General features: G+C 53.4%; 64 protein-coding genes and 2 pseudogenes (1 of these 66 cut by a window edge). 18 read left to right on the top strand and 48 right to left on the bottom strand.

Features of this window, described 5'->3' with window-relative positions; all coding sequences use genetic code 11:
- Nucleotides 1-492: the final stretch of a cytosol nonspecific dipeptidase gene (gene pepD / locus G434_RS04625; protein ID WP_001293009.1), read on the top strand. It extends 966 nt beyond the left edge of the window; the window shows 492 of its 1,458 coding nt (coding positions 967-1,458); the start codon falls outside the window, past its left edge; the stop codon is at nt 490-492.
- Nucleotides 493-606: 114 nt separating this feature from the next.
- On the opposite strand, the gene tnpA is transcribed toward pepD, so the two are convergent.
- Nucleotides 607-1,065 carry an IS200/IS605-like element IS200C family transposase gene (tnpA, locus tag G434_RS04630; protein WP_000526135.1) on the bottom strand — a complete coding sequence of 153 codons (459 nt, stop codon included), beginning with the start codon at nt 1,063-1,065 and terminating at the stop codon, nt 607-609.
- A gap of 186 nt (nt 1,066-1,251) precedes the next feature.
- On the opposite strand from tnpA, the gene G434_RS04635 reads away from it, so the two are divergent.
- Nucleotides 1,252-1,494, top strand: a complete 243-nt coding sequence (locus G434_RS04635; protein ID WP_024198968.1) for a hypothetical protein — start codon at nt 1,252-1,254, stop codon at nt 1,492-1,494.
- 16 nt (nt 1,495-1,510) lie between these two features.
- On the opposite strand, the gene G434_RS04640 is transcribed toward G434_RS04635, so the two are convergent.
- The 16 genes and pseudogenes from G434_RS04640 to lafA all read right to left on the bottom strand — a co-directional run bounded on the left by G434_RS04640 (nt 1,511) and on the right by lafA (nt 13,591).
- A complete protein-coding gene (locus G434_RS04640; RefSeq protein WP_000469791.1) occupies nt 1,511-2,020 on the bottom strand; it encodes a metal-dependent hydrolase in 510 nt (169 codons plus the stop codon).
- 61 nt (nt 2,021-2,081) lie between these two features.
- The gene (gene prfH, locus G434_RS04645; protein WP_000602121.1) at nt 2,082-2,696 is read right to left on the bottom strand and encodes a peptide chain release factor H; all 615 of its coding nucleotides are present in this window, start codon (nt 2,694-2,696) and stop codon (nt 2,082-2,084) included.
- The gene (locus G434_RS04650; RefSeq protein ID WP_000521550.1) at nt 2,693-3,832 is read right to left on the bottom strand and encodes an RNA ligase RtcB family protein; all 1,140 of its coding nucleotides are present in this window, start codon (nt 3,830-3,832) and stop codon (nt 2,693-2,695) included. Before G434_RS04650 ends, prfH begins: the two co-directional genes overlap by 4 nt.
- Before the next feature lie 190 nt (nt 3,833-4,022).
- Nucleotides 4,023-4,475, bottom strand: a complete 453-nt coding sequence (locus tag G434_RS04655; protein ID WP_001059547.1) for a GNAT family N-acetyltransferase — start codon at nt 4,473-4,475, stop codon at nt 4,023-4,025.
- A 9-nt stretch (nt 4,476-4,484) separates the two neighbouring features.
- Nucleotides 4,485-4,883 (bottom strand): annotated as a pseudogene (gene yafO, locus G434_RS30370) (type II toxin-antitoxin system mRNA interferase toxin YafO).
- 2 nt (nt 4,884-4,885) lie between these two features.
- Nucleotides 4,886-5,179: a type I toxin-antitoxin system antitoxin YafN gene (gene yafN, locus G434_RS04665; RefSeq protein ID WP_000554757.1), complete on the bottom strand. Its 294-nt coding sequence runs from the start codon at nt 5,177-5,179 to the stop codon at nt 4,886-4,888.
- Between the two features lie 51 nt (nt 5,180-5,230).
- Entirely contained in the window at nt 5,231-6,286 is a 1,056-nt protein-coding gene (gene dinB, locus G434_RS04670) for a DNA polymerase IV (protein ID WP_001226152.1), read from the bottom strand.
- Between the two features lie 70 nt (nt 6,287-6,356).
- The gene (gene lafU / locus G434_RS04675; protein WP_001232550.1) at nt 6,357-7,280 is read right to left on the bottom strand and encodes a putative lateral flagellar export/assembly protein LafU; all 924 of its coding nucleotides are present in this window, start codon (nt 7,278-7,280) and stop codon (nt 6,357-6,359) included.
- A 2-nt stretch (nt 7,281-7,282) separates the two neighbouring features.
- On the bottom strand, nt 7,283-8,146 hold the full coding sequence (motA, locus tag G434_RS04680) for a flagellar motor stator protein MotA (protein WP_001169518.1): 864 nt from the start codon (nt 8,144-8,146) through the stop codon (nt 7,283-7,285).
- A 12-nt stretch (nt 8,147-8,158) separates the two neighbouring features.
- Nucleotides 8,159-8,875, bottom strand: coding sequence for a FliA/WhiG family RNA polymerase sigma factor (locus tag G434_RS04685; protein ID WP_000938726.1), 717 nt, complete (start codon nt 8,873-8,875; stop codon nt 8,159-8,161).
- Nucleotides 8,876-8,894: 19 nt separating this feature from the next.
- Complete coding sequence (locus G434_RS04690; RefSeq protein ID WP_000725259.1) at nt 8,895-9,362, bottom strand: flagellar basal body-associated FliL family protein; 468 nt, start codon at nt 9,360-9,362, stop codon at nt 8,895-8,897.
- Nucleotides 9,363-9,369: 7 nt separating this feature from the next.
- Complete coding sequence (locus G434_RS04695) at nt 9,370-10,428, bottom strand: flagellar hook-length control protein FliK (RefSeq protein WP_001067489.1); 1,059 nt, start codon at nt 10,426-10,428, stop codon at nt 9,370-9,372.
- A complete protein-coding gene (locus G434_RS04700; protein WP_000415004.1) occupies nt 10,425-10,736 on the bottom strand; it encodes a hypothetical protein in 312 nt (103 codons plus the stop codon). Before G434_RS04700 ends, G434_RS04695 begins: the two co-directional genes overlap by 4 nt.
- 4 nt (nt 10,737-10,740) lie before the next feature.
- Entirely contained in the window at nt 10,741-11,133 is a 393-nt protein-coding gene (gene fliS / locus G434_RS04705; RefSeq protein ID WP_000285322.1) for a flagellar export chaperone FliS, read from the bottom strand.
- Nucleotides 11,134-11,155: 22 nt separating this feature from the next.
- Complete coding sequence (gene fliD, locus G434_RS04710; protein ID WP_000609678.1) at nt 11,156-12,472, bottom strand: flagellar filament capping protein FliD; 1,317 nt, start codon at nt 12,470-12,472, stop codon at nt 11,156-11,158.
- A 204-nt stretch (nt 12,473-12,676) separates the two neighbouring features.
- Entirely contained in the window at nt 12,677-13,591 is a 915-nt protein-coding gene (gene lafA / locus G434_RS04715; protein WP_000949083.1) for a lateral flagellin LafA, read from the bottom strand.
- A gap of 485 nt (nt 13,592-14,076) precedes the next feature.
- Between lafA and G434_RS04720 the strand changes: the two genes are divergently transcribed.
- A complete protein-coding gene (locus G434_RS04720) occupies nt 14,077-14,919 on the top strand; it encodes a transcriptional regulator (protein ID WP_000022366.1) in 843 nt (280 codons plus the stop codon).
- A 57-nt stretch (nt 14,920-14,976) separates the two neighbouring features.
- Here the strand turns inward: G434_RS04720 and G434_RS04725 are convergent, their stop codons facing one another.
- The 14 genes from G434_RS04725 to G434_RS04790 all read right to left on the bottom strand — a co-directional run bounded on the left by G434_RS04725 (nt 14,977) and on the right by G434_RS04790 (nt 26,008).
- Nucleotides 14,977-15,276 carry a helix-turn-helix domain-containing protein gene (locus G434_RS04725; RefSeq protein WP_000212552.1) on the bottom strand — a complete coding sequence of 100 codons (300 nt, stop codon included), beginning with the start codon at nt 15,274-15,276 and terminating at the stop codon, nt 14,977-14,979.
- A 9-nt stretch (nt 15,277-15,285) separates the two neighbouring features.
- The gene (locus tag G434_RS04730; protein ID WP_000263532.1) at nt 15,286-15,627 is read right to left on the bottom strand and encodes a type II toxin-antitoxin system RelE/ParE family toxin; all 342 of its coding nucleotides are present in this window, start codon (nt 15,625-15,627) and stop codon (nt 15,286-15,288) included.
- 75 nt (nt 15,628-15,702) lie between these two features.
- On the bottom strand, nt 15,703-16,680 hold the full coding sequence (locus tag G434_RS04735) for a flagellar biosynthesis protein FlhF (protein ID WP_001195938.1): 978 nt from the start codon (nt 16,678-16,680) through the stop codon (nt 15,703-15,705).
- Nucleotides 16,681-16,696: 16 nt separating this feature from the next.
- On the bottom strand, nt 16,697-17,626 hold the full coding sequence (flgL, locus tag G434_RS04740; protein ID WP_001266799.1) for a flagellar hook-associated protein FlgL: 930 nt from the start codon (nt 17,624-17,626) through the stop codon (nt 16,697-16,699).
- A 14-nt stretch (nt 17,627-17,640) separates the two neighbouring features.
- A complete protein-coding gene (gene flgK, locus G434_RS04745; RefSeq protein WP_000367245.1) occupies nt 17,641-19,017 on the bottom strand; it encodes a flagellar hook-associated protein FlgK in 1,377 nt (458 codons plus the stop codon).
- Between the two features lie 175 nt (nt 19,018-19,192).
- Nucleotides 19,193-19,492, bottom strand: a complete 300-nt coding sequence (locus G434_RS04750; RefSeq protein WP_000867281.1) for a rod-binding protein — start codon at nt 19,490-19,492, stop codon at nt 19,193-19,195.
- On the bottom strand, nt 19,492-20,592 hold the full coding sequence (locus G434_RS04755; RefSeq protein WP_001181876.1) for a flagellar basal body P-ring protein FlgI: 1,101 nt from the start codon (nt 20,590-20,592) through the stop codon (nt 19,492-19,494). Before G434_RS04755 ends, G434_RS04750 begins: the two co-directional genes overlap by 1 nt.
- 14 nt (nt 20,593-20,606) lie before the next feature.
- Nucleotides 20,607-21,272 (bottom strand): flagellar basal body L-ring protein FlgH, encoded by a 666-nt coding sequence (flgH, locus tag G434_RS04760; protein ID WP_000800864.1) that lies wholly within the window; start codon nt 21,270-21,272, stop codon nt 20,607-20,609.
- A gap of 206 nt (nt 21,273-21,478) precedes the next feature.
- Entirely contained in the window at nt 21,479-22,264 is a 786-nt protein-coding gene (gene flgG / locus G434_RS04765; protein ID WP_000990540.1) for a flagellar basal-body rod protein FlgG, read from the bottom strand.
- Nucleotides 22,265-22,442: 178 nt separating this feature from the next.
- Nucleotides 22,443-23,180 carry a flagellar basal body rod protein FlgF gene (locus tag G434_RS04770; protein WP_000375450.1) on the bottom strand — a complete coding sequence of 246 codons (738 nt, stop codon included), beginning with the start codon at nt 23,178-23,180 and terminating at the stop codon, nt 22,443-22,445.
- Nucleotides 23,180-24,382 carry a flagellar hook protein FlgE gene (flgE, locus tag G434_RS04775; protein WP_000119538.1) on the bottom strand — a complete coding sequence of 401 codons (1,203 nt, stop codon included), beginning with the start codon at nt 24,380-24,382 and terminating at the stop codon, nt 23,180-23,182. Before flgE ends, G434_RS04770 begins: the two co-directional genes overlap by 1 nt.
- A gap of 143 nt (nt 24,383-24,525) precedes the next feature.
- Nucleotides 24,526-25,239, bottom strand: coding sequence for a flagellar hook capping FlgD N-terminal domain-containing protein (locus G434_RS04780; protein WP_001093678.1), 714 nt, complete (start codon nt 25,237-25,239; stop codon nt 24,526-24,528).
- Nucleotides 25,239-25,670 carry a flagellar basal body rod protein FlgC gene (gene flgC, locus G434_RS04785; protein WP_000010941.1) on the bottom strand — a complete coding sequence of 144 codons (432 nt, stop codon included), beginning with the start codon at nt 25,668-25,670 and terminating at the stop codon, nt 25,239-25,241. The genes G434_RS04780 and flgC overlap by 1 nt, the downstream gene beginning before the upstream one ends.
- Nucleotides 25,671-25,672: 2 nt before the next feature.
- Entirely contained in the window at nt 25,673-26,008 is a 336-nt protein-coding gene (locus G434_RS04790) for a flagellar basal body protein (protein WP_000512951.1), read from the bottom strand.
- An 81-nt stretch (nt 26,009-26,089) separates the two neighbouring features.
- Between G434_RS04790 and flgA the strand changes: the two genes are divergently transcribed.
- The 5 genes from flgA (at nt 26,090) to G434_RS04815 (ending at nt 31,333) form a co-directional block, all read left to right on the top strand.
- Complete coding sequence (gene flgA, locus G434_RS04795) at nt 26,090-26,827, top strand: flagellar basal body P-ring formation chaperone FlgA (RefSeq protein WP_001309268.1); 738 nt, start codon at nt 26,090-26,092, stop codon at nt 26,825-26,827.
- Between the two features lie 80 nt (nt 26,828-26,907).
- A complete protein-coding gene (gene flgM / locus G434_RS04800) occupies nt 26,908-27,186 on the top strand; it encodes a flagellar biosynthesis anti-sigma factor FlgM (protein WP_000705404.1) in 279 nt (92 codons plus the stop codon).
- A gap of 12 nt (nt 27,187-27,198) precedes the next feature.
- Nucleotides 27,199-27,627 (top strand): flagellar protein FlgN, encoded by a 429-nt coding sequence (flgN, locus tag G434_RS04805; protein WP_000027804.1) that lies wholly within the window; start codon nt 27,199-27,201, stop codon nt 27,625-27,627.
- 126 nt (nt 27,628-27,753) lie between these two features.
- Nucleotides 27,754-28,683: a hypothetical protein gene (locus G434_RS04810; protein WP_000008083.1), complete on the top strand. Its 930-nt coding sequence runs from the start codon at nt 27,754-27,756 to the stop codon at nt 28,681-28,683.
- Between the two features lie 178 nt (nt 28,684-28,861).
- The gene (locus G434_RS04815; RefSeq protein ID WP_001143100.1) at nt 28,862-31,333 is read left to right on the top strand and encodes a glycosyltransferase; all 2,472 of its coding nucleotides are present in this window, start codon (nt 28,862-28,864) and stop codon (nt 31,331-31,333) included.
- 143 nt (nt 31,334-31,476) lie between these two features.
- On the opposite strand, the gene G434_RS04820 is transcribed toward G434_RS04815, so the two are convergent.
- The 8 genes from G434_RS04820 to G434_RS04855 are packed head-to-tail and all read right to left on the bottom strand — an operon-like array spanning nt 31,477 to nt 38,339.
- Nucleotides 31,477-31,881, bottom strand: coding sequence for an FAD synthase family protein (locus tag G434_RS04820; RefSeq protein WP_000859527.1), 405 nt, complete (start codon nt 31,879-31,881; stop codon nt 31,477-31,479).
- A gap of 2 nt (nt 31,882-31,883) precedes the next feature.
- The gene (gene fliJ / locus G434_RS04825; protein ID WP_001248917.1) at nt 31,884-32,318 is read right to left on the bottom strand and encodes a flagellar export protein FliJ; all 435 of its coding nucleotides are present in this window, start codon (nt 32,316-32,318) and stop codon (nt 31,884-31,886) included.
- Nucleotides 32,319-32,320: 2 nt separating this feature from the next.
- Nucleotides 32,321-33,658 (bottom strand): flagellar protein export ATPase FliI, encoded by a 1,338-nt coding sequence (gene fliI / locus G434_RS04830; RefSeq protein WP_001279402.1) that lies wholly within the window; start codon nt 33,656-33,658, stop codon nt 32,321-32,323.
- The gene (gene fliH, locus G434_RS04835) at nt 33,651-34,361 is read right to left on the bottom strand and encodes a flagellar assembly protein FliH (protein ID WP_000151516.1); all 711 of its coding nucleotides are present in this window, start codon (nt 34,359-34,361) and stop codon (nt 33,651-33,653) included. The genes fliI and fliH overlap by 8 nt, the downstream gene beginning before the upstream one ends.
- Before the next feature lie 2 nt (nt 34,362-34,363).
- A complete protein-coding gene (locus G434_RS04840) occupies nt 34,364-35,374 on the bottom strand; it encodes a flagellar motor switch protein FliG (protein ID WP_001293168.1) in 1,011 nt (336 codons plus the stop codon).
- Nucleotides 35,352-36,998 carry a flagellar basal-body MS-ring/collar protein FliF gene (fliF, locus tag G434_RS04845; protein WP_000993674.1) on the bottom strand — a complete coding sequence of 549 codons (1,647 nt, stop codon included), beginning with the start codon at nt 36,996-36,998 and terminating at the stop codon, nt 35,352-35,354. The genes G434_RS04840 and fliF overlap by 23 nt, the downstream gene beginning before the upstream one ends.
- A gap of 4 nt (nt 36,999-37,002) precedes the next feature.
- Entirely contained in the window at nt 37,003-37,344 is a 342-nt protein-coding gene (locus G434_RS04850) for a flagellar hook-basal body complex protein FliE (RefSeq protein ID WP_000029087.1), read from the bottom strand.
- Between the two features lie 14 nt (nt 37,345-37,358).
- Nucleotides 37,359-38,339, bottom strand: a complete 981-nt coding sequence (locus tag G434_RS04855; protein WP_001292195.1) for a sigma-54 interaction domain-containing protein — start codon at nt 38,337-38,339, stop codon at nt 37,359-37,361.
- A 387-nt stretch (nt 38,340-38,726) separates the two neighbouring features.
- On the opposite strand from G434_RS04855, the gene G434_RS04860 reads away from it, so the two are divergent.
- Genes G434_RS04860 through flhA form a run of 7 tightly spaced genes read left to right on the top strand, consistent with a single transcriptional unit; the run spans nt 38,727 to nt 44,956 of the window.
- On the top strand, nt 38,727-39,578 hold the full coding sequence (locus G434_RS04860; RefSeq protein ID WP_000922504.1) for a FliM/FliN family flagellar motor switch protein: 852 nt from the start codon (nt 38,727-38,729) through the stop codon (nt 39,576-39,578).
- A complete protein-coding gene (locus G434_RS04865; RefSeq protein WP_000043127.1) occupies nt 39,571-39,942 on the top strand; it encodes a FliM/FliN family flagellar motor switch protein in 372 nt (123 codons plus the stop codon). The genes G434_RS04860 and G434_RS04865 overlap by 8 nt, the downstream gene beginning before the upstream one ends.
- The gene (fliP, locus tag G434_RS04870) at nt 39,939-40,691 is read left to right on the top strand and encodes a flagellar type III secretion system pore protein FliP (RefSeq protein WP_000830282.1); all 753 of its coding nucleotides are present in this window, start codon (nt 39,939-39,941) and stop codon (nt 40,689-40,691) included. Before G434_RS04865 ends, fliP begins: the two co-directional genes overlap by 4 nt.
- A gap of 2 nt (nt 40,692-40,693) precedes the next feature.
- Nucleotides 40,694-40,966 carry a flagellar biosynthetic protein FliQ gene (locus G434_RS04875; protein WP_000958542.1) on the top strand — a complete coding sequence of 91 codons (273 nt, stop codon included), beginning with the start codon at nt 40,694-40,696 and terminating at the stop codon, nt 40,964-40,966.
- A gap of 1 nt (nt 40,967) precedes the next feature.
- Nucleotides 40,968-41,750 (top strand): flagellar biosynthetic protein FliR, encoded by a 783-nt coding sequence (gene fliR / locus G434_RS04880; RefSeq protein ID WP_001260504.1) that lies wholly within the window; start codon nt 40,968-40,970, stop codon nt 41,748-41,750.
- A complete protein-coding gene (gene flhB / locus G434_RS04885; protein ID WP_000785648.1) occupies nt 41,740-42,879 on the top strand; it encodes a flagellar type III secretion system protein FlhB in 1,140 nt (379 codons plus the stop codon). The genes fliR and flhB overlap by 11 nt, the downstream gene beginning before the upstream one ends.
- Nucleotides 42,863-44,956 (top strand): flagellar biosynthesis protein FlhA, encoded by a 2,094-nt coding sequence (gene flhA / locus G434_RS04890; protein WP_001140817.1) that lies wholly within the window; start codon nt 42,863-42,865, stop codon nt 44,954-44,956. The genes flhB and flhA overlap by 17 nt, the downstream gene beginning before the upstream one ends.
- 337 nt (nt 44,957-45,293) lie before the next feature.
- Here flhA and rayT read toward each other — a convergent pair whose 3' ends face one another.
- Nucleotides 45,294-45,791 carry an REP-associated tyrosine transposase RayT gene (gene rayT / locus G434_RS04895; RefSeq protein ID WP_000006263.1) on the bottom strand — a complete coding sequence of 166 codons (498 nt, stop codon included), beginning with the start codon at nt 45,789-45,791 and terminating at the stop codon, nt 45,294-45,296.
- A gap of 176 nt (nt 45,792-45,967) precedes the next feature.
- The gene (locus G434_RS04900; protein ID WP_000093873.1) at nt 45,968-46,717 is read right to left on the bottom strand and encodes a C40 family peptidase; all 750 of its coding nucleotides are present in this window, start codon (nt 46,715-46,717) and stop codon (nt 45,968-45,970) included.
- A 300-nt stretch (nt 46,718-47,017) separates the two neighbouring features.
- Here G434_RS04900 and dpaA point away from each other — a divergent pair, with 300 nt between their 5' ends.
- Nucleotides 47,018-47,758, top strand: a complete 741-nt coding sequence (gene dpaA, locus G434_RS04905; RefSeq protein WP_001225679.1) for a peptidoglycan meso-diaminopimelic acid protein amidase — start codon at nt 47,018-47,020, stop codon at nt 47,756-47,758.
- Here the strand turns inward: dpaA and G434_RS04910 are convergent.
- Nucleotides 47,729-48,496, bottom strand: a complete 768-nt coding sequence (locus tag G434_RS04910) for a class II glutamine amidotransferase (RefSeq protein WP_000333380.1) — start codon at nt 48,494-48,496, stop codon at nt 47,729-47,731. The genes dpaA and G434_RS04910 overlap by 30 nt on opposite strands.
- Before the next feature lie 205 nt (nt 48,497-48,701).
- The gene (gene lpcA / locus G434_RS04915) at nt 48,702-49,280 is read right to left on the bottom strand and encodes a D-sedoheptulose 7-phosphate isomerase (protein WP_000284050.1); all 579 of its coding nucleotides are present in this window, start codon (nt 49,278-49,280) and stop codon (nt 48,702-48,704) included.
- A 239-nt stretch (nt 49,281-49,519) separates the two neighbouring features.
- Between lpcA and fadE the strand changes: the two genes are divergently transcribed.
- Nucleotides 49,520-51,964 (top strand): acyl-CoA dehydrogenase FadE, encoded by a 2,445-nt coding sequence (fadE, locus tag G434_RS04920; protein ID WP_000973081.1) that lies wholly within the window; start codon nt 49,520-49,522, stop codon nt 51,962-51,964.
- A 42-nt stretch (nt 51,965-52,006) separates the two neighbouring features.
- Here fadE and ivy read toward each other — a convergent pair whose 3' ends face one another.
- Nucleotides 52,007-52,453, bottom strand: coding sequence for an Ivy family C-type lysozyme inhibitor (gene ivy, locus G434_RS04925; protein ID WP_001308392.1), 447 nt, complete (start codon nt 52,451-52,453; stop codon nt 52,007-52,009).
- A 180-nt stretch (nt 52,454-52,633) separates the two neighbouring features.
- On the opposite strand from ivy, the gene yafV reads away from it, so the two are divergent.
- A complete protein-coding gene (gene yafV, locus G434_RS04930) occupies nt 52,634-53,404 on the top strand; it encodes a 2-oxoglutaramate amidase (RefSeq protein ID WP_001118007.1) in 771 nt (256 codons plus the stop codon).
- Nucleotides 53,405-53,455: 51 nt separating this feature from the next.
- On the opposite strand, the pseudogene G434_RS30830 reads toward yafV, so the two are convergent.
- The 4 genes and pseudogenes from G434_RS30830 to G434_RS0125970 all read right to left on the bottom strand — a co-directional run.
- A pseudogene (locus G434_RS30830) lies at nt 53,456-53,650 on the bottom strand (ISAs1 family transposase); the annotation flags it as partial.
- 25 nt (nt 53,651-53,675) lie between these two features.
- Nucleotides 53,676-54,164 carry an integrating conjugative element protein gene (locus G434_RS04935; RefSeq protein ID WP_001306803.1) on the bottom strand — a complete coding sequence of 163 codons (489 nt, stop codon included), beginning with the start codon at nt 54,162-54,164 and terminating at the stop codon, nt 53,676-53,678.
- Between the two features lie 90 nt (nt 54,165-54,254).
- Nucleotides 54,255-54,758: a hypothetical protein gene (locus G434_RS04940; RefSeq protein ID WP_000227713.1), complete on the bottom strand. Its 504-nt coding sequence runs from the start codon at nt 54,756-54,758 to the stop codon at nt 54,255-54,257.
- A gap of 119 nt (nt 54,759-54,877) precedes the next feature.
- Nucleotides 54,878-55,245: ISAs1 family transposase (locus G434_RS0125970; RefSeq protein WP_000596414.1), on the bottom strand; the 368-nt coding region annotated here is incomplete at its 5' end.

The raw sequence follows: 55,245 nt of genomic DNA, 5'->3' as shown, positions 1-55,245 counted from the left end.
CTGCTGAACGCCACCCCGAACGGTGTGATCCGCAATTCCGATGTGGCAAAAGGTGTGGTGGAAACCTCCCTGAACGTCGGTGTGGTGACCATGACTGACAATAACGTAGAAATTCACTGCCTGATCCGTTCTCTGATCGACAGCGGTAAAGACTACGTGGTGAGCATGCTGGATTCGCTGGGTAAACTGGCTGGCGCGAAAACCGAAGCGAAAGGCGCATATCCTGGCTGGCAGCCGGACGCTAATTCTCCGGTGATGCATCTGGTACGTGAAACTTATCAGCGTCTGTTCAACAAGACGCCGAACATCCAGATTATCCACGCGGGCCTGGAATGTGGTCTGTTCAAAAAACCGTATCCGGAAATGGACATGGTTTCTATCGGGCCAACCATCACCGGTCCACACTCTCCGGATGAGCAAGTTCACATCGAAAGCGTAGGTCATTACTGGACACTACTGACTGAACTGCTGAAAGAAATTCCGGCGAAGTAATTACAAATAAATATCCTCCGGCATAGCCGGAGGTTTTTCAAATGCGCCTATAAGGCTCTCTTACCAGCCGCGCCCTAACAGGCGCACACGATCTGACATTTGCATCCAACTTCGTTACTTACGGCCCGTAAACGGGCTGCCCGGATAGGGAATCGATAACTGCTCTCCCATTTTATCCTCTTCAAGCTGGTGCTTTATGTAATCCTGTATCTTCGCCGTGTTCTTACCCACCGTATCGACGTAGTACCCTCTGCACCAGAACTCCCTGTTCCTGTATTTGAATTTCAAATCACCAAACTGCTCGTAAAGCATCAGACTGCTTTTCCCTTTCAGATATCCCATAAAGCCGGATACGCTCATTTTGGGCGGGATCTCCACAAGCATATGGATATGATCTGCACAGCATTCAGCTTCCAGAATCCGTACACTTTTCCACTCACACAGCTTTCTCAAAATACTGCCTATTGCTCTACGCTTCTCTCTGTAGAACACCTGTCTTCGGTATTTTGGCGCAAATACTATGTGATATTTACAGTTCCATCGGGTGTGCGCTAAGCTCTTTTCGTTCCCCATTGGGACCCCCTTTTGATTTCTTGTTTGACACTTGCAGTTGCCAGACCGCAAGGTGTTTTAACAAATCAAAAGGGGTTTTAATAACTGGCTTAAAGCTGAAAGCTTTCCGGAACCCCCAGCCTAGCTGGGGGTTTTCTGTGCACAATAATGTCCACGCCTGCGGGCGTGGACTACTGTTTGAAGCCAATGGCTATCTATATCGAAATAACAAAACATTATGAAACTCATGAAAAGGTCGCATATTTATATAGCTGCGACCATATTTCATGGGGAGAATTTCTGATCACCAAAGAAGGTTTTGCGCTGGAATCCGTGAAAGAACTTAAGGGTGAAAAGCAGAAATTTTATATGTTCAGAGCCTGGGGCAAAGTCAGGAGAGCATACTTAACCACGGGAGAATTTCCCCAGGAAACATGTTACGCCGCTTAAAGTCAGAATAATTTTTTCATGCATTTACCATTTTGGCATTACGCCTGCACCACATGGCAATGGCGGCAACCACTAATGCCAGTTCCAGTAAAAACGACCAGTGTAATAAAAAATTGAGCCACCACGGATGATGTACCGCCGTAATATGAAAGAATGCAAACGGTTGGTTAACGAAAGGCATCAGCCACCAGATATCACCGACCAGCGTATCGAGTAATAAATGCGCGATACTATTCAGGCAAAACACCACGCCCAGCCACGCCGGAAGTTTATTCTTCGCAATTCCTGCCCAGACTAATGTCGCCGCCAGCAGAGCAAACCATAATAATGGCCAATGAGACGGGTAAAGATGATGATGTCGTTGCCCGTTATCAACCAGATAGCACCAAAAAAGATCAAAATCGGGCGCAACGGCCCCAAGTAAGCCAATAACCATCGCCCAGCGCGCATGACGAGCAATCAGTGGCAAGCGTTTCATTAAAGTACAAGTTATTAAATAACCAGCCGGAAGATGACCGATAAACATGACTATTCCTTTCGTTTTTCCCGCCGCTTTCATATAGAAAACGGCGGGAGACATTCCTCAATTACACAGCGACAAAAGCCATCCCTGTAAACGTTCGTCGCGGGTTGCCACGTTCAATCTGGTGATGGAACATTCGCCGCTGCGATTTCAGCGCCGCGCTATTTTCCTGTTGCTGTTGCTCCAGCTTCCAGGCAATCAGCAATCGCGCCAGCCGTTTGTTGGCATGTTGGCTGCGCTCTGACTGAACCTTCACGCTAATCCCGGATGCCAGATGCGTGGCGCGTACCGCCGAGTCGGTTTTATTGACATGTTGACCGCCCGGCCCCGACGAACGCAGCGTCTCATAACGGATTGCATCCGATTGTTCCTGCTCATCAGCAGTAAAACGCCCAATGCCCAGAAACCAGTTTTTGCGCCCATGATGAGGCCGATACGGACTCGGACAAATCCACTGGATAGTGCCGCACCAACTTTCGCTTAATGCCCATGCGTTATCGCCATCCAGAGAAATCAGCGCTGAACGCAACGTGTCAGAGTAGCGACCCGTTTCTGTTTCCAGCACCGTTATCGCGACGTCTTGTCGGGTAGCTTCTTTAATCAACCTGTCCAGCGCCTTTTTCACTGCGAGGCAACATTCTTCCGGCCCCTGCGCTGAGGAGAGTTGTAGCAAGATCATCCTTTTTTCCCTCCACTGTTTTTGAGCGTTAGCACCGGACGCAGCCGCGCGACAGGAATAATTAAACCGGCTTGCACCAGACATTGCACCACGCTTTCAGCCGATTTATAGGCTTGTGGCGCTTCTTCAAAGATGAGTTGTTTATCGCGACAAATTACCCGACTGCCAAGTTCAGTACGCGAGAGTTGCGTCGCCGTGCATTTCGCTGCCAGACGCCCTTTACACTCGGTGCGCCCCCATTTACGCCCTGCCCCATGCGCCAGCGAGTGGAGCGTTTTTTCGTTCGCAACAGGCTGTACAAGCCAGGAGTAATCACCGCGTGAACCGGGAATAATCACCAGACCGTTGTCATCCGGCGTGGCACCTTTACGATGCAACCAACCCTGTTGATCGCCGATTTGGCACGCGCTAACAAAGTTATGCGCCACATCCAGAACCGGACTTCCGGTGGCCTTAACTTGTTGCATTATGCGCAAAGCAATCATCTGGCGATTAATACGCGCAAACGCTAGCACATCGTCATGTTCCGCAATATACCGTAGCGCGTCGTCACTGCCTTCAGGCAAACCATGATGCGAAAACGAGGCAATATGCCGCTGTAAAATAGACTGCCCCAACCCCCTCGAGCCGCTATGAACCAGCAGTTGCAGATGCTGCGCATCCAGACCTGCCAGTGCAAACAGTTCAGCGTCGATGATTTCATCAACTTGTTGCAGTTCTGCGAAGTGGTTTCCGCCACCGATAGAGCCAAGCGAGCTGCGCCACGGATGCTGTGCAAATGCTGACGGCAGGTTTTCCTCCAGCCAGCTTTCTTCAGCAACGTCATCCAAAGCTGATAATCGCTTTTCAAACTTATCGGCGTTGTATTTGCGAGCGAGAATATCTGTTTGCCATAGCGCCATGCCGCAGCCGATATCATTGCCGACCAGTGCCGGGTAAAAACGGCCTGCGGAGAAGAACGCTGCGCCAATCGGGTAGCCGCGTCCGGGATGTAAATCTGGCATCCCTACTACGCGCTGCATGTTGGGTAAATTTGCCGTGGTGTGTAATTGTTGGATCGCTAAACTCTCGATCCACAGGTCATCAGATGCGATGGTAAATACCGCATCGGATAAGGGACGAATATATTTGCCCATAAACCATTCCATTTATGAATAAAAATCAGGAAATGGCAGACGAATCCAGGGCAAGAAAAAAAGAATTAATCCTGGAAAGGTCTGCAAAGAGTCATTGATAAAGGATTTGTCATGATTTACCTCCTTGCAGTTTGTGGAATAAGAAAACGCGCACATACTAGGCGGGCGTTATTTTCATTGCAAGCTGGATTTAATGTTGCGGTTTATATCGCATATAAAAATTAGTAAACCACGCTCCCCGGCATTCAACGCACTGCTGCTTAACTGTCTGAAAACCATAACGTTCAAAAAAGGGCTTTGCGGTTATGCTGGCGTCCACCGTAAGTTCGGATTCAGACTTAATCAAAGGTTTTAACAAAGCGCTGGCAACCCCACGGCGGGTGTATTCAGGGTCAACAAATAACATATCGATATAATGTTCAATGCGGGAAATAAAACCAACCGGTTGTGCATTAATGACTGCAACCCGCACTTGTGATTTCGCGAGTTTATCTTTCCAGCGAGATTCGTCAATCTGCGCCCAGGCGGCAATTTGCTGTGGAGAATAGTGCTGACTGGCAGTCATCGTAACCGCTCGAAGGAAAATAGCGCATAGTTGCTGAAAATCGCCAGGCTGATAGTTTCTTATATGTATGTTATTCATAATATAAATTCAAAAACGCATGCGAAACGCTTCTGCCATTTTCCCAATTTTATGCATTTGGTTGTTATCTCGAGCCAGTTTATGAGGTTCAGGTTTCAGAATGGCAATGAGCAACCATGCTTGCTCATCAAACGCACCCTGACAATATACCAAATGCGCTTCGTCATTCGTTCTGCTGAATTGGCGCAACTGTGGCGGAAATGGATTATTCTAATTTGCCAGATGAATATGAGCAACTCGCTCAAATTTGATTAATGGCCAGGTAAACGAGTCGTCGTAGAGTGCATCGCGACCAAATATATCTGGCAAAACACCGTCACGCTTATAGGAAATAAAATCCGCCGTTAACGCTTCAAGTTCCTCTGCTGTAAGTTGCAGGCGAATGAGTTTTGTTTTGAATACCCGCATCCTTATTCCTTAAAGTCATTGAAATCATCATCCGTCATATCATTAAGATATTTTTCAGCTCGGCGTGTAATTTCCTCTAATCTTGCAGCACTTGGACGGAAGCGCGCCTTTATAGGCTTTTTCTCCTCTTGTTCAGCAAGCATGTCCATTAACGCTTCGAATGCGCTGGCACTTAAGAGATATCCTGCGGGGCGATTATTAGAAAGAACCGCAACTGGTTGATCAATAAAGTATTTAGCTGGGTTTTTACGTAACTCAGTGATATTGACCGATTTTTCCGCAAGAATTCGATGCATACAGTGATCCCCTCATAATAATGCACACCAGAATAGACATAATAGTATACATCATAATCCCAGCACCAGTTGTCTTTCCATTTGAGGGTCAAGCAACGTCACATGCAGCCCCACCAGTCGCACACCGCGCCCGCCGCGGCGTTCATCCCAGGTTTTACGCGCGGTGGCGATTAGATCAGCTTTATTCAGCCGTGGCCAGACGTGCTCCTGAGTGGTTTGCTGGAAATCGTCGAACTTTAATTTCACTCCCTGACGGGCAATCAGTAAATCAGGTTTTACCTTTGCCAGACGGCGTTCAAGTTCCGGGTACAGCCGCTCGATAATCGCTTCACATTCAGACCAGTGATGAATATCTTCCGCCATCGTGCGTTCCACGCCGACGGATTTTCGCAACCGTTCGCTGTTAACGTCGCGCTCGTCAATCCCCTGACTACGCTCCCACAAAATGCGGCCAAATTTGCCAAAACGTTTGAGCAGAGTCACCAGATCACACTTTTGCACATCACCGCAGGTCCGCAGCCCCATCGCTTCCAGTTTTGCCGCCGAGACTTTGCCGACGCCAGGAATTTTTGCCAGCGGTAAGGTTTGCAGAAATGCCGGAACTTCTGCCGGAGTAATCACAAACTGACCGTTGGGTTTATTCATGTCGGAAGCGATTTTAGCGAGAAACTTTACCGGCGCAACGCCCGCAGACGCCGTCAGTTGCAGCTCGTTGAAGATTGTCTGGCGGATTTCCTGGGCGATGAGGGTCGCAGAACCGTGGCAATGCACACTATCGGTGACGTCGAGATAGGCTTCATCCAGTGATAACGGTTCAATGCGCGAGGTATAGCGCGAGAAAATTTCGCGGATATGATTTGAGGCTTCTTTGTAGGCGTCAAAGCGCCCTGGAAGCAGCGTGAGATGTGGGCAAAATTTGAGCGCCATCCCTGTCGGCATAGCGCTACGTACGCCAAATTTACGCGCGGGATAATTGGCGGTGCTGATCACCCCCCGACGTTCGCGGCTGCCGCCAATAGCAATAGGGATATCGCGCAGGGCAGGATTGTCGCGCATCTCCACCGCTGCGAAAAAGCAGTCCATATCCACATGAATGATTTTACGCATTGCTCACCTCTCAACACTGGTAAAGTATACAGTGATTTCAGAGTTTGAGAAATGCATAAAGATTCAGCATTTAACGCGTTCGCTGCGAAAGCACCTGCTGCTTATCCAGCTTTTGCACCAGCGGTTGCACCACTTTATCCCCATGCTGACCAAAGTATTGATACAGCGTATCGGACGCACTTTTGGTCAGCACCATAATCTCAATGCGCCGGTTGCCCGCGCTTTGCGGATTTTTGGCATCCAGCAGCATCTGGTCCGCCATTGCACTTACCTGCATCACTTTATCTTCCGGCATTCCGGCCTCTTCCAGCACCCGACGAGCTGAAAGCGCGCGATCGCCCGAAAGGTTCCAGTTGTTGTAGATATTGTTTTTGTAGGCCATCGCATCGGTATGCCCGGTGATGATGATCTTATTGTCGAGCGAATCAAAAACCGGTGCTAACTCCACCAGCAAAGTTTTAAAGAACGGCATAATCTGCGCGCTGCCGCGTTCAAACATATTGCGGTTCTGGTCATCTTTAATCAGCACGCGCAGTCCCTGGGGAACAATCTCCATCTCCAGATTCGCTTCCATATGCGCATCACGGGCAATGGTGTTGATACTGGTTGCCAGCTCGCCAAGCTCAGTAGCGGATTTCTTCTTCAGCAGCGCCGTTTTCTCGTTGACGTCATGCGCTTTTTTCTCCGTCTCTTCCGGCACCGCCACGGTGGCAGGTTTTGGCGGATGAGACGGTCTGATTTTATTTAACGGCGACAGCCCGCCACCGTTAAAAATCGACTGCCCGTGCAGCGCGGCGATAATGCTTTCACGCTCGGATTTACTGACGCTGTTGACAATCCACAGCGTCATAAATAGCGCCATCATTGCCAAAGTAAAGTCGGCGAACGCCACCTTCCACGCCCCGCCGTGATGCCCGGCATGATTTTTTTTGATCTGCCGCCGGACGATGGTGGTTTTTGCCCCACGCTCGCGGCGGTTGCCCGTCTTTCTCATGCTTATTCTTGCTCCAGCATCGCATTCACCCACGCGTCGAGGTTGGCGAAGGTCGGTTTGGACGCCAGATGCAGCAGCTTACGCCCGGCGTCCACTGCCAGCAGCGTCGGTTTGCCGCCTGCCTGCGCCACCAGCACGGTGCGCACGCATTCCAGCAAAGAATGTTCCGCCCGCGCCTGTTGTTCCATGGCGTTGGCGAGCGGGTCCATCAGGCAGTAGCAGATAAAGACGCCTAAAAACGTCCCCACCAGCGCTGCCGCCACTTTCAGGCCAATCAGGGCGATAGACCCATCAATCGACTGCATGGTGATGATGATGCCCAGCACCGCCGCGCAAATGCCAAACCCTGGCATCGCCTCGGCGGTACGTTGCAGCGAGCGTGACGGCGTTAGCAGCGACTCTTCGGCGGTGTCCAGCTCCTGATCGAGAATCCCTTCCAGTTCGTGGGCGTCGATTTTGCCCATCGCCATCAGGCGAAAGTTATCGGCAATAAAGGTCACCAGCCGCTTCTGGGTTAACACCAGCGGGTATTTCTGGAAAATGGTGCTCTCTTCCGGCTGCTCAATATGCTGATCCAACATGCGCAGACCACCGTTTTGCACCATTTCGAGCAACTCATACAGACACATTAATAGCTGGCGCTGAAACTCCGGCCCGAGCTGTTTTTTACTGATCACGCCTTTAATTTGATGAGCAATCTCTTTCAGCACATGTTTCGGATTACCAATAATCATTGCCCCGAAACCCGCCCCCAAAATAATGATCATTTCCGCCGGTTGCCAGATAGCCACTAATTGCCCGCCCGCTTCAAAATAACCGCCAAATACGCAGCCGAGCACCACCAGTAAACCTAATATTTTTTGCATGATTTCTTCACTTTAATTCGGATAGACAAAATCACGAATTTTCTGCGCGATCTGTTTATTCAGTTGACAAATTCGGGCTTCGGTTAGCCCTAATACCAGCGCAATCTCTTTGAGATTCATCTCATGCTGGTAATACATGGAGAGGATCAGTTGCTCTTTTTCGCTTAATTGTGAAAGCGCGTATTGCAGCATTTGCTGGGTAACAAACTGATCTTCCAGTTCCCTGCCAGCAAGTGGAATGCCTGGCCCTTCACCGTTCAGCAGTTCGTCAAGGCTGGCGAGCGTTTCCGCCCCTTCCAGTTGCTGATATTCGAGATAATCTTCATGCGAAATCCCTTCCACGGCCAGTTCTGACCACTCCGGTTCGTGCCCCAGTTTTTTGCGCGTCTCACGAATCAGATCTTTCATCTGATGATATTTCTGTCGCAGCTGGCGCGGTCGCCAGTCGAGAGCGCGCAGCTCATCCAGGATCGCGCCGCGAATCCGGTGCACGGCATAGCCCGCAAAACCTTCGTCCGGCAGCCCATAGCGACGAATGGCATTAAGCAGCCCCATTAACGCCGTTTGTTCCATATCCTGACGGTCAATAATGCAATTACACTGCGGAGCAAGTTGCCGCACCACTTTACGCACCAACGGTAGATAGGCCTGCAAGTAGTGGCTCTCCTGCTGCGGGGTTAATACCGGCGCGGCAGCAAATTCTTCTGACTCGAATACGTCCTGTAGCATGTTTATATCCGCCTGGTGATTACTGGAAGACCACTTTTTTCACCAGCAAATCCTTATACGGTGCGCTCATTTTGCGACGCTGAAGATCTTTCTTTAACGCATCAGAAATCAGTTTGCGGATGGCGGATATTTTCATGCCGCGCAAATCTTCAAATTTCATTTCCGTCAGGCATTCAACTGCAATACTTTGATACAGCGGCTCCTGATGTTTTATTTTTTCCGCTTCTTTATCACTGGCGACCACCATCACTAATTCCGCCGACAAATAATGGTCCGCACCGTTGTTGTCATGCAGCGTGACAATGGTTTCCGGCAACGTCACAAACACGCTTTTGCTTTCATCCAGGGTTTCCACCGTTTCCGCCCGTGCAACGGCCGTCGGTTTTCCTTTTCCGGCATAATGATGCCAGACACCCCATCCAGCTCCGGCCCCCACCACCAACGCCAGAACGGCGCTGACCACGCCCGCCACCACGATTTTCTTCATATTGCCTTTACACTTTGATCAAAACGGATTCGTTCTGTTGAAATTGAGGCGCATCATCAAGCTGTAAGGCGGCACTCACCTCTTCCTGCTGATGGCCCGACTGTTGTTGCTGCGACTGCCCTTCGGAGGAAACCTGTACGTTCACCTCCATAAAATTTTGCGCCGTCAGATGCTGGCGGAGATCGTCGCTAAACTGCTGTAACGCGCGGCAAACTTCGCTTTGATTCGCGCCGATGTGCACCATCAGTTTGCCGTTGTCGAGTTGTACGGCGATCTCAAGCTTGCCAAGCGACGGTGGATCGAGACGGATGGTGGAGATCTGCTGTTGTTTGTTGAGCTGAAAGTGGATCTGATCTTTCAAAAGCGTCGTCAGTTTTTCACCCAGTTCGTCCATCGAAAGCGTGGCTGGTTTGGCGACAATCTCCTGATGATCGCTGACCAGTTCCGGCGTCTTAACCTGCAACACCGCACGCGCAATAACCGGTTCGCTGTCCGTCACTTTTTCCGTTTTACGCTCGACCTGCGGGCGCGCGGTCACACGGGTTAGTTCAGTTTTCGGGCGAGCTGGCTGTGTTGAGACGCGCGGCTGCGTCGGCGCAATGGCATGTAAATCTTCACTGGCGTAAGTCGCCAGTCTGGCCTGCTGTTCGGGTTTCGCCTGCGGCAACTGACCGATCAGTTCCTGCAACTGTGGCGGCAACGGCGTGAGTTCCTGCTGTTGTGTCGAGCGTTGCGGCGCGTTTTGCACCACCGCTTTCGTCAATTGCTGAATAACTGGCGATGTTGCGGCGTTTCGCGGCTGCGGCGTCTCCTGATGCGGCGCGGCAGGTTGCGGAAGTAACAGCGCCATTAGCGCCTGCATCGCCACCGGATCGTTCTCCTGCGGGCGCGTCGCCTGTTGCTGACTGGTTTTAGCGCTATGAACGCGCTCTGCCACCGCCGCGCCCGCCATTTTCGGCAGGGTAAACGCGGGCGCGTTTTCACCGCTCACCGGCGGTAAGATGTCCGTTTTCAGCGACGCCGTTTCCGCAAGCGTTCCGAGCGTGGCAAGCAATGCCGGATTCATGACTTCTCCGAAAGTAAATTAACAATTGAGTAGGCCAGTACGCCTTCCTGATGCCGCTGATGCTGTTCCATACGCGCCTTCAACACTTCTGCACGCTGCTCGCGCCGTTTAATCAGGGCATTAAACGCGCCGTACAGCTGCGCCTTCACCGCACACAACTGCGCCGCGTCGGTTTCCGCCGCCACGTAATCGTGAAACTGGCGCATCAACTGCTGATGCAGTGCCGGAAGCCGTCGCCAGCGTTGCTTGTCGAGGGCTTCGTTCATCGCCTCAACCAGTGCGAAAAGTTGCCTGCGTTGTTTTTCCATCGTCTTAACCCAGCTTGCCCGAAAGCCCTTCCCAGCCTTCGCGCAGGTTGCTTAAGATCAGCATCACTTCATCGATTTTCTCTGCCGACAGTTCGCCGCTGGCCTCATACAAGCGATACACACAGTGGTCATAGAGTCGCGAAAGGTTGACCACCAGCTCGCCGCCGGTTTCAAACTCCAGCGAACTGGTGAGCGCATTGAGAATGTCGATGCATTTATTGATGCTCTGGGCTTTCTTCTCGAAACGCCGCCCTTCAATATGGCTTTTGGCGCGTTCCAGCTCGTCGAGAAGCCCGGCGAACAGCACCAGCACCAGTTCAAGCGGAGAGGCCGCCGCAGTACGCGCCGCGAGATCGACCTCTTTATATTGCGAATAGCCGTCCTGTACTTGGTACATCTTTAGGGATATTCCTTCTGAGTTACGCGAATGCCGCCATGCTGGCTTTCATGGTGTACACCTCGACCAGCGTGTTGGTGTACTCCTCCAGATAACGGTCGTAGTTGGCGTTATAGGTATCAGTAAGCTGATCGCCTTCGTCCTGAATTTTGCTCATCTGATCGTCAATGTTCTGCTGGCGCAGGGTGATGATGCCGTTGCTGGAGTCCGTGTAGGTGTTAATCAGGTCGTCCATCTGCGCTACCATGCTGTTGTCGCCAACGAAAATAGAGGTCAGACCGTCAGGATTTTTCGCCATTTCGTCGTTGAACTGGTCGGAGTCAATCTGTAAGTGGCCGTGAGAATCGAGGGTGATGCCATAGTCAACAATCGACACGCCGTTGTAGCTGGCATGGGCGATGTCATCGAGCTGGTTCGCCAGTGAACTGAGTCCGGCGTCGCCTGCAAATACCCCGGCGCTGGTACTGTCATCACCGTGAGTGGTTAGCGAATCAACCGTATCAATCAAGGTGTTATAGGCATCGACAAAAGTCTGTACTTTCTCCTGGCTGGAGCTGGAATCTTCGCTGATGTTAAAAGTGGTGAGGTCGCTGTCAGAATCGCTGACTTCGGTAAAAGTCATGGTGACGCCGGGGATCACATCATCAAACGTATTGCTGCTGTTGGTGATCGCCGGGCCCGTGGCGCTACCGAGATGAATAATCGCGTCCTGGGCTGAGGAAACAACCGTGGCAACGGGCGCGCTGGTGCTATCGTTGCTGGCATCATGCCCCGTTACGCTCACCGAAAACGCGCTCTGCGCCCCGGTGCTATCGGAGGTGAGCATAATGGTGGTGGTGCCGTCGGTTTTCACCAACGCCGCTGAAACGCCTGGATTATCATCGGAGTCGTTAATCGCGTTCACCAGTTCGCTGGCGTCGATAAAACCGTCGCCGTCACCGTTCTGATCTGCCGCCGACAGATCGATATCCATGGTGCTGTCGCCCATCGTCAGTTCAAAAGTACCGGTAGCGGAAAAGGCGTCGTCGCCCATACTGAACGTGGTTTGCTGCCCCTGCGCCAGTTGCTCAACGAAAAACGAGTAGCTTCCCGCCTGTGCCTGCGAGTTAGCGGAAACGGTCGCCGAGTCATTATTGCTGGTGGCGGCAAAAGTCACCGGGCCGTCGGTATCGCTGTTCAGCGCGTCAACGGCGCTCTGGAAATCGCTTAACGCCGAGCTGAGCGAGTCCAGGCCGCTGCTTTCAGCGTCCAGCTCGGTCTGCTTCTCCTGCAAATTTGCCGCCTGGGTGGCGACATCCGCATAAGCAATTTCTTGCGCAATGGTTCTTGGGTTAATCATTGATGACTCCGGGTAACGATGTCAGGTTAATGGCAAAAGGCGTGCCAATATTTTTTATGTGAATAATCAATAGATTGAAAAACAGGCGGAAATGACGTTTCCGTTCTGGCGGAAAAAAGCCTGCCGCTGAAAGCACAACACCGCCCGCAGGCGGTGTTGTTCGTGGCCGGATAAGGCGTTTACGCCGCATCGGCAAGTCCGCCATTACTGCAGCAGGCTGGAAACCATGCTGGACATGCTGTTGGACTGTTTCAGCATGGTGATGCCAGTCTGCATCAGCACTTGCTGTTTGGTCATATTGGACGCTTCCGTCGCGTAGTCGGTATCCATGATGTTACCGATAGCGACTTCGGTGTTGTCTTGCATACTGGTCAGGTTGTTGGCAGTGTCGTTCAGACGGTTGATAGAGGCACCCAGCTTGGACTGGATCTGAGACACGTCATCCATCGCGGTAGAGATGCTGGTGATCATCTGGTTAGCCGAGCCAGACGCAGTCAGCTCAGTACCGCCAGAAACGCCTGCGGTGCCAGTGGTGTCAGCCTGATCCGCACTAAAGGAGTTGCTGATTGCAGAAAGATCCGTCACCAGGGTATTCAGCTGGCTTGAAATATTCACGGTCATGGTGTCGGAAGATTCCGCGCCCACCTGGAAAGTTACCGCGCTCTGGAACAGACCGTCAGTACCGGTGTTGCTGGTACCGGAAACACCGAACAGGTTGGTGCCGCCGTAAGTGGTGTTTTGCAGCATGTCAGACATCTGCTGGCCCAGTTCGTCGTATTCGTCCTGCATCGCCTGCAGGTCGTCGTCGCTGTAGGTGCCGTTCGCTGCCTGAGTTGACAGGTCTTTCATACGACCCAGCACGTCAGACATTTCGTCGAACATGCTGTCAGCGGTTTGCAGCATCGCGGTGGCATCATTGATGTTGCTCAGCGCAACACCCATACCGCTGGACTGTGCTGTCAGACGGTTAGCAATTTGTTTGCCTGCGGCGTCATCGGCAGAAGAGTTAATCCGGTTACCTGTCGCCAGGCGTTCCATAGATGTAGACAGAGAAGAGCTGCTTTTGCTGATTGCATTAACGGCGGCCATTGAGGCGTTATTGGTGTTAATAGATAACATGATACTGCTCCTTGGGATTAATCGTTTTCGTTTCGATACCCTGTAAAAACGACACCTCAGGAGCAAACTTAAAATCGCCGTTAAAATTTTTTCGCCACGTATTATCCGATGCCACTTTTAGCTAAAAAAAGCAGAGTTTAAATTCAGATAAAAAGATTATTAGCAATATCTGCCACATGGCCAGGTATCAAAATATGTCTTTATCAAACGCTTGATATAGTTAAGATTGTCATCAATTATCGCGTTTTGTTCTCAATGTACTGATGCCAAAATTTACATTGCGTTGCAAATAGTACACATTTGGCTATTGTACCTGTCCTGTCATTTCGTTACATTTCCACGCTATATAGTGATTAAGAATAATCTTATCACCATAAAATATTAATTATCACGCAGAAAAATCATCTTCTCAGGGACGTATAAGACTGTGCTTTATGCAAAGCACTATCAGGAAACATTTATCCCTTGCTAAGGTAAACTCAACTATGAGTATTATTATCAACAACTGGCGGATGGACCCGTCGCTTAATGCCTTAATACATTGCGAAACGGGTGAAACACGTCGTCTCGGCGAATACCATTTTATTTTGCTGGAAACATTAGCAAAAAATGCCGATGTGGTTTTATCGCGATCTTATTTATGTGCCGAAGTATGGAAGAACCGTATTGTCGGCGGAAACAGCCTGCCGACGGCGATCCATGCGTTGCGCGTTGCTATCGACGATGATGGCAAACAACAGAACATTATTAAAACAATTCCGAAGAAAGGTTACTTATGCAATAAAGAGTATGTGTCTTTGCCGGAGTCATCGCCTGCAGAAGCGCTGATTATTACCGACCAGATACAGGATACAGCCCCAGAAGAGATATCTTCGACAACACCGTATGTGCCTGTTAGAAAAAAACATAAAGGACTGATGGGGTTAGCGTTGGCCGCAGCTGTTATATTGGTTGGCTCAACCGTGGGGTATTCACACTTGAAAAGTACACCTGACGCCCCGCAACTGGTAAAAGAGTCAATTAACAGTCCAAGAATAAAAATATTTCATCTTAGTTCTGGAAAGGAAAATAATTCCGTACCGTTACTGTCACAAACCCTCGCACCAGGAAAAGACAAACTCGATAATTTATTGTCAGCGCATAATATGACAATGACAACCTATTATAAATATGTTCGTAACCGACTGGAGAGTGATATTGTTCTGCGCAACCAGTGCAACGGTAGCTGGCAATTAACTTTTAATGTGGATAGCTGGCAGAATAGCGATATTAATAGCGCGATGTATCAGAATTTAGAGAAGTTGTTAAATACTGTGCAGAAATGCTGATGTTTACCGGATTAGATACCGTTTTATCTAATCCGGTTCATAAAATGCACCCCAAAATTAAATCTGAAATGCAATTCTCTTACCATTCGGCAGTTTAACGTCGATACTCAATTCCCCACCTAAAGCCGCAACATAGCGTTTTAGCGTAGACAACCGAGGATCGTTATCTGCCTGCTCCATTTTTGCAAGAGTCGGTTGCTTAATGCCCATCGCTGCCGCCATTTCCGTTTGCGAAATATTGAGTTCTTCTCTCAGCTGATGCAAGGCGATGGTCTGGCGCATTTCCTCAACTTTTGCCGCAATACGCACCTGGCTTTCAGGGCTTTGCTTTGCCATCAGTTCTTTTAGAGTAGCCATTATCGTTCCTTACTTTTTCAGATGCTTACGGTATTCAGAATCAGCGAGCTTGATCATATCGCGATAAAACTTTTTCTCATTTAACCCCGTTTTATCACCCGCACATAATACAATGCCACGGCGCGCAGGATCGAAAGCAAAAAAAGCACGTACCGGGTTTCCCTGATGTTGGACGCGTAATTCTTTCATATTTGAAAACTGTGAATCATTAACCGTATCCGCAAAGGGTCTGCCCAACTGTGGGCCATACTCAGCAAGAATCAGCATTGCAGCAAGTAAATCTTCTTTCAGCGCAACAGTCTGGGCATCAAACCAGTTGTCGAAAGTCTCCGTTGTCTCGACGTCCCACATCATCGGTCCCTCATAGCTTTTATGCTATAGATAAACTATAGCTTAATAGCTATAAAAGCAACAATGACAATAACCCTAACCCAATAAACTCCTCACCGTCTGGCTGGAAATTCGCGCCTGACCGTTCACCGCCTGCAATAAAACCTGATAGTTATGATTGGCGCTATCCAGCACGCCGCCGAGATTTTCCGACGCCTGCACGGCGCTTTCCGTTTGCGGGAAGCGCGACATGCCGTCGATCAACTGCCGCGCCTTTTCCTGCTGTACCGCCATCTGCACACGCTGCTGATTAATGCTTTCTAACGTCTGAGAAATCCCCGCTCCGCCCTGTTGCAGGCTTTGCACTAAGCGGTCCGCCTGCGACGGTTCGGCAAAGGTTTTTAGTGGCATAAACGCTGATTTATCACCATCGGTGCGCACGCTTAGGGTGCTTTCAATGTTGGGCCACTGTTTTTCAGTGGTGGAGAAACTTATACCATCGGCGTTTTGATGCATCTGCACGCCCACGCGGCGCAGGGCGTTGGTCAGCCGCGTCTGGTACTGCCCAGCGCTGTCATCCTCAGACAGCATCACCGCCGAAAGCTGAGTCTGCCGCCCGTCAGAGACGCTGAACATGCGCGTTCCCGGCGTGGGATTGTGTACCAGATTCGCCAGATCCGGCGAGTGAAAAGTCACCCGCGCTTCCCCCTGCAACACTGGCTGCAACTGGCGGTCCACCGCACCGCCGGAAAGCGCGGTGCGTTTGTCCAGCATCTGCATCAGCGCCGAACTCTGCGCCTGCCCGCCTTTGCGCTGGCTGTGACGATAATCGAGCAACTGCTGCTCCAGTTGCCCGAGATAGTGATCCGCCTGCTGCAACGTGGTGAGCTGGTCGTTAAGCTGCACGCTGTAACGCTGCGGGCGAGTGGTAATCAGCGGCGAGGCCGGATATTCACTCGCCGTCGCCGGGAGTTTTTGCCGCACCGCCTGAGTGGGCGCAACGGTTGACGACGATACCGCAGCGCTATGCGCGCCGCCGGTGGCGAGTGACGAAGATGTAAGTCCGACCTGCATACTGTTCCTGAAAGAGTTAGAGAACGCTGAACAAATTCAACTCACTCACTTTCGAGTAAGTCTTGAGGGTAGCTTCCATTGCTACTTCCAGTCCGGTAAAGGTGATCGACGCCGGGCCGTAATCGAGATCCTGTAATGAACCAATCAGCTCATCATTAGAGGTAGAGATATCGGTCTGCGCATCGCTCAACATCGACATGGTGTTCTGCGTCTCGCCGAGCGACGCAATCGAGGCGTTGAGGTTATCCGAGGCGGTGTCCACCACATCAACGGCGTTCTGAATATCGCTCTGCACCTGCGGATCGGCCGGGTCAACGTTTGGGTCTTGCAACTCCTGCGACAGGGTATTCAGTGTGTTGAGCACATCTAAATTGCTGCCGAAGAAATCGCTCGCCGCCACGTTGGTATCCACTTCCACGCCGTTCGACACCGTGGTCTGGCGGTGGTCGCTGTTGCCCTGATAGCTGTAGCTGTCGGTCACGCCATCGCCGTCATCGTCCACCGCCACAATCGGCGGCTGATCGTTGATGGTACCGCCAAACACGTAATGCCCGTCTTCGTCCTGATAGTTCAGCGCCACGACCATTGATTCGGTGAGCGACTCAATATCCTGCCCGAGACTTGCGAGCGAATCGGCGGTATTGGTGCCATTCGCCGCTTCCAGCAGGTCGTCGCGCACCGCCAGCAGGCTGTTGTTGACGCCATCAAGGATTGATTCCTGCTGACTTAACCCCGCCGACGCGGAGTCGATATTGCTCTGATACTGCTCAATCGCCGACTGTTGGCGGTTCAACTGGGTGATGCGCGTGGCGGCGATCGGGTCATCCGACGGCTGCAAAATTTCCTTGCCGGTTGCCATCTGCTCGACCACATGCGCCAGATCGCCGGAGAGATTATTAAAACTTTGCGTCATCGAGACGTAGGTTTGTTGGGTGGTTACTCGCATTTTCGCGCTCCCGCTTAGCTGCACATTTCCAGCACCGAATCGAAAATCTCGGCCCCGGCGGAAATGACTTTCAGATTGGCTTCATAAATTTGTTGATAGGTGATCAGGTTAACCGCCTCTTCGTCCATGCTGACGCCGCTGACGCTGCTCTGCTGGTTTTGCGCTGCGGAATAGACATTGGACGCGGCATCGACTTCCGTCTGGTTTTGCTGGCTGTAAATGCCGATATTGCTGATGATTGACGAGCACGCCTGCCCGACCGTCACGCTGCCGAGGTTGGCTATCTCCAGCGGTTCGGTGGAGATATTGATCAGCGCCTGTAAGTTGTCGCTGTTACCGCTTTCGTCCGGTGAACTGGAAAACGCCAGCTCATCGGCGGTGATATCCGGGTTGACGGTCAGCGGGCCATCGGCGTTGCTGGCGTCATAAATAAACAGCGGCTCGCCGGGGTTGCCGTTGAGATCGTAGCCCTGCGCCAGTTGATTGTTGACCGCATCGGCAAACTGCGACGCCATGCTGTTGATGGTGTCGGTCAGCGGCGTCAGCACGTCGTTTTGATAATCAAACAGTGCGCCTAATGAACCTCCAGTGTCGGTGGTCATCGTCGAGGTGGTTCCGGCGAAGGTCAGCGACATGGTCGGCGTGCCGTCGGCGTTGGTTTCCAGCGCGATGGTCGAGCTTTGCTGCCCGCTCACCAGCGGTTGACCGTTTTTCAGGGTAACGTTGTAGTTGCCCTGGTCGTCGATATTGACCTGCACATCCATCATCCCGCTGAGTTCTTCCACCATCTGGTCGCGGGCGTCGTACAGCGCGGAGGCGTTATCGCCGTTGGCTTCGGCCTGAGCGATTTGCTGGTTATAGCTGGCGATACCGCTGGTGAGCGTATTAATTTGCGACACCATCGCCTGCTGCTGGCTGATGATTTCCGTGCTTTGCGAGTCGATGTAATCCAGCGTGTTGTCGATACGCAGCGACAGCGCCCCGGCTTCGCTGATCACCTGCTCGCGCAGGGCGGAATCATCGGGGCTGGTGGTCGCTTCGTTAAGGGCGGCGAAAAAGTTATCGAAGCCGCCGCTCAGGCTGCTGTTATCGTCGCTCAGTACCGCTTCCAGTTGCGTGAGATACCCTTGCTGGGTGCTGTAATAGCCGTAATCGCTGGCGGCATACCACACCTGATTCACCTGATACTGGTTGGAGACGCGGCGAATGCTATCGACCTGCACGCCGTTACCGGCGCTGTTCGGCGAACCGCCGCTGGCACCGATGGTGCTGATCTCCGCCACCTGACGGGTGTAGCCCGTGGTCATGGTGTTGGCGGTGTTTTGCGCCGTGACGTTCAGCTCCACCTGCGCGGTTGATGCGCCGCTGTAGCCGATGTTAATCATGTCCATGTTGGATCCTTACCGGTAAATCGTGCCGGTTAAAAGCGGCGTTAGGTTGGGGATTCTTAAGTTCCGTAAACCGGGTGCCGGATGCGGCGTGAACGCCTTATCCGGCCTACATACGGGCGACTCGTAGGCCTGATAAGACGCGCCAGCGTCGCATCAGGCACCGAACGTCGGAGCCTCATTTATGCTTCGGCGACAACTGCTTCACAATCATCGCCGCAATCCCAATCCCGTGCTGCTGCGCCAGGGTGTTACACAACTCATCGTCATAAAACCCCTGCATCATGCGCACCGAATCGCTGTTAAACGGGTTATCTTTCGAATCGAACAACTCGTTGGTTTTACGCATCTCTTTCAACATGTTGCGTAAAAAAATCGCCTCAAACTGTTCCGCAGCCTGCTTGATATCATTGGCCTGAACCTTCGGCCCCATTAATGCGTCGCTGCCATCAATCCCGCCGCTGCCGTTAACTTTCATCAGATCACCTCCAGGTCGGCATCCAGCGCGCCCGCTTCATGCAGCGCCTGCAAAATCGACATAATGTCATCCGGCGTCGCGCCTAAACTGTTCAACGCATTAACCAACGTTTTCAGGCTGCTCGACTCCGGCAAACTCACCACCCCCGGACGGGCGTGATTCACCGCGATATTGCTCTGCGGCGTTACCGCCGTGCGCCCGCCCGCAAAGGCATTCGGCTGGCTGACGTTGCTGGTTTCGTTAATCGAGACGGTCAAACTGCCGTGCGACACCGCCGCCGCGTGCAGCGCAACGCCATCGCCCATTACCACCGTGCCAGTGCGCGAGTTAAACACCACGCGGGCGCGGATTTTCTCTGCCTGCACCTGTACATCATCCAGTTGCGACATAAACGCCACCCGCGCGCCGGGGCTGGTGGGCGCGCGCACGGTAACGTTGGTGGAACTCTGCGCGGTGGCGATGCCGCCAAACGAAGCGTTGATCGCCGCCGCAATATTGTTGGCATCTTTAAACGACGGGCGTTTCAGGTTGAGGGTGATGGTGTCGCCCATCTGAAAATCGCTGGGGATCTCACGCTCCACCGTCGCGCCGTTGGGAATTAACCCGGCGGTCGGTGTGTTAACCGTCACGCTGGAACCGCTGGCCCCGGTGGCATTCATCCCGCCCACCACCACACTTCCCTGCGCCAGGGCATACACTTCGCCATCTGCGCCGTGCAGCTGCGTAAGCAATAAAGTGCCGCCGCGAATACTTTTGGCATCGCCAATCGACGAAACGGTGACGTCAATGGTCTGCCCGCGCGAGTACATCGGCGGCAGCGTGGCGCTCACCGCCACCGCCGCGACGTTTTTCACCTTCGGGTCGATTTTATTCGGCAGCTGCACGCCAAACTGGCGCAGCATATTGGTGATGGTCTGGTTGGTGAATTTGACCTGGTTTTTATCACCCGTGCCGTCGAGGCCGACCACCAGGCTGTAGCCGACCAGTTGGTTTTCACGCACGCCCTGTACGTTGACCAGCGACTCCAGCGATTGCGCCAGCGCCACGCCGGGCAGCGCCAGGCTTACAGCGATCGCTGCGGCCTTTATCCAGTTTTGCATTGCACTCTCCGGCATTAAATCGGGAACAGAGGATGGTTAAACAACCGCGTCAGCCAGCCTGCGGCGTTGGCGTCGCTTAACGCGCCGCGTCCGGCATAGGAAATGCGGGCGTCGGCGATCCGCTGGGAGGAAACCGAGTTGTCGTTCTGGATATCGTCGGCGCGCACCAGGCCGCTTAAGCGGATGTACTCATCACCCTGGTTGAGGGTGAGCCATTTTTCGCCGCGAATTTCCAGAATGCCGTTGGGCTGCACCGCATGGACGGAAACGGTGATCTCCCCGCGCAGGCTGTTCTGCTGCTGGGAAGTGGCGCTGCCGTCAAAGTCGCGGTTGGCGTCGATAGAGCCGGAAAGCTTATCTTTGGTGTGACCAAAAATGGTCGGCGCGCCGATATCGACGGTGTTGTTTTTGCCGAAGTTGGTTTTCGCCTGTTTGCTCGACTGGGTAGATTCTTCGAGGATCACCGTCAGGATATCGCCCACGCGGTAAGCCCGCCGGTCGGCGGTTAGCGACCAGTTGTAGCCAGTTTCAAACACGCCCCCGGCACGCCCGTCTGCCGGAGGCGGCGCTTCGGTTTTGGGTGGCGCAAAGTATGCGTCGTCTTTTTTGACCAGAATGGCCTGTGATTCACACCCGCTAAGGAGTGGAAGCAGCGCCACCAGCCAGAGATAATTTTTCACGTTCTGCCTGTTTAGTGTTGCAGGCCACGGGGGTGGCCGGTTGTTTAGTGGGTGCGGAGCTGTTTGTTCCCCCTCACCCTAACCCTCTCCCTCAAGGGAGAGGGGACTGACCTGTGCGCGTTGTTACATCGTGCACCGCTTTTCCCCCTCTCCCTGTGGGAGAGGGCCGGGGTGAGGGCATCAGACCGCACGTTGCCCCCACTCCCTTACAGCGTCTGGCTGATGTACTGCAACATATCGTCCGCTGCCGACACCATTTTGGCGTTCATCTCGTACGCGCGTTGCACCGTAATCATCGCCACCATTTCGTTGACGATATCCACGTTCGAGCCTTCGAGCGCGTTGTCCTGCAAGGTGCCAAGCCCATCTTCGCCCGGCACACCTTCGGTCGGCTGACCGCTGGCGGCGGTTTCCAGATACAGGTTGTCGCCCTCGGCAGAAAGCCCCGCTGGGTTGGCGAAGTTCACCAGTGTCAGTTGCCCTAACTCGGTCACATCGCTGTCGCCGGGTAAGATCGCCGTCACCGTGCCGTCCTCGCCAAACGCGACGTTGGTCGCCCCCGCCGGAACGTCGATTTCCGGCTGCAACGGCAAGCCCTGCGAGTTGGTCAGTACGCCGTCGGCGTTCACCTGCAAGTTGCCGTCGCGGGTATAGGCGATATCGCCGTTGGCCTTTTGCACCTGCAAAAACCCCTGCCCCATAATGGCGACATTCATGGCGTTGTCGGTGGTTTCGACGTTGCCTTCGGTGAAGGTTTTCTGGGTGCCGACAATGCGCACGCCGCTACCGAATTGCAGCCCGGTCGGCATGATGTTGTTCTGATCGAGCATCGCGCCCGGCGCTTCCTGGGTCTGGTAGAACAGATCCTGAAACATCACCCGGTCACGCTTGAAGCCGGTGGTGTTAACGTTGGCGATGTTGTTGGCAATCGCGCTCATTTCAGCATCCTGCGCCGAGAGGCCGGTTTTGCTGATCCATAGTGCTGCGTTCATGGTGGTAAATTCCGTGTTGTTTTTCGGCCGCGGTTGCCGGATGCGGCGTAAACGCCTTATCCGGCCTACGGTTTGGGCACAGGCTTGTAGGCCTGATAAGACGCAAAGCGTCGCATCAGGCACCACCGCATAGCTGCCGGATGCGGCGTGAACGCCTTATCCGGCCTACGATGTGCGGTTACGAGCCGCGCAATAAGCGGTTGCCCGCGTCGCTGATATCTTCGGCGGTTTTCATCATCTTGATCTGCGCTTCAAACTGGCGGTTCATGGCGATGGACGACATCATCTCGCTCACCGCCGAGACGTTGCTGCCTTCGAGAAAACCGCCACTGACTTTGATATTTTCATCGCGCTGGGCCGGAACGCCGTCGGCAGTTATCAGCATCCCTTCAGGATTTTTCGCCAGGTTAGCGACAGGAATATCCACCAGCTTCAGGCGGTCGATATCCATGGTTGCAGTCACGTCGCCGTCATCGGGCGTCACCGACAGCGTGCCGTCGCTGCCAAACGAAGCAATGGCGTTCGGCGGCAGAATGATCGGGCCGTTATCCCCCAGCACCAGATTGCCGTCGATGGTCAGTTGCCCCTGGTCATCCTGCTGAATGTTGCCGTTGCGGGTATAGACTTCGTTGCCGTTTTTATCCTGCACCGCAATGTAACCCGCGCCCTGAATCGCCACGTCCAGCGGGCGTTCGGTTTTCTCCGCAACACCTGTGCTGTCGTTCACGCCGCTGGCCCCTTCCTGCGCCATATAGCGCGTGTCGAAGCCGCCGCCTTTCACCTTGTCGTTGGTTGCCATTGCCATATCGGCGCGAAAACCGTTGGTGTTGACGTTCGCCAGGTTGTTGGCGCTGATCTGCTGCTCGTACAGGGTCTGAGAAGCACCGCTCAGGGCGGTATAAATCAAACGGTCCATTACATCGCCTGGAACAGCGCGTCATCGAGCTGCGTGCTGGTGGCGATAACTTTGGTGTTGGCCTGATAGTTACGCTGGGCGGTCATCAGGTTGACTAACTCGCTGGTTATATCGACGTTAGAGCTTTCGAGCACGCCGGACGTGAGCGTACCGCAGGTACCGGAGCCTGGAACGCCAATCAGCGGGGTGCCGGATTCCCCGGTTTGTACCCACGCGGTGCCGCTCACTGCCTCCAGGCCGTTTTCATTCGGGAAAGTCGCCAGCACCACCTGGCCCTGCAACATGCGCTCGCCGTTGCTGTAGGTGGCGTAAACTTTGCCATCGTCATCAACCTGCACACCGTTCTGAGTCGCGGAAGCGTAGCCGTTGGCAGAGTTGGTGGTGACCGAGAAGTCAGAGCCGTATTGCGTACAGGTGGAGTAATCGACGGTTAAGTCGATGGGCGCGGCGGCGTCGGTCTGAAACTCAATGGTTTGCGGCGTAGTTAGCGAGGTCAGCTTCCCGGTATTCGGGTCGAAGGTTAATGTCGTCGCCGGAACGCCGGTCTGCTGCTGGCCGTCGAAGGTGTACTGCACTTCCCAGGTGTTGTCGCTGGTTTTGGTGAAGTACTGGCATACCGAATGTTCGTTACCCAATGAGTCATACACCGTGGTGGTGTAGCTGTCGGTGTACGAGCTGCTGTTGGTCGGGTCGAATGGTACGGTGGTGCGGTCGATAGCGTCGTCGCTGGCATCGAAGTTAGCGGTAAAGGTCAGGCTGCTGCTGGCCTGCGCCGGGATATTGCCGGTTTTGATCTGGATATCGGTGACCGTACCGGTTTGCAGGGTGCCAGTGTCATCGACCGGATAACCCTGCAAATAAGCGCCTGAGGCGTTGACAATATAGCCGTTTTTGTCGGTTTCAAACGATCCGGCGCGGGTATAAGAAATGTTGCCCGCGCTGTCGCAGGTCACAAAAAAGCCATCGTTGTTAATCGCCAGATCCAGCGCGTTACCGGTGGAGACCAGCGAACCGCCGCGCGAAATGCTTTGCGCGGTGCCTGCCACGCTGACGCCCATCGCCTGACTTCCGGCATACATGGCTGAAAACTGGGTGGTCATCGACTTATAGCCTACCGTTCCGGCGTTGGCGATGTTGTTACTGATCCCGTCGAGCTGTTCGTTAACGGCATTCAGCCCCGTTGCGGCAATTTCATAACTCATTGTTTCGTCCTGTTAATTCAAATTTTGACAGCGTGCCCGTTGTTTTGCCGGATGCGGCGTGAACGCCTTATCCGGCCTACAAAACCATGCAGTTTCATGTAGGCCTGATAAGCGAAGCGCATCAGGCAATTTGGCACCGGACATCACGCCACATCACTGTCGGCATCGGGTACGCCAAACTGGCTAATCATGGTGAACGGCACTTCGCCCACGCCTGCAACATTGAGCACCGGAGAGCCGCCGTCGAGCGGGATGCGTACATCTTCCACTTCGCCGGAAACTTCAATCGGCACCTCTTCTTCCCCGGTGTTGGTCACCACCGAGACGTCGTAATCACCGGGCGGGATACCGTAATCCGCCGGATTAATCGAGAAATCGACCTGGCCTGGCCCGACGGACGAACTGCCCTGCGGGATCAGCGAGACGGTGTAGTCATCGCCTGCGGCATCGGTAAAGTGGAGATCGGCGGTGGTACAGGCGTCGTCAAGCGTGGCGCGACCATTAATGGTCTGGTCGCTCACCTGCAAGGCGGTGGTCTGCACCATAATGTCGTCACCCACCAGGTTGCCGAGCGCCATCACCTGAATGTTGCTCATCAGCACCGCGTTGGTGTTGGCCTGCACGCTCATCTCTTCCATCATCGCCACCTGCGCCATCGAAGAAAGCTGGTCGATATATTCGGTGGCGTCAGTCGGGTCGGTCGGGTCCTGGTTTTGGATCTCAGCGACAAACAGCGTCAGGAAGGTATCGACGGGCGAGCTATCGCTGCTGCTTGTCGTGTCGCTGGCTGCCACGTTGTTGCTTTCCGCCGTGGCGGTCGGCTGCGGCGATTGCGCATTCAGCGCCAGGGTATTCATCAGGCTTCTCCCAGTTTCAGCAGGCTTTGCTGCATACTTTTCACGTTGTTGAGCACATCGACGTTGGTTTCAAAATCGCGCGAGGCCGACATCATGTCCGCCATCTGTTCCACCACGTTGACGTCGGGATACCAGACATCCCCGTTAGCATCCGCCAGCGGCGAATGCGGTTCATAGCGTTTCACCGCCCCGCCGGTTTGCAGCACGTCCTGCACCTGCACGCTGGCACCATCAATGGCATGACGATGCGTTCCCGCCAGCAAGCTGTGGTGATACACCGCCGCAAACACCGGGCTGCGCGCTTTATACGCCTGCGCCTCGCTGCCGGCAGGTGCATTGGCATTCGCCAGGTTACTGGCAACGGTATTCAGACGAATGGTTTGCGCCGTCATCGCCGAGCCGGAAATCTGATAGATATCAGTAAATGACATGCTTATTTCCCTTCAATGCCCTCTCTGATGCCGCTGATTTGCAGATTCAGAAAGGTCAGACTGCTTTGATAATCCATACTATTTTGTGAAAACCGTGCCTGTTCGCTGTTCAGTTCCACGGTGTTGCCATCTTCTGACGGCTGCATCGGTACGCGGTACTGGACATCCACCGCCGCGTTATTTGCCCGTTGCATCTCCCTGGCAAAATCAATATCTTTAGCCTTGAAATTTGGCGTATCGACGTTCGCCAGATTCGCAGTCAGTAGCTCGGTCCTCTCAAGACGTAACTTCACTGCCTGCGGATGCACTCCCAATGCCTGTTGAAAACTGATCCCCATTTCCTGCGTCACTCCTGCTTCAATCCGCATACGCTAAGCAATCGCCGTGCCATTTTTTAAGTCACTGATGAGAAAGGGTTTATGAGTTTTCAATTTTGCAGGCGGAAGTTGTTCTTCCTCCTGGTGCTGGCCTTACCGGGCTACGCCGCCGTCCACCCCGTGCAACACAGCGCGCGGGAACAAGTCAACGCCCAGGTGCTAAATGCCGCGAGCCAGGAAATTGAATCGCTGGCGCAACAGCGGCGCTGGCATGACTATCGCTACACCTTTAAGGTCTATATTCCCTCGCAGATTGCGACCGCCGCCCCCTGTGCGACTACACCCGGCGTCACGCTCACTTCGCCTGCGGAAATCACCCTCAACCGGATGAACTTCACCGTCAGTTGCCCGCAAAGCTGGCAGATGAACGTGGCGGTGCGCCCGGATGTTCTGGTGCCGGTGGTAATGGCGAAGTCACTGGTTGCCCGCGACACGCCGCTCACGGCAAATGATGTGGAGTTGAAGCCCTACAACGTCAGCGCCCAGCGCCGCAATGTGTTGATGGATCCCGATGACGCGATTGGTTTCAGCAGTAAACACGCGCTGCAACCGGGCAGGCCCATCACCAAAGAAGAGCTGGTTTCGCCAGTGCTGGTCGAACGCGATCAGCCGGTGATGATTGTTTACCAGAGCGCGGGGATCACCGCCTCGATGCCCGGCGTGGCGCTGAAAAATGGTCGCAAAGGCGAGATGGTGAAAGTGCGTAACGCCAGCAGCCAGCGGGTCATCAGCGCGATGGTGGCGGAAAGCGGCGTGGTGACGACGGTAAGCGCGGAGTAATTTGCGCAGGCGATTAAAGTTTTGCCGCCTGTTAACCGCTTTACTGGAGTAACCCACCTAAATACCGAGACGAGGTTGCGATGAAAATCACCCCGACTATGCCAGGCAATCGCCCGACAGCCACAACGGCAGGCTCCAGCCAGTCGCGCAAAAGCACGGCGACCACCGCCACGACGCTAAGCGCCGACGACATTACCCAGGCGGGATTGCAGTCTGCCCAGCAAACACTGAACGACCAGCAAGAGAGCGATATCGACAGCGATAAAGTGGCGCAAATGCAGGCGATGCTGGCCTCCGGCAGCCTGCAAGTGGACACCGAACAGTTAGCCAGCGATATGCTGAGTTTTTTCCAGAACTAAGAGGCCGATGAAGTGAGTATCCGGTTACAACAGGTGAAGGCGTTGTTGCAGGGAATTCGTGACGACGACGCGCTGTATGATTCCCTGCGCGAACTTCTCCAACGTCAGCGGATCTGCATGATTCGCCGCGCCAGCGAAGAGTTGCTGGCGGTAAACGATGAGATAACCCATCACTATGAGCAGTTGCATGGACATAGCCATCAGCGGCATAGCCTGCTGAAAATGCTCGGTGTTAGCGTAAATCGTGACGGTCTGGCGCAGGTGTTTGCCTGGCTTCCGGCGGTACAAAAAGCGGCAGCACAACAGTTGTGGCAACGCCTTGAGCAAAAAGCGGAACGCTGCAAAACCTACAACGACAAAAACGGTGATCTGTTGATTCGCCAGTATGAATTTATCCAGTCGTTTTTAGGCAACGAAGCAGATTTTCTGTATCAGGAATAACGCGAACACCTTCCCCATAGCGGAAACGGATTTTCCGCCTGATTCACAATCCTTTGTTTTTGATTATAAAAATTCCCGGCACGCTTATTGCATATTCCGCAAAGTAATAAAGACTGGAAGCCACCTATGAGTTTTATTGAATGTTACGAACCGGAATACGTGCGCAATTTTATGACGCAATATCCCGATTCGCCTTTGTACATCCGCAAGGTGTGGAAAAACGAGATTCGCCAGAGCCTGATGCTGACAGAGCCAGCCAGCTGCGAAGCGGTACTCAACGATGCCAGGGCCTTTGATTTACAGCTCACCTACCGTCCTGTGGAAGAAAATGCCGCAGAGCTTTCCGCGCGCGATGCGATAGTAAACCAGGTGATTTTGAGTACCCTCACGCTCCCCGATTTAACCCCAGAGCTTTCCCTGTATGCCATCGGGATTTTACTCTCCCGCGCCAGTAAAATGCCGGGCAGAGACGGAGATATTCTTGCCCGTTTGACGACGCTGCCGCAGGCGCTGGCCGATCATGCGAAAAAAGGCACGCTACAGGCACAGTTCGCCCAGTTGCCGCCCGTGCCACAACTGGCGCGCCAGTTGATGACGCTGCTCGGCAGTTGTGCGTTTGACTGGTCGATTTTGCCGGAAAGCCCGCGCAAAACTTCGCTGCCGTTGCAGATGCCTTTGCTGGCGCTACATGACGCCAACAGCGAAGCCCTGTTACAACATCAGCTTCAGGCACAGTGGCAAACCACCTGGCAACAGCATTTTGCTACCGCGCCCTGGATGATGCGTAACTGGCTGATTTACCGCGTTTACCATGAGGTGATTGGGCAGGCAGACGGAGCAGATTATTGCCCGCTGGTGTGCGATTTTTATCTTATCCGCACGTTAATCAGTTTATGGACGCTGGATGGTTCACCGCTGCGACAGGAGGATATTTTCGCCCTTTTTGCGGTGTTTGAACGCTGGCGAGAGAGTGAAAATGCTGCGTCGATTCGCCAGCAAATTCAGTCGTTATGTGCGGCAGAGCCGCTGCTTTCAGCGTTTTCGCTGCTGACGTGAGTCGCTCTGTGCGCGCTTTTCCCCTCCCCCTACCCCTCTCCCCAAAGGGGCGAGGGAACCGATCGAGCACGGTGTTAAAATCAGCGCTGGTTTTCTCCCTCTCCCTGTGGGAGAGGGTCGGGGTGAGGGCATCAGCACGCACATTCATCACATTCACCCATTAACTCACCCAAACACCATGCCAACACCAACCATTATCAAAACACTCGCCACCCAGCGCGAAAAACCGTTCATCAGCGTCGTCACGCCAACCTGGAACCGCAGCGCATTCCTGCCGTACCTGCTTTATATGTACCGCTATCAGGACTACCCGGCAGACCGCCGCGAACTCATCATCCTCGACGATTCCCCGCAAAGCCATCAACACATCATCGACCGCCTGACCAATGGCACGCCGGAAGCCTTTAACATCCGCTATATTCATCACCCGGAAAAACTGCCGCTGGGCAAAAAACGCAATATGCTCAACGAACTGGCGCGCGGCGAATACATCCTCTGCATGGACGATGACGACTACTACCCGGCAGATAAAATCTCCTGGACCATCGCCAAGATGCAAAAACACCGGGCGCTCATCTCCGGCTCCGACCAGATCCCCATCTGGTACAGCCACATCAATCGCATCTTTCAAAGCCGCAGCTTTGGCCCACATAACATCCTCAACGGCACCTTTTGCTATCACCGTAACTACCTGAAAAAGCACCGTTACGACGATGATTGCAATTTAGGCGAAGAGAAAAGTTTCACCGACAATTTCAGCGTTAACCCGCTACAACTGCCCGGCGAGCGCACGATTCTGTGTATCTCGCACAGCCACAACACCTTTGATAAAGACTTTATTCTCGGGGCCAGCACGCCTGTAAACGCGGCGCTTACAGATATCGTCAGCGATCCGCTGCTGCGCAATGCTTATCTGAGTCTACATAACGCCACTCATCACCAAGGGATCAACCATCAGACGATCGATCAGGTAGTTGTTGTGAATCTGGATAAACGCCCGGATCGCTTACAACAGATCCGTGAAGAACTGGCATTGCTGCATATTCCACCTGAGAAGATCACCCGCCTTGCCGCCAGTGAAGATCAAAACGGCCAACGGGGACGACGTCAGTCGCACTTGCAGGCGCTGCGCCTGGCGCAACAGCACGGCTGGCAAAACTATCTGCTGCTGGAAGATGACGCGGTTATTCTCAAGCAGGAGAAACATATTCAGGTGCTGAACACGCTGCTGGCGAGCCTGGCGAAAATTCCCTGGCAGGTGATGATCCTCGGCGGCGAAATTTCGCAGGGAACGATGCTAAAAAGTTTGCCGGGGCTGGTGCACGCGCGGGACTGCCGCAAGGTATGCGCTTATCTGGTGAACCGCCGCTACTACCCGCAACTGGCGCAGCAGATGAGCAACGATGAGCATTCGCTGGAAGACGGCTGGCAGCCGCTGCTACGCGCCGACAAATGGCTGGCCTGTTACCCGAGCCTTAGTTATCAGCGACCAGGCTTTAGCGATATCGAGAAAAAAATGACTGATAATATTGCTCACTATTTCAATAAGTTACCTGCTATCACAAAGCCATCCGCGTTACCCATCGCCGACACCATCGGCTTTTTTATGGAAACTTCTTTCCATTACGCGCTCTACCGCCCAATCATCACCGCCCTACAGGCGCAGGGGCAAGGCTGCACGCTGGTGATCAACGACCGCGTGTTTAAACCGTTTCTGGATGAAATGCTGGAGACGCTAAAAAGCATCGACGATCCGCAGCTCAAAGGAATGCGCTTATCTGAAATGCAGGCACACGGTCAGCGGGTGAAATGCCTGGTCAGCCCCTACCACACGCCCGCGCTCAATGGCCTGGCAGCGGTGAACGTTCGCGCCATGTATGGCTTAGCCAAAGAGACGTGGAACCACGCCGACTGGAACCGTTTTTATCAACGCATTTTGTGTTACAGCCACTACAGCCAGCGGGCGCTGGCGCATTTCGGCAATGCAAAAGCAGTCGGCAACCCGCGCTTCGACGCCTGGCATAACGGCACGTTTGACCGCATTCTGCCAGAAAATATTCAACCCGATTCCCGTAAACCTACGGTGCTCTACGCCCCCACGTTTGGCGCATTAAGCTCCCTGCCCCACTGGGCAGAAAAATTGGGGCGCTTAAGTGGCAATGTGAATCTGATTTGCAAACTGCACCACGGCACCTGCTCGCGCCCGGAAGAAGCTGCATCGCTGGCCCTGGCGCGCAGGCACTTAAAACAGCGCACCGACTCCGTCCACCACACGCTGGCGCTACTGGCAAAGGCCGATTACGTGCTGACCGATAACAGCGGCTTTATTTTCGATGCTATCCACGTTGATAAGCGGGTAATCCTGCTCGACTTTCCGGAAATGGCAGCGTTGCTCGACGGTGAGAAAAGTTACTCCACGCCCGAAAGCGCCGACCAGCAAATCCGCGAAATATTGCCGGTGGCTCATGATGTTGCGGAACTGCGTTATTTGTTGTCAGAGGCGTTTGACTGGGGTGCGTTGCTGGCGCGGCTTAAGGAGATTCGTCATCACTATTGCGATGCGTTTATGGATGGCAAGGCGGGAGAACGGGCGGCGATGGTGATTGTGGAGGCGCTGGCGGGCAAGGAATCGTCAGGGATATGTCGATAAAATGCGATTTTTAAACATGTCGTTGGAATACGTTTATGCCATCGACATGTTTTGGGGATATGTCGAAAAAACGCGATTTTTTAAACATATTTAACATAGCCAAACGGCAGACGGCATCATCTTCTCTCACCGCGGGAATTAAATCAGTAGGTGGCTGATTTACCCCTAATCACCTCAATGATCCCCGTCGTCGATACCGATGGCGTACGGGGAAAATAGACCACCTCACAGACACACGAGAAATCGTCAAACTTCCCCGCCCAGTCATCGCCCATCACCAAAATATCCGCACCGTACCCCCGCAAATACTCCGCTTTCTGCTCCAGCGATTCCTCCAGAAAAACGCCATCCACGCACGCCAGACCGGCGATAATCGCCATGCGGTCATCCTGATGGTAAACCGGTGCCCTGCCCTTTTTGGCGATGTTCAGGGCGTCGGACGATACGCCGACCAGCAGCCGCTCGCCCAGCTTGCGGGCGCGTTGTAAAAGGCGCAGATGACCGACGTGAAACACATCAAAGGTGCCGAAGGTGATGACCGTTTTCATGGTTACTCCGCTAACTTATGCCGCAGCCAGCACTGAACGGCGATGTCATCCACCGCTTTCTGCGCTTTCGCGGTGGCGCTTTCCTGCTGCTCGCGGCGTTTGTCGTCCAGCGTCAGGGCCACCACTTTCTCTTCGCACGCCGCCGCCGTCAGGTTTTTCTGCATTCGCGTGGCTTTGATGTCGGCCAGCGTTTTTTCCTGCTCCTGCCAGGCGATCACCTTGCGCAGGGTGCCTTTGTAGCCGCTAACGTTTTTCAGCGATTCCACCGAGGCCGCCGCGCCTGCAGACGTTTTCTCCACCAGGTAGCCTAATGCTTTGATATTGTTGTCATAGCCCGCACAAATCTGTTTTTGCTTTGCCAGCTCGACGGTTTTGTCTTTGACCGATTTATCCCGCAGGCGCTGCAACTGCGCCAGGGTGTCGATGATTTGTCGCATAGTTACTGTTCTGCCTTTTTGACACCAGGAAAGAGGATTTGCAGGCGGCTTTGCACCAGTTCCAGGGCGGCGGGTTCGCGCATATCCTGGCGCAAAAATCGCTCGATAGCCGGGAACATTTTCACCGCTTTGTCGACGCTGGCGTCGGCACCTGCCACGTAGCCGCCGAGTGGGATCAGCGGTTTGATCTCCATATAGGCGGCGTAGTTTTGCTTTAACGCGCGGGCAGATTGCTGATGATCCAGGCTGGTCACCTGGTTCATGCAGCGGCTGATCGACTGGCCGATATCAATGGCCGGATAATGCCCCGCTTCCGCCAGCTTGCGGGTTAATACGATATGCCCGTCCAGCACCGCACGGGCGCAGTCGACAATCGGATCTTGCTGGTCGTCGCCTTCCGCCAGCACGGTGTAGATAGCGGTCATCGATCCCGCGCTTTCGCTGTTGCCTGCGCTCTCGACCAGTTTGGGGATCATGCCGAATGCCGATGGCGGATAGCCTTTGGTGGCGGGTGGTTCGCCGAGCGAGAGAGCAATTTCCCGCTGAGCCATCGCGTAGCGGGTCAGGGAATCCACCAGCAGTAAGACGTGATGCCCGCGGTCGCGAAACCAGGCGGCGATGGAGTGGCACAGTTCGGTGGCTTTCAGTCGCATTAGCGGCGATTCATCGGCGGGTGCGACGACGACGATAGACTTTGCCAGCCCGTCCGCGCCCAGCGAGTGGTCGATAAACTCTTTTACTTCGCGCCCGCGTTCGCCAATCAACCCGACCACCACAATGTCGGCTTTGGTCTGGCGGGTGATCATCCCCAGCAGCACGCTTTTCCCGACGCCGCTGCCCGCCATCAGCCCGACACGCTGGCCTTTGCCGATGGTCAGCAGGCCGTTAATCGCTTTCACGCCCACGTCTAGCGGTTCGTCCACTGAACGGCGGGTTAAGGGATTGACTGAGGGTGGCAGCGGCGGCAGAAGGTCGTTACCGTTCAGGCGGCCTTTGCCATCCAGCGGTTCGCCGAGACCGTTAACCACGCGGCCTAACCAGCTTTCGCCAATCAGGATGTCGTGGGCTTTTTCTTCCGGGAAGACGCGTGCGCCTGCCATCAGGCCGACCGGCTGTTTAAACGGCATTAAGTAGGTGATGTCGCGATTAAAGCCCACTGCCTGCGCGTCGATCAGCGTGTGATTGGCGCTTTCGATGCGGCACAGTTGCCCGGTCATTAGCGGGCAGCCGACGCTCTCCAGCAGAATGCCGTTCAGACGCACCAGCCGCCCGGCGACGCGGGCCAGCGGGATCGACTCCAGCGAGCGCAGGGCGTTATCGAAAGCGGAAAAATCACTCACCCTGCGACTCCGGCGTGAGTGTTTCTTTCAGCGCGGTCATGCACTGTTCAAGGCGGTGCTCGCAGCCGATATCCAGTTCAGATTTATCGGTAATGACCCGGCATTCGCCCGGCGGCAGATCCGGCGAAGGCGTCAGCCCCCATTCGCTGACCTTTTCCGGCACCGCGTCGCGCAGGCGGTTAAACTCTTCCGTACTCAGCATCACTTGCAGGGTCTCCGGCATCGCCGGGAAGGCCGCCAGTGCCTCTTCCACCAGCGCCAGCAACTGCGTCGGTTGCAGCGCCAGTTCGCAGCGGATCACCTGGCGGGTGACTTTTTCCACCAGTTGCAGCAAATCTTCCCGCTGTTTACGTTCGATATGGGCGAGAAAGTCGTTCACTTTTCCGCTTATAGCTTCCAGCGGCTGCGCCGCCTCAACAAACTGTTTGCGCCCTTCCTGCTGCCCGGCGAGGCTGCCTTCGGTGTAACCCTGGCGTCGCCCCTCGGCAAAACCTTGCTGATGACCTTCGCTAAAGCCCTGCTCTTGGCCTTCGGTCATTCCCTGAGCAAAGCCTTTTTGCAGCCCTTCCTGAAAACCGTCCATCAACTGGCGCTGGTAATCGGCGGCGCTGATGCTGGCGGTGAGCGGTTCTCCGGTCACCGCACGCTGGCGCGGCGGGAAACGATGCAGGCGATAGCGCCCGCGCAGTGTTTCAATGGTCATGGTTACTCCGCCGTCTGTTCCGCAAAGAGCTGTAGCTGAATTTCGCCCGCCTCTTCCAGTTCACGGGCAATGCCCATGATTTCGCGGCGGATCTGTTCGATACGGCTGACCGGCACCGGCCCCAGGCGCGCGGTGATGGCTTCCAGTTGCTGCGCCTGCCGTTTTGGCATTACCGCGTAAATCGAGCGGCGCAACAGGGCTTCGGTGCCTTTCAGCGCCACCGCCCAGTCTTCCATCGGCACTTCGTCGAGCAGACGTCGACGCACCTCTTCGTTCTGGCGGCTGAGGATAAAGAAGTCGTACATCTCATCCTGGAGCTGCTCCAGCACGTCCTCGTCGCGCTCGCGCATCTGGTCGAGGATCACCTGCTGGTTACCCTGGAAGCGGTTGACGATATCCGCCGCCTGTTTGATGCCTTTCACCTTCGAGCCATGTTCAGAGAGCACCGACAGGCCGCGTTCGATCAGGCGATCCAGCTCATCCACCACGTCGCGGTTAACGTCGTTGAGTTTCGCCACCCGGTAGAGAATTTCGTTTTGCACCGATTCGTTGAGATACGATAGCACCGCCGCCGAGATTTCCGGCGTCAGAAACGCGAGGAATACCGCCTGCAATTGCAGATGCTCTTCGGAGATCAGCATCGCCAGCTGGCGTGGTTCCACCCATTGCAGTCGCGCCATCCGCGAGCGGATCTCATCGCCGTAGATGCCGTTGATCACGCTGCTGGCGATCTCGGTGCCGAGGGCTTTGTTGAGGATCCCCTGCAACATGGATCGCGATGCGCCGTTGATGCCGCTCTGTTCGCGGAATTCATCAAAGAAGTTGTTGATTACTTTACGCGCCATGCTGGTTTTGACACCGGAAAGCCGCGCCATGTTTTCGCTCAGGCGCACCACTTCTTCGCGGCTGAGTTTTTGCATCACCGTCGCCGCCGCTTCTTCGCCAAGGCACAGTAGCAGGATCGCCGCCTGTTCCAGGTAGCTGTTGCTCTTATTTGTTGTCAATTCGCTCATTGCTGGTGATCCATTGTCTGAGAACTTCGGCTACGCGATCGGTGTCGCTCATGGCCAGTTTTTGCAGGAACTCGAGTTTTACTTCGAGGCCGGAACTCTGGGACGGCAGGCTGTCATCGCCGGGCAGCGACGGCAGGTCGACGTTTTTGCGCTCCTCTTCCGGCATGGCAATCCACGGTTCGCTGACAGCTTCCGGTTCTGGTGTGATAACCGGCGCACGCACCGCCGTCAGGCGTTTCATTACCGGGCGCACCACAAAGAACAGCAACAACAGCGCCAGCAGGCCGCAGCCAATCAGGCGTACCCAGGCCAGCACGCTGTCATCTTTCCACAGCGGAATAATTGGTTCGACCGGCACCGCCTGCGGGACAAAGTTAAGCAGCGATAAGGTGAGATTGTCACCGCGCTGGACGTCGATCCCGGCGGCATTGTTCAGCAACGCGGTCAGTTGCGCAGTCTGCTCCGGCTTCCAGTTTTTCAGCGCCGGGGCGTTTTGATTGAGCACCACCGCCACGTTGAGGCGTTTCACCGCAAAACCAGGATGCTGAATATGCTGGACGCTGCGGTCGTAAGAGTAATCGCGCTTGCTTTCGCTGTGTTTGGATAACGCTTCCGGTGAGCGGTTTTCTTCCGTACCGTTGGTCATCTGATTCGCCGCAACTGGCGGACGGTTGCTGAGTGAACCGGGCACGCCCATCGCCACCTGATTGGTGTCGCTGTCCAGCACGCTCTCTTCGCGGTTGATTTTCGGCGCGTCGCCGTAGTGTTCCTGGGTTTCGTCGATGGTACTGAGGTCGAGATCCGGCATCACGCTGACGCGGTAATTCCCCGTACCAACCAGCGAATCCAGCACGTTCGCCACGCTGGCGCGGGTTTTGTCCTGAATATCTTTGAGGATCTGATCGCGTTTACGGGTTGCGGCAGAAACCGCCTCGCCTGCGCCAATGCCGTCGGTCAGCAGATTTCCCGCCTGATCGACGACGCTGACTTTGCTGGCCTGTAGCCCCGGAATACTGCCGGACACCAGATGCATAATGGCGTTGACCTGGTCCATATTCAGCTTCGCGCCATAGTGCAGGCGCACCACTACCGAGGCGCTGTTTTGTGGCTCATCGCTGACCACAAACGAGCTTTCTTCGTTGAGCGCCAGATGCACCCGTGCGCTCTCCACCGCGTCCAGCGACATAATGCTCTGCGCCAGCTCCCCTTCGAGGCTGCGTTTGTAGCGCACGTTCTGCACGAACTGGCTGCTGCCGAGCACTTCGTCTTTGTCCATCAGCTCGTAGCCGCTGGGCAATATCGCCTGCACACCTTTGGCGGCAAGGGTCATGCGCGTTTTCGACAACGCGTCTTCCGGCACCAGAATTTGCCCGCTCTGCGGGTCAATGCGGTAGCTGAGCTTTTCACCGTCCAGCACGGTGACAATCTGCGACACGGGCAGATTTTCCTGGCGTCCGTAGAGCGAGACGTAGCCGCGATTACCGGTCCACAGCACACTAACGATAATCGCCGTCGCCGCAACGGCAAGCCCCACTCCCGCCATCAATGCCCAGCGTTTGTTATCTGCAAGACGCAGTCGAAACGCCGGAAACGCCTGGGTTAACTTCTTTATTTGTGCATTCATAGGGTTAGATCGACATACTCATCAGATCGTTAAATCCGGTGGCGATTTTGTTGCGCACCTGCACCAGCGCGGAGAAAGAGAGCGACGCCTGCTGGCTGGCGATCATCGCACCTGCTAAATCATCACTTTTGCCCGTGTCGATAGCTGTTTGCTGCTGCTCCGCCACCTGCTGGAACTGGTCAACGTGACCGAGCGCGCCGGACATAATGCGGTTAAACGAAACGTCCGGGTCGGTGGAACTGAAGGTCATGGCGGGCAGCACCGGTGCCTGGGCGTTGGCCTGCATCCGCTGCACGTCCTGCATGATTTGCGCCTGCATGGTGCTGTTGATTGTGGTAATGCTCATTTTTAACTTCCGGGTCAGGAGAAAACTTCGATACCTTGCTTGCGCATGGAGGCCAGTCGATAGCGCAGTGCGCGCGGGGTAATGCCTAACAGGTCGGCAATTTTGCTGCGGTTGCCCTGATATTTACGCATCAGGTCGGCGATATATTGATACTGGGCGCTACGTCCGGCCTGGCCTAAATCGCTGGTTTCCGCAACAGATACGGAGGGCTGAACAGGCCATTGCAGTTCACTGTGATCGGCAACGTCTATTTCCGGCAGGCCTAAGGCATCCGGGAAAATCACGCCGTCGCGATTTAAAATCATTCCACGCTGAATGGCGTTCTCCAGCTGGCGCACGTTGCCGGGCCAGCGGTAATTGAGCAGCGCCCGGCGAGTAGATTCTGAAAGGGTGATATTTTTCACCAGCACTGTGGAGTATTTTTTAATAAATGACTCTGCCAGCGGGATAATATCGTTCAGGCGTTCACGCAGCGGCGGCATGGTAATAGGAATAACCGCCAGACGATAATAGAGATCTTCACGAAAACGCCCGGCGGCGACTTCCTGCTCAAGGTTTTTATTGGTGCAGGCAATCAGGCGAAAATTGAGTTTAATTTGTCGGTTACTGCCTAATCGCTCAACCTGCTGTTCCTGCAATACGCGTAATATTTTGGCCTGTAGCGCCAGCGGCATATCGCCAATTTCATCGAGCAATAAGGTGCCGTTATTCGCCAGTTCCATTTTGCCTGGTACGCTGGCAATTGCGCCGGTAAATGCGCCTTTGTCGTAGCCAAATAAGGTCGCTTCCAGCATATTTTCCGGGATCGCCGCGCAGTTCACGCCGATATAGGGCGCGTTTTCACCAAAGGCTACGGAGTGAATATATTTCGCCACGCACTCTTTGCCCGCACCGGTTTCGCCCTGAATGAGCACCGGCACGTTAAATGCGGCGACACGCTTTGCCAGAGTAAAAGCGTTAATGCTGGAAGCGGCAGTTGCAATAAGTTCAGACATAGGGTGAACGATATAAGTAGCGACATTAATCAGGATGTTCTGAAGCGTATCACCGGCGGGATTAACAAGTTCGAATTAAACGATAATAAAAATATTAATTGTTATTAAACAACCAGTTACATGCAACACCTTGCCTGATGCGACGCTGCCGCGTCTTATCATGCCTACAAGCCTGTGCCTGAACGGTAGGCCGGATAAGGCGTTTACGCCGCATCCGGCAATTGTGCACCGATGCCTGATATATCACCCATTAATAATTTAATTATATCTTCACCCTATTAATAATTTGCCCCTTTCACTCCCCCTCTATTTAATACCTCACCTTGTGTCACAGCCGGATTTGCGTGCACAGAAACACCCATACCATTACAGCAGAGAAAGTAAGCCATGCTGAAGTACAGTAAAACGCCAGGCATCTTTAAATTAGAAGGTAATCGGCTCGGACGCCCCTACCATCGCCTGCCGACCCTGTTTACGGGGAATTTTGACGTGATTGATTCGCATCTTGGCAGCTACTTTCTCAAAAAGCATCGCAGCAATATCACCTTAAAAAAGATTGGCTGCGAAATGGATATTATTAATAAAAACGCCGAACTGATGGTTTCCCAGGTCGGGCATCTGGCGTTTGATATTGATCGCTCCTTATTGTTAATGCTGCTGGGCAATTTTTATGGTCTGGAGTCGTCTCTTGAAGAGGCGAAAGCCCATAACGGGTTGCCGACCAAAACCGAAACGCGTTTAAAAAACCGTCTGGCGCTGGATATCTGCACGCTGATATTTAATCTGCAAACCTCCGGTATTGCGCTGAAATTAAAACTGGACAGCAGCACGGTGATTACCCACTGGGCGTATCAATTAACCTTTACCCTTGCGGACGATGAAGAGAGCAGTTTTCGTATTTTGCTCGACGACGCCCACACCGATTTTATTTTGAATCTGATCCGCCACAGCGAGCACAGTAAACCGCAGCAGGTGGCGAAATCCGTTAATAAACCGGCCCTGATTAAAGAAATCATCCGCTCCCTGCCGCTGACCCTGAACGTCAAAATCGCCGAGCTGTCGCTGAATGTCGCGGATCTCACGCAGATAAAAGCCGGGGATATTTTACCCATCTCGCTGGGAGAAACGTTCCCGGTGGCGATTGGGCAATCTGAATTATTTAGCGCCCTGATTGTGGAAGACAAAGACAAACTGTTTTTGTCGGAGCTGGCGGGCAAAAATGAGAATAGCCATGAGTAAGCAAGAAGATATTTTAGCCGGGGATTTTGGCCTCACCGATGAAGTTGCGCCTGTCGCGAAATCCGCCGACGCTGAAACGCTGGTCACCCGCCTGGAAGACCGCTTTTCCGACTCGATGACGCTGTTGAAACGCATTCCGGTGACCTTAACGCTGGAAGTGTCGTCGGTGGAAATTATGTTAGCCGACCTGCTAAACATCGACGACGACACGGTGATTGAGCTGGATAAACTCGCCGGGGAGCCGCTGGATATTAAAGTGAACAATATCCTGCTGGGCAAAGCAGAAGTGGTGGTGGTCAACGAGAAGTACGGCCTGCGCGTGCTGGAGTTTAACACCCGCGATATCAACGACCTGGCACCATGAAACGCCGCACTCAACTGACGCTGGGCCTTGGGCTGCTGGCGCTTGCGCCGGTGGCGTTGGCCCAGGGGGGCGATATTGCGCTGCTTAACGTGGTCACCCACGGCAACACTCAGGAGTACAGCGTCAAAATCCAGGTGCTGATTCTGATGACCCTCGTCGGTTTGCTGCCGACGATGGTGCTGATGATGACCTGCTTTACGCGCTTTATTATCGTGCTGTCGCTGCTGCGCCAGGCGCTGGGGCTGCAACAAACGCCGCCAAACCGCATTCTGATTGGTATTGCGCTCTCCCTCACCATGCTGGTGATGCGCCCTGTCTGGCTCAATATTTACGACCACGCGGTGGTGCCGTTTGAAAACGATCAGATAACCCTGACCGATGCGTTAAGCACCGCCGCGACGCCGCTGAAACGCTTTATGCTGGCGCAGACCGACAAAAAAGCGATGGCGCAAATCATGACCATCGGCGGCGCAAAGGGCAATGCTGCCGATCAGGATCTCTCGATTGTGGTGCCCGCCTATGTGTTGAGCGAGCTGAAAACCGCTTTCCAGATTGGCTTTATGATTTACATCCCGTTTCTGGTTATCGACCTGATTGTCGCCAGCGTATTGATGGCGATGGGGATGATGATGCTGTCGCCGCTGATCGTTTCGCTGCCCTTTAAGCTGATGCTGTTTGTGCTGATCGACGGCTGGTCGCTGACCATCGGTACGCTCACCACCAGCATTCGCGGGCTGGGGCTGGGCTGATTATGTTGACCGTAGACGTAGCCGCCGACATTGTCGCCAGCGGCATTAAAGTAGTGATTTTGCTGGTTTCGGTACTGGTGGTGCCAAGCCTGCTGGTCGGCCTGCTGGTGAGCGTGTTCCAGGCGGTGACGCAGATTAATGAACAGACCCTGAGCTTTTTGCCAAGGCTGATTGTCACGCTGGTGGTGCTGGGCGTGTGCGGCAAATGGATGATTATCCAGTTGCATGATCTCTGCATTCACCTGTTTACCCAGGCCGCCCTGCTGGTGCATTAAGATGCGCACAAGCGACGTTACGCAACTGATGGATCTGGCGCTGGGGCTGTGGTTCCCCTTCGTGCGCATTATGGCGTTTCTGCGCTATGTGCCGGTGCTGGATAACAGCGCCCTGACCGTTCGTGTGAGGATTATTTTGTCGCTGGCGCTGGCGATCATCATCACGCCGTTGATCCCCCATCCCATTCCCCATGATTTGCTATCGCTCAACAGCCTGATCCTGACGGTGGAGCAAATTTTATGGGGCATGTTGTTCGGGCTGATGTTTCAGTTTCTGTTTCTCGCGCTACAACTCGCCGGGCAAATTCTCTCGTTCAATATGGGGATGAGCATGGCGGTGATGAACGACCCGAGCAGCGGCGCATCGACCACCGTGCTGGCGGAGTTAATTAACGTCTATGCGATCCTGCTATTTTTTGCCATGGACGGGCATCTGCTGCTGGTGAGCGTTTTGTATAAGGGCTTCACCTACTGGCCGATCGGCAACGCGCTGCATCCGCAAACCCTGCGCACCATCGCGCTGGCCTTTAGCTGGGTGCTGGCGTCCGCATCGCTGCTGGCGCTGCCGACCACTTTTATCATGCTGATTGTGCAGGGCTGCTTTGGCCTGCTTAACCGCATTGCGCCGCCGCTGAACCTCTTTTCGCTCGGCTTTCCCATCAACATGCTGGTGGGGCTGGTCTGCTTTGCCACCCTGCTTTACAACCTGCCGGATCACTATCTGCATCTGGCGAATTTTGTCCTGCAACAACTCGACGCGCTGAAAGGTCACTATGGCGGATAGCAGCAGCGAAGAAAAAACAGAGAAACCCTCGGCGCAAAAGCTGCGTAAAGCGCGTGAAGAGGGGCAACTGCCGCGCTCGAAGGATATGGGGCTGGCGGCGAGCCTGTTTGCGGCGTTTGTGGTGATCTCCAGCAGCTTCCCGTGGTATGCCGATTTTGTGCGCGAGAGTTTTATCAGCGTGCATCAGTACGCGCAGGAGATTAATAACCCGGACGCTATCGGCCAGTTTCTGCGCCATCACCTGTTAATTCTCGGCAAGTTTATTCTTACCTTGCTGCCAATGCCCGCCGCCGCGCTGCTCTCCTCACTGGTGCCCGGCGGCTGGCTGTTTCTGCCGAAAAAAATCCTCCCGGATTTCAGCAAAATCAGTCCGTTAAAAGGGATTAGGCGGCTGTTTTCCAGTGAACATCTGGCGGAAACGGGAAAGATGACGGTGAAGTCTGCCGTGGTGCTGGTGATGCTGTGGGTAAGCCTGCGCAATAACTTTGCCGCCTTTCTCGGCCTGCAGGCGCTGCCGTTCAAACTGGCGATGAATGACGGTTTGTCGCTCTACGCCAGCGTGATGCGCAACTTTGTCATCCTGTTTATTTTCTTTGCGCTTCTCGACGTGCCGCTGGCGAAAGCCCTGTTCACCAAAGGGCTGAAGATGACCAAACAAGAACTGAAAGAAGAGTACAAAAATCAGGAAGGCAAGCCGGAAGTGAAGGCGCGCGTGCGGCGGCTGCAACGGCAACTGGCGATGGGGCAAATTCGCAAAGTGGTGCCAAAGGCCAACGTGGTGATCACCAACCCGACCCACTACGCCGTGGCGTTGCAGTATGACCAGTCGCGTGCCGCCGCGCCGTTTGTGGTGGCGAAAGGCACCGATGAAATCGCCCTCTATATTCGCCAGGTCGCTGCTGAAAGTCAGGTGGAAGTGGTCGAGTTCCCGCGGCTGGCGCGCTCGGTTTACTACACCACTCAGGTGAATCAGCAAATTCCTTTTCAGCTTTACCGGGCTATCGCCCACGTTCTGACCTACGTCCTGCAAATGAAACACTGGCGCGATGGTGCACAGCCGCGCCCGGCCCTGAACAGACATATTTCCATTCCCAAAGAGGTGCTTAAACTGGATGGCGAAAACAACTAAATCGTTCCTCGCGCTACTGCGCGGCGGCAATCTCGGCGTGCCGCTGGTGATCCTGTGTATTCTGGCGATGGTTATTTTGCCGCTGCCGCCTGCGCTGCTGGATATTCTGTTCACCTTCAACATTGTGCTGGCGGTGATGGTACTGCTGGTGGCGGTGTCAGCGAAAAGGCCGCTGGAATTCAGCCTGTTCCCGACCATTTTGCTGATCACCACCTTAATGCGCCTGACGCTCAACGTTGCTTCTACGCGCGTGGTGTTGCTGCACGGGCATCTCGGCGCGGGCGCGGCGGGTAAGGTAATTGAGTCATTTGGTCAGGTGGTGATTGGCGGCAACTTTGTCGTCGGCTTTGTGGTGTTTATCATCCTGATGATCATCAACTTTATCGTCGTCACCAAAGGGGCCGAGCGTATTTCCGAGGTTTCTGCCCGCTTTACCTTAGACGCGATGCCCGGTAAACAGATGGCGATTGACGCCGATCTTAACGCTGGGTTGATCAACCAGGCGCAGGCGCAAACCCGGCGTAAAGATGTTGCCAGCGAGGCCGATTTCTACGGCGCGATGGACGGGGCATCGAAGTTTGTGCGCGGGGACGCCATCGCCGGGATGATGATTCTGGCGATCAACCTGATCGGCGGCGTCTGTATCGGCATCTTCAAATACAACCTGAGCGCCGACGCCGCCTTCCAGCAGTATGTGCTGATGACCATCGGCGACGGGCTGGTGGCGCAGATCCCGTCCCTGCTGCTCTCCACCGCAGCGGCAATTATCGTCACCCGCGTCAGCGACAACGGCGATATCGCCCATGACGTGCGCCACCAGCTGCTGGCAAGCCCGTCGGTGCTCTACACCGCCACCGGGATCATGTTTGTGCTGGCGGTGGTGCCGGGGATGCCGCATCTGCCATTTTTGCTGTTCAGCGCCCTGCTTGGCTTTACCGGCTGGCGGATGAGCAAACGCCCGCAGGCGGCGGAGGCGGAGGAGAAAAGCCTCGAAACGCTGACCCGAACCATCACCGAAACCAGCGAGCAACAGGTCAGTTGGGAAACCATTCCGCTGATCGAGCCCATCAGCTTAAGCCTCGGCTACAAGCTGGTGGCGCTAGTCGATAAAGCCCAAGGTAACCCGCTCACCCAGCGGATTCGCGGCGTGCGGCAGGTGATTTCCGACGGCAACGGCGTGCTGCTGCCGGAGATCCGTATTCGGGAAAACTTCCGCCTCAAGCCCAGCCAGTACGCCATTTTCATCAATGGCATTAAGGCTGATGAAGCGGATATTCCGGCGGATAAACTGATGGCCCTGCCCTCCAGCGAAACCTACGGCGAGATTGACGGCGTGCTGGGGAACGACCCGGCGTACGGGATGCCGGTGACCTGGATCCAGCCCGCGCAGAAAGCGAAGGCGCTGAATATGGGGTATCAGGTGATCGACAGCGCCAGCGTGATTGCCACCCATGTGAATAAGATTGTGCGCAGCTATATTCCTGATTTATTTAACTATGACGATATTACGCAGTTGCATAATCGTTTGTCGTCGATGGCACCGCGACTGGCGGAAGATTTGAGCGCAGCGCTCAATTACAGCCAGTTGCTGAAAGTGTACCGTGCATTACTGACCGAAGGCGTTTCCCTGCGCGATATCGTCACCATCGCCACTGTGCTGGTCGCCAGTAGCACATTGACCAAAGATCATATTCTGCTGGCGGCCGATGTGCGCCTGGCGCTGCGGCGCAGCATTACCCATCCGTTCGTTCGCAAACAGGAGCTGACGGTGTATACGCTGAATAATGAGCTGGAAAATCTGCTGACCAATGTGGTGAATCAGGCGCAACAGGCCGGCAAAGTGATGCTCGACAGCGTGCCGGTTGACCCGAATATGCTCAACCAGTTCCAGAGTACGATGCCGCAGGTGAAGGAGCAGATGAAAGCAGCGGGGAAAGCCCCTGTGCTGCTGGTGCCGCCGCAGCTGCGTCCTTTGCTGGCGCGTTATGCAAGGTTGTTTGCGCCGGGTCTGCATGTGCTGTCGTATAACGAAGTGCCGGATGAGCTGGAGTTGAAGATTATGGGGGCGTTGAGTTGATGGCCTTTGGGGCGAATCCGGCATCGGTGCACAATTGCCGGATGCGGCGTGAACGCCTTATCCGGCCTACCGATCCGGCACAAGTTTGTAGGCATGATAAGACGCGTCAGCGTCGCATCAGGCATCTGCGCACAATTGCCGGATGCGGTGTGAACGCCTTATCCAGCCCACCGATCCGGCACAGGTTTGTAGGCATGATAAGACGCGCCAGCGTCGCATCAGGCACCGGTGCACAATTGCCGGATGCGGTGTGAACGCCTTATCCGGCCCACCGATCCGGCACAAGTTTGTAGGCATGATAAGACGCGCCTGCGTCGCATCAGGCATCCGCGCACAATTATAAAATAATACGCTCCCCGGCACTAAAATCCGTTATGTCTCCCGCCCAATCAATGGGATATAACCCTCGCGCTACATCGCGATGGAACGTTGAGAATGGCCAATCACTCACCTGCTTTACCCAGCCATGTTTCACTGGATTTATATAAATATAATCAACATGATGGCGATAATCTTTTGTATTGCGAATGGCATGCTCCCAAAAACGCGGTTGCCAGATATTTTTCAATCCGCAAGCATGGGTGAACTGCTTTTTAATCTCCCGCCAGCGAGAGGAAAAATCATCATCACTTTCGGGTAATGTCCAGATACAGTGCATATGCTCTGGCAAAACTACCCAGGCGTTAATTTCAAAAGGTCTGGCCTGCTTAACTTTAATAATGGCGTTACGGAGTGTCTGGTACTGGGTGGTCAAAAGTTGGCTTCGACGATTCCGTAAATTTACCGTGAAAAACCATGTTCCCCCCTTGATGTAATAACGACGATATTCAGACATGGCGACTCCTTTTTCTCAACGATAAGAAGAAAAGGAAAAGTCGACAATGAAGTTGTGTTATATCGGGAAAGCAGCTCGCAAAAAATTCGCAGACTCGTAGGCATGATAAGACGCGGCAGCGTCGCATCAGGCATCGGTGCACTATTGCCGGATGCGGCGTGAACGCCTTATCCGTCCTACAAAATCGTCTCTTCCGTCAAAATCCTGCGCGCGCCTAAAAAATGATCCTGCCAGAAAGGTTCAGCTAACCGACTTACCCGAATGGTTTCCCCGGTGCGCGGCGACTCGATAAACTGACCGTCTCCCAGATACACGCCCATATGATCGGCAATCTCACGGCTGTGAATATGGAAAAACAGCAAATCTCCCCGGCGCAGGTCGTTATTCGCCACAATCGTTGCCCGATGGTAGTGATACATCTCATTGGCCGTGCGCGGGAGCTTCGCCTCGAGGATCTTGTTGTAGGCATAAAAAACCAACCCGCTACAGTCGAAGCCTTGATCGGGCCGCGTGCCGCCCCAGACGTAAGGCTTACCAAGCTGCTGCTCCAGGCGGTGAATCGCCACTTCGGTGATGTTGTGCAGATGGTCGCTGCTTAAGAAATGGTTGTTCTCCGCCAGCGCCTGCCAGCGTCTGTCACTCGCCTTGAGCGGCGCAGGAAACCATTCTGGATGCTGTTTTATCTGTTCGCGGTTGTGCTGGCGCAGCGCCTTTCTGCTTTCGGCATTGCCTTCCACAATATAGCTGGCCTGTTTTTTCAGATGGGTTTGGTACTGTTTTAATAAACGCGCACGGTTTTGCATCCGCTGGCGGGCGGCGTAGCTGAAAGAGATATGTGATGTGGTGGCGCTGGCGAGTAAAGGGAGCAAAACGCATAACGAAAACACGCCTGGATGCAGAAATCTGCCGTGAAAGAACGAAGACATGAAGGACATAAACCGGCTGAATGAAGGGGAGAATTTTAAAAGACCGGAGGAGTAAACGGGATTATTAATTGCTTATTTGCATATTACTATTGAGGTTTCATAATCTTAGGAAATAAATGATACATGCGCTTTTCGGACTAATGAAAACTGCCCCTGTGCTAAATTTGTAAACCCTGCGCCGACAGGCTTGCGTAAAACTCTTTTGGTGATAATGTGAGCCTTCCAAATCCAGACTATTCCGATTTGGGATCCATTTTGCCGTCCTGGCGTGTGTAACCGTTTTATCAAGGAATAAGCAGTATGCGTAAAATCGCATTAATTCTTGCGATGTTGTTGATCCCGTGCGTTTCGTTTGCCGGTTTGCTGGGCAGCAGTAGCTCGACCACGCCAGTGAGCAAAGAGTATAAGCAGCAGTTGATGGGATCCCCTGTCTACATCCAGATCTTCAAGGAAGAACGTACGCTCGATCTCTACGTCAAAATGGGCGAGCAATATCAACTGCTCGACAGCTATAAAATCTGTAAATATTCCGGCGGCTTAGGACCAAAACAGCGTCAGGGCGATTTCAAAAGCCCGGAAGGGTTTTATAGCGTCCAGCGTAATCAGTTAAAACCAGACAGCCGTTACTACAAAGCGATTAATATTGGATTCCCCAATGCCTATGACCGTGCGCATGGTTATGAAGGGAAATACCTGATGATCCACGGCGATTGTGTTTCCATCGGCTGCTACGCGATGACCAATCAGGGTATTGATGAGATCTTCCAGTTCGTTACTGGTGCGCTGGTGTTTGGTCAGCCGAGCGTGCAAGTGAGTATTTACCCGTTCCGTATGACCGACGCTAATATGAAGCGCCATAAGTATTCCAACTTTAAGGACTTCTGGGAGCAACTGAAACCGGGCTACGACTACTTTGAGCAAACCCGTAAGCCACCGACCGTTTCTGTGGTCAATGGCCGTTACGTGGTCAGCAAGCCGTTAAGCCACGAAGTTGTGCAACCACAGCTGGCATCAAACTACACGCTCCCCGAGGCAAAATAAGCGCCATTCGCCTGGCATAATCTTTTGCCAGGTTTCATTGCCCGTCAGCGGCTGTGTCGCAATCACCGTGACCACATCATTAGGTGTGGTCTGCGAGCTGAAGTCGATTTCCACATCCTGATCCAGCAACGTTGCCACGCCAAACGGCGCGCGGCGGGTGATCCAGTGTAAATTAGTCGAGCAATACGCCATTACATAGCGCCCGTCTGAAAGCAGCATGTTGAAAACGCCCTTCTGCCGCAGTTCATCCGCCAGTGAGGCGATATATTTAAACACTGCCGCCATGTTGCCCGGTGTGCGCGGGTAACGCTGCGTTAATTTATGCAGGAGCCAGCAAAAGGCTTTTTCGCTATCGGTTTCACCGACCGGGCGGAAGTTGCCGGTTTCCAGTGATTTGTAGCCCGTCAGTTGCCCGTTATGGGCATAAGTCCAGTTGCGTCCCCATAACTCGCGGGTAAACGGGTGAGTATTTTCCAGCGCCACCTCGCCCCGATTGGCCTGCCGAATATGAGCCACAACCGAACAGGATTTTATCGGGTAGTCCTGGACAAGTTTGGCGATGGGGGAATTAAAGCTGGGTTGTGGATCTTTAAATGTGCGACAGCCTTTACCTTCGTAAAAGGTGATGCCCCAGCCATCTTTATGTGGCCCGGTTCCACCACCACGCTGTACAAGCCCGGTGAAACTAAAGCAGATATCGGTAGGGACGTTGGCGCTCATCCCGAGCAATTCGCACATGGGTAACCTCCACAACAGCGGGAGCGCATGGCCCCCGGCGAAGATTGATTTAAGTATTTTCAGGTCGGATGCGGCGTAAACGCATTATTCGGCCTACGGTTCGGGTACAGATTTGTAGGCATGATAAGACGCGTCAGCGTCGCATCAGGCATCAGCACACAAATGCCGGATGCGGCGTAAACGCCTTATCCGGCCTACGCCAGACTTACTTAACCATCTCTTTTTCAATTAACTGGATCAGGATATGGATCACTTTAATGTGGATCTCCTGAATGCGGTCGGCATAACCAAAGTGCGGTACGCGAATTTCGATATCCGCTGTGCCAGCCATTTTACCGCCGTCTTTACCGGTCAGGGTGATCACTTTCATCCCCTTCTCACGCGCCGCCGCGATCGCTTTGATCACGTTTGCAGAGTTACCTGAGGTGGAGATCCCCAGCAGTACATCGCCTTCGCGACCTACCGCTTCAACGTAACGGGAGAAAATATCATTGAAACCAAAATCGTTACCGACGCAGGAAATATGACTAACGTCGGAAATGGCAATCGCCGGGTAGCCCGGACGGTTTTCACGGTAGCGACCGGTCAACTCTTCGGCAAAGTGCATAGCGTCGCAATGGGAGCCGCCGTTGCCGCAGGAAAGCACTTTGCCACCAGCTTTAAAGCTGTCTGCTAACAGGACCGCCGCGCGCTGAATGGCGTGAATATTGGCGTCATCTTTTAAAAAGTTAGCCAGCGTTTCCGCCGCTTCGTTCAGTTCGTTACGAATAAGATCCTGGTACATGAGGATATCCTTCAGCATAAATGTAATAGACAAAATGCAGTGTACCGGATACCGCCAAAAGCGAGAAGTACGGGCAGGTGCTATGACCAGGACTTTTTGACCTGAAGTGCGGATAAAAACAGCAACAATGTGAGCTTTGTTGTAATTATATTGTAAACACATTGCTAAATGTTTTTACATCCACTACAACCATATCATCACAAGTGGTCAGACCTCCTACAAGTAAGGGGCTTTTCGTTATGATGATTTTGAGTATTCTCGCTACGGTTGTCCTGCTCGGCGCGTTGTTCTATCACCGCGTGAGCTTATTTATCAGCAGTCTGATTTTGCTCGCCTGGACAGCCGCCCTCGGCGTTGCTGGTCTGTGGTCGGCGTGGGTACTGGTGCCTCTGGCCATTATCCTCGTGCCATTTAACTTTGCGCCTATGCGTAAGTCGATGATTTCCGCGCCGGTATTTCGCGGTTTCCGTAAGGTAATGCCGCCGATGTCGCGCACTGAGAAAGAAGCGATTGATGCGGGCACCACCTGGTGGGAGGGCGACTTGTTCCAGGGCAAGCCGGACTGGAAAAAGCTGCATAACTATCCGCAGCCGCGCCTGACCGCAGAAGAGCAAGCGTTTCTCGACGGCCCGGTAGAAGAAGCCTGCCGGATGGCGAATGATTTCCAGATTACTCATGAGCTGGCGGATCTGCCGCCGGAGTTGTGGGCGTACCTTAAAGAGCATCGTTTCTTCGCGATGATCATCAAAAAAGAGTACGGCGGGCTGGAGTTCTCGGCTTATGCCCAGTCTCGCGTGCTGCAAAAACTCTCCGGCGTGAGCGGGATCCTGGCGATTACCGTCGGTGTGCCAAACTCATTAGGCCCGGGTGAGCTACTGCAACATTACGGCACTGACGAGCAGAAAGATCACTATCTGCCGCGTCTGGCGCGTGGTCAGGAAATCCCTTGCTTTGCACTGACCAGCCCGGAAGCGGGTTCCGATGCGGGCGCGATTCCGGATACCGGAATTGTCTGCATGGGGGAATGGCAGGGCCAGCAGGTGCTGGGGATGCGTCTGACCTGGAACAAACGTTACATTACGCTCGCACCGATTGCGACCGTGCTTGGTCTGGCGTTTAAACTATCCGACCCGGAAAAACTGCTGGGTGGCGCAGAAGATTTAGGTATTACCTGTGCGCTGATCCCGACCACCACGCCGGGCGTGGAAATTGGTCGTCGCCACTTCCCGCTGAACGTGCCGTTCCAGAACGGACCGACGCGCGGTAAAGATGTCTTCGTACCGATCGATTACATTATCGGCGGGCCGAAAATGGCCGGACAAGGCTGGCGGATGCTGGTGGAGTGCCTCTCGGTAGGCCGCGGTATCACCCTGCCTTCCAACTCAACCGGCGGCGTGAAATCGGTAGCGCTGGCAACGGGTGCGTATGCGCACATCCGCCGTCAGTTCAAAATCTCTATTGGTAAGATGGAAGGGATTGAAGAGCCGCTGGCGCGTATTGCCGGAAACGCTTATGTAATGGATGCTGCGGCATCGCTGATTACCTACGGCATTATGCTCGGTGAAAAACCTGCCGTGCTGTCGGCTATCGTTAAGTATCACTGTACCCACCGTGGGCAGCAGTCGATTATTGATGCGATGGATATCACTGGTGGCAAAGGCATTATGCTCGGGCAGAGCAACTTCCTGGCCCGTGCTTACCAGGGCGCACCGATTGCCATCACCGTTGAAGGGGCCAACATTCTGACCCGTAGCATGATGATCTTCGGTCAGGGGGCGATTCGTTGCCATCCGTACGTGCTGGAAGAGATGGAAGCGGCGAAGAACAATGACGTAAACGCGTTCGATAAACTGCTGTTCAAACATATCGGTCACGTCGGTAGCAACAAAGTTCGCAGCTTCTGGCTGGGCCTGACGCGCGGTTTAACCAGCAGCACGCCAACCGGCGATGCCACTAAACGCTACTATCAGCACCTGAACCGCCTGAGCGCCAACCTCGCCCTGCTTTCTGATGTCTCGATGGCTGTGCTGGGCGGCAGCTTGAAACGTCGCGAGCGTATCTCGGCACGTCTGGGGGATATTTTAAGCCAGCTTTACCTCGCCTCTGCCGTTCTGAAGCGTTATGACGACGAAGGCCGTAATGAAGCCGACCTGCCGCTGGTGCACTGGGGCGTACAGGATGCGCTGTATCAGGCAGAGCAGGCGATGGACGATTTACTGCAAAACTTCCCGAACCGCGTGGTTGCCGGGCTGCTGAATGTGGTGATCTTCCCGACCGGACGTCATTATCTGGCACCGTCTGACAAGCTGGATCATAAGGTGGCGAAGATTTTACAAGTGCCGAACGCCACCCGTTCACGTATTGGTCGCGGTCAGTACCTGACCCCGAGCGAGCATAACCCGGTTGGTTTACTGGAAGAGGCGCTGGTGGATGTGATTGCCGCCGACCCAATTCATCAGCGGATCTGTAAAGAGCTGGGTAAAAACCTGCCGTTTACCCGTCTGGATGAACTGGCGCATAACGCGCTGGCGAAGGGGCTGATTGATAAAGATGAAGCCGCTATTCTTGTGAAAGCTGAAGAAAGCCGTCTGCGCAGTATTAATGTCGATGACTTTGATCCGGAAGAGCTTGCGACGAAGCCGGTAAAGTTGCCGGAGAAAGTGCGAAAAGTTGAAGCCGCGTAATTGAATAACGGAGCCGAAAGGCTCCGTTTCTTTATCCGCTAATTATTTAAAATTAAAACCATCCGGATGGTTTTCCAGGCTGCCGGTCAACGCCGCGAACAGCACCGTTTTACCATCAATCGAAAGCGCATCGTTCACATTCAACCAGGTGAGTTTCTCTTGCGACGTTTTCTCATCAATAGTCGAGAACAGCCCCGTCATCTGATTAGATTTCTCGGACCACATCACAGCGATACGTTGCGAGCCACAGTCATGCGGTTTGCACGCGCTCATCACCTGATACGTCTCATCTCCCAACGTTACGGTTTGTGCGGGAGTATAAGTACCGCCTTTCATCACCCATGCAGGCAGCTTATGCCCTTGCACCATCTGATTAAACGCAGCTTTGGTGGTTTCGCCCTTTGCAAGGCTGCTAATGGTTAAATCATCCTGCGCCATTGCACTGGTGGCGATGACCAGAGCGGCGACTGTCGTTATTGCCTTAAACATCATTCCTCCCGAGCTTATCCTGCCCATGTTATTAACCTCCTAAAGCCTGGCGATAACACGATAATTTGCAAATCAGATATTTCCAATATCAGCATTTGTTATCAATTTATTCTGCGCTAAGGCAACTGCCTGATAAGGTGTTAAAGTTATAAAACCCTTCGCATAAAGGAGTTGTACACCGTGCCTGGTTTGAAGATTACGCTTTTGCAGCAACCACTGGTGTGGATGGATGGTCCTGCCAACCTGCGTCATTTTGATCGTCAACTGGAAGATATTACCGGACGCGATGTGATCGTTCTACCGGAGATGTTTACCAGCGGCTTTGCCATGGAAGCGGCAGCTTCGTCGCTAGCACAAGATGACGTAGTGAACTGGATGACAGCCAAAGCGCAGCAGTGCAATGCGCTGATTGCAGGCAGTGTTGCATTACAAACGGAGTCTGGTTCGGTTAACCGCTTTTTGCTGGTTGAGCCAGGCGGCACGGTACATTTTTATGATAAGCGTCATCTGTTCCGCATGGCAGATGAGCATCTGCATTATAAAGCGGGCAATGCGCGAGTGATTGTGGAATGGCGCGGCTGGCGTATTTTGCCGCTGGTGTGCTACGACTTACGTTTTCCTGTGTGGTCGCGCAATCTCAACGATTACGACCTCGCCCTGTACGTCGCCAACTGGCCGGCTCCGCGCTCTCTGCACTGGCAGGCATTGCTGACGGCCCGCGCGATTGAGAATCAAGCGTATGTGGCGGGATGCAATCGCGTCGGCAGCGATGGCAACGGCTGCCATTATCGCGGTGACAGCCGGGTGATTAATCCACAGGGCGAGATTATCGCCACCGCCGACGCGCATCAGGCAACGCGCATTGATGCGGAGCTGTCGATGGCGGCATTGCGGGAATATAGAGAAAAGTTTCCGGCATGGCGGGATGCGGATGAGTTTAGGTTGTGGTGAGTGGGTGTTGTGTTTAGGGCCGGGGAGAGTCGGGCTAAGACTACGAAAGCCCGCTCCCCTGCGACCACTTTTATCATAGGAGTGTGGAAGCGCTTTTCCATCAATTGCGATGACGTCTTTATCATTTGATGAATGGCAATCTCGCATCCAGTTAATAAAGCATTCGTGAAATTATACTGAACGGATACAAGACATAACTCTAATTATGGTGCCGTGAACAGAATTACCATTTTCAAAATTACGATATTATTTGCAGTAATTATGTTATTAATCATTGTGATATTTCCATCTCTGTGATTAATACCGGATAAGCATTTAATTGCAGAGTTTGCACGAAATTATCGCAGATAACTGGCAATAACAATAACCCATCAGCCCGCTGCTGTAATACCTCCATTCGTTCTACTGATTCAACATTAACAACCAAACCAAGGGCATTTAGCGATTTAAGGATCTCCAGATGTTCACTCATCCAGCGCAGAGAAAAAGGATCATCACCAATTATAAAAACAGGCCCCCAGCCGGTTAATAACTGGCGTTTCATTACGGAGCCAGGATGAAGTCGAGTACATATTACAGGAAATACCCCCTGTTGCGATGGTTCCGATGATGTGGATAATTCAGAAATATTTTCCATTGTTAGTGAAGAATTAACATCCATTAATAATGGTGAAACAACCTCACTTTCCTTGCTAGTAATGGCTGCACTAATCTGAAAGGAAAATAACAATATTATTACGTATAAACTTATTTTTAACATAACACATTCAATCCGTTTATTCATGTTATAGAATAATAATGCTATAAATCATCATTAATGTTCAATTATTTAATCACACAATTTAAAAAATCATCGACCAATGTGAATTGGCAATGTACCACTCAAGTTAAAATCACTGAATATTTTATCAATTTCTCTTGCAGTTTCTATATATTTAACCTCTTTCGTACTTGCATTATAAATAGCCCAAGCCTCGGGATGGGATGTTCCACCAAACCTTACAAAAAAACTTGATTTCATATTATTATATAAATTAACATCAGGAAAAGGATCTTCTCCAAAATTAGTAGTATTAAATAATGAAAGTTCGTATCGCTTAGAAAATTCTGTTGGTAGGATAGCTTCACTGCCATCAATAGCATTCATCCAGAGTTTGTTACCATTATATTCCAACAATAATCTCTGTTTTGCATGTGTCTTATCTCGTTCTTTAACGACAGCGAATACCTTTTTAACAACTTGCTGTGCGGATGGTCCTATTGTATTACCAAAAGCTGGCAACCCGATTTTGCCATAAACACTCTCCTGAATGAAATAAATATCCGTTTTATCGGCCTCGACAATATCTACCATTTATCCCTCCAAACAAGACCTGACTCCAGGACAAGAGCATAGTGTGTAGTAAACACTTCATGCTCTTGCCCTGACCATTGAAATAACAACTTTCGTTTGTTTACTGTACCAGGGCAAGATTACGAAAGCCCGCTCCCCGCAAGGACTGACGCCAGGTAGTTTCTGTCCATGGCTGCTTTTCGCATCTTACGTCTTAACCCTGCCTTGAATACCTTATCATTCGTCAAAATATTAATAGCAATGTGCCGTATCCCTGAAAATAATTCTGCTGCGTTTCCTCTTCTTATTTTGCAGTCGTCTTCATTCATTACCACGTCCAGACGCCAGTGCAGCTTATTCTCCACGTGCCAGTGGTTTCGGATTGCTGTGGCGAACTTCTCTGCGGTTAAATCAGCAGAACTGATATAATATCTGACCGTCATTTCGGGCTCTTTCTTTTGTTCTGCTATTATTGACCGAAAGGAGACTGCCACGCATAATTTCTTCA

The organism is Escherichia sp. KTE172, from assembly GCF_000408845.1.
Taxonomy (GTDB): Bacteria; Pseudomonadota; Gammaproteobacteria; order Enterobacterales; family Enterobacteriaceae; genus Escherichia; species Escherichia coli.
Note: the sequence above shows the minus strand (reverse complement) of the source record. Positions and strands in the feature narration are given on the sequence as shown.

Coding starts and splice junctions, on each gene's coding strand:
- G434_RS04820 (WP_000859527.1), bottom strand. CDS start 31,881: ATGAAAACGGTCATCACCTTCGGCACCTTTGATGTGTTTCACGTCGGT.
- flgG (WP_000990540.1), bottom strand. CDS start 22,264: ATGAACGCAGCACTATGGATCAGCAAAACCGGCCTCTCGGCGCAGGAT.
- flgC (WP_000010941.1), bottom strand. CDS start 25,670: ATGTCATTTACTGATATCTATCAGATTTCCGGCTCGGCGATGACGGCG.
- ivy (WP_001308392.1), bottom strand. CDS start 52,453: ATGTTTAAGGCAATAACGACAGTCGCCGCTCTGGTCATCGCCACCAGT.
- G434_RS04695 (WP_001067489.1), bottom strand. CDS start 10,428: ATGAATCCGGCATTGCTTGCCACGCTCGGAACGCTTGCGGAAACGGCG.
- G434_RS04635 (WP_024198968.1), top strand. CDS start 1,252: ATGGCTATCTATATCGAAATAACAAAACATTATGAAACTCATGAAAAG.
- fliD (WP_000609678.1), bottom strand. CDS start 12,472: ATGATTAACCCAAGAACCATTGCGCAAGAAATTGCTTATGCGGATGTC.
- fliJ (WP_001248917.1), bottom strand. CDS start 32,318: ATGCGACAAATCATCGACACCCTGGCGCAGTTGCAGCGCCTGCGGGAT.
- G434_RS04735 (WP_001195938.1), bottom strand. CDS start 16,680: ATGCAGGTCGGACTTACATCTTCGTCACTCGCCACCGGCGGCGCGCAT.
- G434_RS04685 (WP_000938726.1), bottom strand. CDS start 8,875: ATGCTACAGGACGTATTCGAGTCAGAAGAATTTGCTGCCGCGCCGGTA.
- flgA (WP_001309268.1), top strand. CDS start 26,090: ATGAGTTTTCAATTTTGCAGGCGGAAGTTGTTCTTCCTCCTGGTGCTG.
- G434_RS04650 (WP_000521550.1), bottom strand. CDS start 3,832: ATGGGCAAATATATTCGTCCCTTATCCGATGCGGTATTTACCATCGCA.
- lafA (WP_000949083.1), bottom strand. CDS start 13,591: ATGTTATCTATTAACACCAATAACGCCTCAATGGCCGCCGTTAATGCA.
- G434_RS04860 (WP_000922504.1), top strand. CDS start 38,727: ATGCTGAAGTACAGTAAAACGCCAGGCATCTTTAAATTAGAAGGTAAT.
- G434_RS04725 (WP_000212552.1), bottom strand. CDS start 15,276: ATGGCTACTCTAAAAGAACTGATGGCAAAGCAAAGCCCTGAAAGCCAG.
- flhB (WP_000785648.1), top strand. CDS start 41,740: ATGGCGGATAGCAGCAGCGAAGAAAAAACAGAGAAACCCTCGGCGCAA.
- G434_RS04780 (WP_001093678.1), bottom strand. CDS start 25,239: ATGAATACCCTGGCGCTGAATGCGCAATCGCCGCAGCCGACCGCCACG.
- flgK (WP_000367245.1), bottom strand. CDS start 19,017: ATGGACATGATTAACATCGGCTACAGCGGCGCATCAACCGCGCAGGTG.
- G434_RS04655 (WP_001059547.1), bottom strand. CDS start 4,475: ATGAATAACATACATATAAGAAACTATCAGCCTGGCGATTTTCAGCAA.
- G434_RS04900 (WP_000093873.1), bottom strand. CDS start 46,717: ATGTCTTCGTTCTTTCACGGCAGATTTCTGCATCCAGGCGTGTTTTCG.
- tnpA (WP_000526135.1), bottom strand. CDS start 1,065: ATGGGGAACGAAAAGAGCTTAGCGCACACCCGATGGAACTGTAAATAT.
- yafN (WP_000554757.1), bottom strand. CDS start 5,179: ATGCATCGAATTCTTGCGGAAAAATCGGTCAATATCACTGAGTTACGT.
- dinB (WP_001226152.1), bottom strand. CDS start 6,286: ATGCGTAAAATCATTCATGTGGATATGGACTGCTTTTTCGCAGCGGTG.
- dpaA (WP_001225679.1), top strand. CDS start 47,018: ATGCGTAAAATCGCATTAATTCTTGCGATGTTGTTGATCCCGTGCGTT.
- G434_RS04750 (WP_000867281.1), bottom strand. CDS start 19,492: ATGAAAGTTAACGGCAGCGGCGGGATTGATGGCAGCGACGCATTAATG.
- prfH (WP_000602121.1), bottom strand. CDS start 2,696: ATGATCTTGCTACAACTCTCCTCAGCGCAGGGGCCGGAAGAATGTTGC.
- G434_RS04855 (WP_001292195.1), bottom strand. CDS start 38,339: ATGTCTGAACTTATTGCAACTGCCGCTTCCAGCATTAACGCTTTTACT.
- G434_RS04640 (WP_000469791.1), bottom strand. CDS start 2,020: ATGTTTATCGGTCATCTTCCGGCTGGTTATTTAATAACTTGTACTTTA.
- flgM (WP_000705404.1), top strand. CDS start 26,908: ATGAAAATCACCCCGACTATGCCAGGCAATCGCCCGACAGCCACAACG.
- fliF (WP_000993674.1), bottom strand. CDS start 36,998: ATGAATGCACAAATAAAGAAGTTAACCCAGGCGTTTCCGGCGTTTCGA.
- G434_RS04700 (WP_000415004.1), bottom strand. CDS start 10,736: ATGGAAAAACAACGCAGGCAACTTTTCGCACTGGTTGAGGCGATGAAC.
- motA (WP_001169518.1), bottom strand. CDS start 8,146: ATGCAAAAAATATTAGGTTTACTGGTGGTGCTCGGCTGCGTATTTGGC.
- G434_RS04875 (WP_000958542.1), top strand. CDS start 40,694: ATGTTGACCGTAGACGTAGCCGCCGACATTGTCGCCAGCGGCATTAAA.
- fadE (WP_000973081.1), top strand. CDS start 49,520: ATGATGATTTTGAGTATTCTCGCTACGGTTGTCCTGCTCGGCGCGTTG.
- fliH (WP_000151516.1), bottom strand. CDS start 34,361: ATGACCATTGAAACACTGCGCGGGCGCTATCGCCTGCATCGTTTCCCG.
- fliR (WP_001260504.1), top strand. CDS start 40,968: ATGCGCACAAGCGACGTTACGCAACTGATGGATCTGGCGCTGGGGCTG.
- G434_RS04840 (WP_001293168.1), bottom strand. CDS start 35,374: ATGAGCGAATTGACAACAAATAAGAGCAACAGCTACCTGGAACAGGCG.
- G434_RS04720 (WP_000022366.1), top strand. CDS start 14,077: ATGAGTATTATTATCAACAACTGGCGGATGGACCCGTCGCTTAATGCC.
- G434_RS04940 (WP_000227713.1), bottom strand. CDS start 54,758: ATGGTAGATATTGTCGAGGCCGATAAAACGGATATTTATTTCATTCAG.
- G434_RS04690 (WP_000725259.1), bottom strand. CDS start 9,362: ATGAAGAAAATCGTGGTGGCGGGCGTGGTCAGCGCCGTTCTGGCGTTG.
- rayT (WP_000006263.1), bottom strand. CDS start 45,791: ATGTCTGAATATCGTCGTTATTACATCAAGGGGGGAACATGGTTTTTC.
- fliS (WP_000285322.1), bottom strand. CDS start 11,133: ATGTACCAAGTACAGGACGGCTATTCGCAATATAAAGAGGTCGATCTC.
- G434_RS04910 (WP_000333380.1), bottom strand. CDS start 48,496: ATGTGCGAATTGCTCGGGATGAGCGCCAACGTCCCTACCGATATCTGC.
- G434_RS04935 (WP_001306803.1), bottom strand. CDS start 54,164: ATGTTAAAAATAAGTTTATACGTAATAATATTGTTATTTTCCTTTCAG.
- flgE (WP_000119538.1), bottom strand. CDS start 24,382: ATGAGTTATGAAATTGCCGCAACGGGGCTGAATGCCGTTAACGAACAG.
- G434_RS04865 (WP_000043127.1), top strand. CDS start 39,571: ATGAGTAAGCAAGAAGATATTTTAGCCGGGGATTTTGGCCTCACCGAT.
- lafU (WP_001232550.1), bottom strand. CDS start 7,280: ATGAGAAAGACGGGCAACCGCCGCGAGCGTGGGGCAAAAACCACCATC.
- G434_RS04790 (WP_000512951.1), bottom strand. CDS start 26,008: ATGGGGATCAGTTTTCAACAGGCATTGGGAGTGCATCCGCAGGCAGTG.
- lpcA (WP_000284050.1), bottom strand. CDS start 49,280: ATGTACCAGGATCTTATTCGTAACGAACTGAACGAAGCGGCGGAAACG.
- G434_RS04850 (WP_000029087.1), bottom strand. CDS start 37,344: ATGAGCATTACCACAATCAACAGCACCATGCAGGCGCAAATCATGCAG.
- G434_RS04770 (WP_000375450.1), bottom strand. CDS start 23,180: ATGGACCGTTTGATTTATACCGCCCTGAGCGGTGCTTCTCAGACCCTG.
- G434_RS04810 (WP_000008083.1), top strand. CDS start 27,754: ATGAGTTTTATTGAATGTTACGAACCGGAATACGTGCGCAATTTTATG.
- fliP (WP_000830282.1), top strand. CDS start 39,939: ATGAAACGCCGCACTCAACTGACGCTGGGCCTTGGGCTGCTGGCGCTT.
- G434_RS04755 (WP_001181876.1), bottom strand. CDS start 20,592: ATGCAAAACTGGATAAAGGCCGCAGCGATCGCTGTAAGCCTGGCGCTG.
- G434_RS04815 (WP_001143100.1), top strand. CDS start 28,862: ATGCCAACACCAACCATTATCAAAACACTCGCCACCCAGCGCGAAAAA.
- flgL (WP_001266799.1), bottom strand. CDS start 17,626: ATGCGAGTAACCACCCAACAAACCTACGTCTCGATGACGCAAAGTTTT.
- flhA (WP_001140817.1), top strand. CDS start 42,863: ATGGCGAAAACAACTAAATCGTTCCTCGCGCTACTGCGCGGCGGCAAT.
- G434_RS04730 (WP_000263532.1), bottom strand. CDS start 15,627: ATGTGGGACGTCGAGACAACGGAGACTTTCGACAACTGGTTTGATGCC.